Below are 55,102 nucleotides of genomic sequence, written 5' to 3'. Positions count from 1 at the left end.
GAGGATGGGGGTCTTGGGTTTCATGGTCGCCTCCTGCTGCGGTGCATCACGTGGCGCGGTCATTCGCGCAGGCCGGATGCACATTTCCAGCATAGCGACGGGATGGCGCTTTGCCTTAAACCCGCAGAGCGCCAGTGAGGGAATGCCCTTGCGGGAGGTCAGGCATGGAACATCCCGGCAGGCGGAATACCGGCTGCCAATGCGAGCATCAGCAGCACGCGTGCCTGTTGTGGGGTGTAGGAGCCGGTGGCGATGAAACCATTGGCCGCATCATCCTCGTTGTGATCCGTCCATACGCCTCCGTTTGGGATTCGCGAGCCACGTACGACTACCACTCCCGCCGCCTGGGCTTCCCGCAAGGCCGGACGCAGGCTGTGAGGCACGCTGCCGTTGCCGGTGAGCGCCAGTACCAGCCCGCGCGTGCCACCGGCGACACAGGCGGTCACCAGATCCCCGGGCATGCCAGTCTGGCCGTAGAGGATATCCACACGTGGCAGGTGGGCCGGAATGGCTGGAATGGGGGCCGGGCATTCGCCAGAGGCTGGTTCGAGGAAGTGTGGCCCGCCGTTGTCGACATGCCCCGGCGCAGCGCCGACGCTTGGACGCAGGGCATCCAGCGCCGAGGTATGGCATTTGCGGCAGTGGCGACCGGCGATGATCCGGCCGTGGGCGACGACCAGTACGCCGCGTCCCCAGGTGTCCGTTGAACAGGCTACCTGGGCGGCCTGCAGCAGATTGGTGGGGCCATCCGCCTGCGGGCTGTTGGCCGGGCGCATGGCCGCAGTGAGTACCACGGGTTTGCCGGTGGGCAGCAGCAGGTCCAGCGCCAACGCGGTTTCCTCGAGCGTATCGGTGCCATGGGTGACGATGATGCCGTCGATGGCCGGGTCATCCAGCAAGGTGCGCAGCAAGGAGGCTAGGCGTAGCCAGTGTTCCGGCGTGAGATCACGCGAGTCGAGGGAATAGGGTTGATGCAATTGCCAGGTGGCCAGTGCCCCCAAGGCAGGCTGAGCGGCGAGCAGGGCATCGGCGCCGAGCTGGCTGGCCGTGTAGCGGGTGTCGCTGCCCAGGCCGGCAATGGTGCCACCGGTGGCGACGAGGGCGAGGTGAGGCATGGCTTTTCCTTGCGCGGAAACGAAAACGCCGGCTGTGCCGGCGTCGTGTGGGATTGAGTGATCGCTCAGTGGTTGAGGATCTTGGAGAGGAATTGTTGGGCGCGGTCGGAGCGCGGCTGGCCGAAGAAGTCGTCCTTGGTCGCATCTTCGACGATCTGGCCCTGATCCATGAATACCACGCGGTTCGCCACCTTGCGGGCGAAGCCCATTTCGTGGGTCACCACCATCATGGTCATGCCTTCCTTCGCCAGTTCGACCATGACGTCCAGCACCTCGTTGATCATCTCGGGGTCAAGCGCGGAGGTCGGTTCGTCGAACAGCATGCAAATCGGATCCATCGACAACGCGCGGGCAATGGCCACGCGTTGCTGCTGGCCGCCCGAGAGCTCGCCCGGGAACTTGTTGGCGTGCGCCTTGAGGCCGACGCGATCGAGCAGCCTGAGGCCGCGCTCCATGGCTTCGTCCTGGCTGCGACCGAGCACCTTGACCTGACCGATGGCCAGGTTCTGTGTGATGCTCATGTGCGGGAACAGTTCGAAGTGCTGGAACACCATGCCTACGTGAGCGCGCAGCTTGGGTAGATCGGTGCGCAGGTCATTGACCTGTGTGCCATTGACGACGATCTTGCCTTGCTGGATGGGTTCCAGGCCGTTGACGCACTTGATCAGCGTGGATTTACCCGAGCCGGACGGACCGCAGACGACGACAACTTCGCCCTTCTCGACGTTGGTCGTGCAATCGGTGAGTACCTGGAAATTGCCGTACCACTTGGAAACGTTTTCGATCTTGATCATGGGGTGACCTAACGAATGATTGCGATGCGCTTGTTCATGTATTTGACGAACATGGACAGCGAGAAACAGATGGCGAAGTAGATGACCGATACGAACAGATACATCTCGACCGTACGACCATACAGCATGCCGGCGTTCTCGGCGGCCTTCAGCAGGTCCGTGGCGCCGATGGCGTAGACCAGCGAGGTGTCCTGGAACAGGATGAAGGTCTGCGTCAGCAGTACCAGTACCATGTTGCGGAAGGCCTGCGGCAGGACCACGTACCCCATGGTCTGCCAGTAGGTCATGCCGATGGCCAGCGCCGCGTTGACCTGTCCACGCGGAATGCTCTGGATGCCTGCGCGCATGATCTCGCTGTAGAAGGCAGCCTGGAACAGCGTGAAGGTGATGATGGCTGACTTGTTCTGACCGATCGGCTGACCGGTCACGAACGGAATGAGGAAGAAGAACCACAGGATCATCATCAGCAGGGGGATGGAGCGCATCAGGTCGACATAGACCTTGGCCGCGCCACCGATAAACTTGCCACCGGAGAGGCGCGCGAGCGCAAGCAGGGTTCCCAGGATGACGCCGCCGATCATGGCGATCACGGTCAGCTCAAGGCTGAACCACAGACCCTTCAGGATCGCCGGCATGGCCAGCGGGATGACGGAAAAATCTAATGTGCCGAGCATCGTGTCCTCCTTATTTCGCCACGATGAAGCCGGGCACGTGCGCGCGGCTTTCGATGACAGCCATGACGCGGTTGGCCGCATAGGCACAGACGATGTAGAGCACCGTAGGCACGATCAGGCTTTCGATGACCTGACCACCAGTTTCCTCCACCATCTGGCGGGATACGAAGACCAGCTCCCAGACGCCGACGGCGTAGGCGACGCCGGAGTTCTTGAAGGCGTTCATGAATTCCGAGGTCAGTGGCGGGATGATGATGCGGAAGGCCATCGGCAGCAGCACGAAACGATAGGTTTGCGTCTGCGTGAGGCCGAGCGCCAGGCCGGCGTTGCGCTGGCCACGTGGCAAGGCCTGAATGCCCGCGCGCACCTGCTCGGCCACCCGTGCGGAGGTGAACAGGCCCAGCGCCACGACAGCGGTGAGGAATTCCTTGGCCGGCATGTCCTGCTTGACCCACATGGCGAGATCCCGGGGCAGCAGTTCGGGCACCACGAAGAACCACAGGAACAGCTGCATCAGCAGCGGCACGTTGCGGAAGAATTCGACCCAGGTGTGGCCGATGAAAGCCAGTTTCTTGTTCGGTACCGTGCGCAGGGTGCCGGCGATGCTGCCGAGCACGAGCGCGATGACCCAGGCACATAAGGAGATGGCAATCGTCCACCCCAGACCGTGGATGACCCAGGTCAGGTAAGTCTCGTCTCCGGCGGGGATGGTCTGGAAGAAAACGCCCCAGTTCCAGTTGTAATTCACATCGAGTCTCCAGCGACAGAGTCAGGATACAGCGACAGACTCAGAAGAGAGAAGGCGGCCTTGCGGCCGCCGTTTGTTGCATCAGGTCCGTCTTACTTCGCCGCGTAGGCTTCCTTCGGCCTGTCGTTCGGCTCTGCGATGGCCGCCTTGAGTGCATCACTCATCGGCACATTCAGATTCACGCCTTTGGGCGGAATCGGCGACAGGAACCACTTGGTGTAGAGCTTGGCCAGCTGGCCGCTCTTGGCCAGGCTACCGATGGTGGCTGCCACGAGGCCTTTGAACTGAGGATCGTCCTTGCGCAGCATGATCGCGATCGGTTCGAGCGACAGCGATTCGCCGACGATGGCGTAGTCCTGCGGCGCCTTGGAGTTGGCGATCAGGCCCATCAGCAGGTTGTCATCCATGACGAAGGCCACGGCGCGGTCGGTTTCCAGCATCAGGAAGAAGTCAGCATGGTCCTTGCCATACACCTCGCGGAAATTGACGCCCTGACCGACCTTGTGGGCGCGGATCAGTTGCACGCTGGTGGTGCCAGTGGTGGTGGCCACGGGCTTGCCGTTCAGATCGGACAGGCTCTTGATGCCGGAGGACTTCTTCACGGCCATCATCACGTTGGTGATGTAGGTGGTCGGTGCGAAGGCAACCTGTTGTTGGCGGGAGGTATCGTTGGTGGTGGAGCCGCATTCCAGATCGACGGTGCCGTTGACGGTCAGCGGGATGCGGTTCTGAGAGGTGACGGCCTGGGTCTTCACTTCCAGCTTGGGCAGTGCAAGCTTGGTTTTGACTGCATCGACGATGGCATTACAGATGTCGATGTGGTAGCCGATGGGCTTCTGGCTGGCGTCAAGATAGGACAGCGGGAAGGAGGATTCACGGATGCCGAGCGTGATGCTGCCGTTGTCCTTGATCTTCTTCAGGGTGCCATCGAGGGCCTGGGCATTTGCGGCATGTACCGCGAAACCGGCGACCATTGCCAGCGCCAGATGCAGTTTTTTCATGTGTTACCTCCAGAAAGGATGCACCCCGAGTGGGGCACGCATAGATTACATGCGAAAACCGTACCAATGTCCATCCGGCCACTGATACGGAGCAAAACAGCACCCAAGTATAGCCAGCAACAGCCACTGTGCCGCGGTGGTTTTTGTGCCTGCACCAAATTTGTGCAGAAAAAGAGGGTCAGCGCGAGCGTTGCAGGCCTGCGAGAAAGCAGTCAACGCTGCTGTGCGTGACCTGGCGGATACAGAAGGCTTGTGGCTGTATCAGCCAGTGGAAGCAAATACCATCCACCAGGCCGAAAATGCCTTGCATAGCGTGTTCGGCGTTGGTGTGAGGGGGCAGGGCTCCCGTGGCGATGGCGGTATCGAAGTCGGCCAGCAGATGGCGCTGGCAGGTTTCTCGCTCATGCAGGAAGTGATCGCGGGCACTGCGCGTTTCATCGGTGAATTCGCAACGCAGCATGACGATGTTCATCAGGGCAAAGATGCGGGGATCTTCCTCGATGTGGTCGGCCATCCAGCAGACTTTGCTGCGGATCAGCGTCAGCGGGTCTAGCTTGTTGGTGTTGGATGAGCAGATTGCATCATGTATCGGCAATGCCACGCGCTCCCACATGGCTTTGAGCAGGTCACCCTTGTCTTCGAAATGCCAATAGATTGCACCGCGCGTGAGTCCGGCGGCCAGCGCGATCTCGTGCAGCGATGTATGGCTCACGCCTTTCTCGCTGAACAAGCGTTCTGCGGCATCTAGAAGCTGGAGGCGCGTGGCTGCAGCCTCTTCCTTGGTTTTCCTGACCATCGGAGCGTATGAGTGACTGGGTGTCTAGGGAGTAAAATTCTGCGAAACATCTTACCTGCTGACTTACATACATACAAGGATGTATGTATGGTATGCGATGTGCTGACGTGGCATATCGCGTCCCCCTTCCCCTTGGTGTAGTCCTTCAAGCTGGAGATTCAATAATATGAACCGGATTTCCCTCCCCCGGCCCGCGGTTGCGGTGCTGACGCTGGCGGCGTTGACGCTGGCTGCATGCGGCAAGGGCCCGCAGAACGGTGCAGCAGGTGCGCAGATGCCGCCCGCAGAGGTCGGCGTGGTTACGCTGCAGCCTGAAACCGTGGAACTGAGTACCGTGTTGCAAGGCCGTACCTCTCCATACGCGATCGCCGAGATCCGTCCTCAGGTGGGCGGCATTCTGCGCGATCGCGCCTTCACCGAAGGCGGTCTGGTGAAGGCCGGGCAGCTGCTCTACCAGATCGAGCCGGCTACCTACGAAGCGGCCTATGCCAGTGCCCAGGCTTCGCTGGCGCGTTCCGAGGCGAGTCTGACCACTGCACGTCTGAAAGCCGAGCGCTATGCCGATCTGGTCAAGATCAAGGCGGTCAGCCAGCAGGATTTCGACGATGCCCAGGCGACCTTCAAACAGGCAGAGGCTTCGGTGGCGGCGGATAAGGCCGCGCTCGAGCAGGCACGCATCAATCTGGCCTATACCCGTGTGACTTCACCCATCTCTGGCCGCATCGGTAAGTCCGAAGTGACCCAGGGGGCATTGCTGACAGCCAGCCAGGCCACGGCTCTGACCACGGTGCAGCGTCTGGATCCGATCTACGTGGACCTGACGCAATCGGTGGCGGAACTGTCCCGTTTGCGCCGCGCCATCGAAAGTGGTGCGCTGAAAGGCGGCGAGGCACGTGTGCGTCTGCTGCTCGAAGACGGCGTGGAGTATCCGATCGAAGGTCGGCTCGCCTTTACCGACGTAAGCGTGGATACCGGTACCGGCAGCGTGACCGTGCGTGCAGTGTTCCCGAATCCGAAGCAGGAACTGCTGCCTGGCATGTTCGTGCGTGCCCGTGTGACCACCGGCATCCGCGAAAACGCGCTGCTCGTGCCGCAACAGGGCGTGAGCCGCAACACCAAGGGCGAAGCCGTGCTGAACGTGGCCGTGAGTGACGGGAAGTTCGAACAGCGCGTGGTGCGTACCGATCAGGCAATCGGCTCCAGGTGGTTGATGGATGCAGGCGTGGATGCTGGAGATCAGGTCATCGTCGAAGGGCTGCAAAAGCTGCGCCCGGGCACCGTGATCAAGCCGGTCCCGGTGTCCGCATCGCCGGCCGTACCGGCCGCGCGCTGAGATAGGAGTCCACCATGGCCCGTTTTTTCATCGATCGCCCGATCTTTGCGTGGGTGATCGCCATCGTCATCATGCTGGCAGGTCTGCTCTCCATCGAGACGCTGCCGGTATCCCAATATCCAACGATTGCCCCACCGACCATCGCGGTGACGACCAGCTACCCGGGGGCTTCGGCGAAGACGCTCGAAGACTCGGTGACGCAGATCATCGAACAGCGCATGAAAGGGCTGGACGGCCTGCTTTACATGGGGTCGACCAGTGATTCGGCGGGGAACGTCAATATCACCCTGACTTTCAGCGCCGATACCGATCCGGACATTGCCCAGGTGCAGGTGCAGAACAAGCTGCAGAGCGCGCTCTCGCAGCTGCCCCAGGCAGTGCAGCAACAGGGCGTGACGGTTGCCAAGAGCGCCCGCAACTTCCTGATGGTGGTCGGCTTCATTTCCGAAGACGGCTCCATGAAGCAGATCGACCTGGCGGACTATCTCGCCGCCAACGTCATCGATCCGGTCAGCCGCGTCGAGGGCGTGGGCGAAGTGCAGATGTTCGGTTCGCAGTATGCAATGCGTATCTGGATGGATCCGACCAAGCTGGCCTCCTTCCAGCTCACGCCCGGGGATGTGAGTTCGGCGCTGCAGACACAGAACGTGCAGGTTTCCGCTGGTCAGCTGGGCGGCACGCCGGCGATCCAGGGGCAGCAACTGAATGCCACGATCAACGTTGCCAGCCGTCTGCAGACTCCGGAGCAGTTCGAGAACATCATCCTGCGAACCACCAGCGAAGGCCGCCTGGTCCGTCTGGGTGATGTGGCTCGTGCCGAGCTTGGCAGTGAAAACTACAGCGTCGTCTCGCGTTACAACGGCATGCCGGCCGCCGGTATGGCCGTGCGTCTGGCTGCGGGCTCGAATGCCCTGAGCACGGCCAATTCGGTAAAGGCCAAGATTGCCGAGCTCGAGCCGTTCTTCCCGGCGAGCATGAAGTCGGTGATTCCTTACGACACCACGCCTTTCGTCAAGATCTCCATCGAGGAAGTGGTGTGGACGCTCGTCGAGGCCGTGGTGCTGGTGTTCCTCGTCATGTGGCTGTTCCTGCAGAACATCCGCGCCACGCTGATTCCGACCATCGCCGTGCCCGTGGTGCTGCTGGGCACGTTCGGCGTACTTGCCGCCTTCGGTTACTCGATCAACGTGCTGACCATGTTCGGCCTTGTGCTGGCGATCGGTCTGCTGGTGGACGATGCCATCGTGGTGGTGGAAAACGTCGAGCGGGTGATGAGCGAGGAGGGGCTCTCGCCTTATGAGGCGACCAAGAAGTCCATGGACCAGATCACCGGCGCACTGGTCGGTATCGGTCTCGTGCTCTCTGCGGTGTTCGTGCCGATGGCATTCTTTGGTGGCTCCACGGGGGTGATCTATCGGCAGTTCTCGATCACCATCGTTTCGGCCATGGCCTTGTCGGTGATCGTGGCATTGGTGCTCACGCCGGCGTTGTGTTCCACGCTGCTCAAACCGGTGCACAAGGGCGCGCACTTCTCCGAAAGCTGGTTCTTCCGTGGTTTCAACCGCCTCTTCGACGCCGGTCAGCACAAATACGCCAACGCAGTGCAGCGCATGCTGGGCAAGCGCGGTCGCTACATGGTGATCTACCTGCTCATCGTGGTCGGCATGGGCGTGCTGTTCGTGCGCATGCCTACCGCCTTCCTGCCGGATGAAGACCAGGGCGTACTGTTCGTGCAGGCGCAGTTGCCGGCCGGTGCCACCCAGGAGCGAACGCTCGAAGTACTCAAGCAGATGGAGTCGCATTTCCGCGACAAGGAAGCGGATGCCGTGCAGGCGGTATTTACCGTGGCGGGCTTCAGTTTCGGTGGTTCAGGCCAGAACGCCGGCCTGGCCTTCGTGATGCTCAAGGACTGGAAGGAGCGGAATCGTGCCGACCTGCGAGTGAAGGCTGTGGCCGGACGCGCCATGATGGCGTTCATGCAGCAGATCCGGGATGGCAGCGTGTTTGCATTCGCGCCGCCTGCCGTGATGGAACTGGGTAATGCCAGCGGCTTCGACCTGCAATTGCAGGATCGTGGCGGCGTTGGCCACCAGACGTTGCTGGCCGCGCGTAATCAGCTGCTGGGCATGGCGATGCAGGAGCCGCGCCTGACCGGGGTGCGTCCCAATGGCATGGAAGACATGCCCGAGTTCCGCATCGACGTGGATTCGGAGCGGGCGATGGCCATGGGGCTGGCGATGTCTGACATCAACACCACGTTGTCCACCGCCTGGGGTAGCTCCTATATCAACGACTTCGTGGACAAGGGGCGTATCAAGCGCGTGTATATCCAGGCCGAGGCCAGTGCGCGCATGAGCCCGGAAGACCTCGACAAATGGTTCGTTCGTAACGACGCCGGCAAGATGGTGCCGTTCTCCGCCTTTGCCAAGGGCCGCTGGGATTACGGTTCGCCCCGACTGGAACGCTACAACGGTGTCTCCTCGATGAATATCGTGGGGCAGCCGGTTACGGGCGTGAGTACCGGCGAGGCCATGGCCCTGGTCGAAGAAATGGCGGCCAAGCTGCCGCCGGGGGTCGGCTACGAATGGACCGGCATTTCGTACGAAGAGCGACAGGCCGGCTCGCAGGCGCCCATGCTGTATGCGATCTCGCTGCTGGTGGTGTTCCTCTGCCTGGCTGCACTGTACGAAAGCTGGTCCGTGCCGTTCTCGGTGATGCTGGTGGTGCCGCTGGGTGTCATCGGCGCGCTGCTGGCTGCCGGCGGGCGCGGCCTGTCCAACGATGTGTTCTTCCAGGTGGGCTTGCTGACCACGGTCGGTCTGGCGTCCAAGAACGCCATCCTGATCGTCGAATTTGCTCGCCATCTGCAGGATGAAGGCATGGATCTGATCGAAGCCACGATGCTGGCTGTACGTCAGCGCCTGCGTCCGATCCTGATGACCTCGCTGGCTTTCGGCCTTGGCGTGGTTTCGCTGGTGATCGCCAGCGGTGCCGGTTCGGGCGGTCAGAACGCCATCGGTACCGGTGTGTTGGGCGGCATGCTTTCCTCCACCATCCTGGGCATTTTCTTTGTGCCGGTGTTCTTCGTCGTCGTGCGCAAGCTCTTCAAGGGCAAGGTGCCGCGCTACGTGCAGGCAAAGCAGCAGGCGAAGCAAGAGGAGGAACAGCAATGACGAAGCACAACAAGCAAATCGGCCTCTGCCTGGCGGCATTCTGGCTGGCCGGCTGCTCTCTGGCGCCGACCTATGAACGCCCGGCTGCTCCCGTGCCTGCCGCCTGGCAGGCGCCGGGTGCTGGCGACCGTGCGGCGGCCAGCATCGGCTGGCAGGAGTTCTTCAGCGATGAGCGCCTGCGTGCCGTGATCGAGCGCTCGCTGGCCAGCAACCGTGATCTGCGGGTGGCGGCCGCGAACATCGAGCAGGCACGTGCGCAGTACGGCATCCAGCGTGCCGCGCTGTTCCCGGCCGTGAATGCCACCGCATCCGAAACTGCCTCGCGTACGCCGGCGGCCATGTCCTCGACCGGGCGCGATACCGTCAGCCACACCTACAGCGCTGGCGTCGGCATCTCGGCCTGGGAGCTGGACGTGTTCGGCCGTGTGCGCAGCCTCAGGGATCAGGCGCTGGCGCAGTTCCTGTCTACCGAGGAAACCAAGCGCAGCGTGGAGCTGAGCCTGGTGGCCGAAGTGGCGGGAGCCTGGCTCACGCTGGCGACCGATCGCGAACGCCTGGAGGTCGCGAAGGCGACGCTGAAGGCGCAGCAGGATGCGCTGACCCTGGTGCAGGGCCGTTTCAATGCCGGTACTGTCTCCGCGCTGGATCTGGCACAGGCCTGAACCACGGTCGAATCGGCACGCTATGAAGTGGCGAGCTACACCACCGCCGTGGCGCAGGACGAGAACGCGCTCACGCTGCTGGTCGGCGAGTCCGTGTCGCCCGACCTGTTGCCGGCAAAGTTGCCCGAGCAGATCACCGCGCTGGCCGAGCTACCCGCCGGCCTGCCGGCCGATACCTTGCTGGCGCGGCCTGACGTGCGTGCCGCCGAGCAGCAGCTGATTGCAGCCAATGCCAGCATCGGAGCAGCGCGTGCAGCTTTCTTCCCGCGCATCAGCCTGACGGCCTCCGCCGGTTACGCCAGTCCCGAGCTGGGGGATTTGTTCCAGGCCGGCTCTCGTACCTGGAGTTTCGTGCCGCAAGTCACACTGCCGATCTTCAACGCCGGCTCCAACCGTGCTACGCTGGCTTCCGCCGAGGCTGGTCGCGACATCCAGGTGGCGCAGTACGAAAAGGCTATCCAGAGCGCTTTCCGGGAGGTCGCGGACGCATTGGCGCAACGCGCGACCCTGGGCGAGCAACTGGACGCCCAGCGGGCATTGAGCAAGGCTTCGGCCGAGGCCCTGCGTTTGTCTGAAGCGCGTTACGACAAAGGCGTTGATGGTTACCAGACCGTGCTTGATGCGCAGCGCAGCGAGTATTCCGCCCGCCAGGGGCTGCTCAGCGCGCGTCAGGCCAGACTGGGCAATTTCGTCACCCTTTACAAGGTGTTGGGCGGCGGTGTGACACAGCAGCACTGAGCTCACCAGAGACTGCTGGCAGACAGGCCTGGGCGGCATACGCCCAGGCCTTTTTTCTGGCGCGGCCGGATCAGGGCGCCAGAAGATCCACGCGCAACCAGTAATCGACACTGCCGGTACTTTCGCTGCGCTGATACCCACCGGTGCCGCTGCCATGTTGCGAGCCCTGCACGGATACGCTGCCAAGCGGAAGCCATTCACCCAGACGGCCGGAGACCGTGGTGGAAAGTCCGCTGCCCTGGATGCGTCCGCCCTGCGTCAGCCGTGCCTGTTGTGGCGCGATGGTGACCGTCACGCGTTCGTCCGCCAGGCGTGGGCGTGCCATGAAGCCGCTGGCGGCCTGCACGTAACGGGTTTCGCGGATTATCGTGCCGCCGCCCGGGCCGTACTCCACGCGTTCTACGGGAGTCGGCACTGACGTGCCCAGTGTGATCAGCGCTTCGCCATCCTCCACGGTCTGTACCTGCTGTTCGCCCTGGTTGCGGTTTTGTGTCCGCTGATTGCCGGCATCGAGGCGGATGCGGGGTTGCACGCCTTGCGGGTCGATCCGCAGATCACCCCGTACATCCGCCTGCGTGCGGGATTCGTCCTGTGTGCTGCCTTGGCGGACCGTGATCAGCAAGCGCCGGGCTGGCTGGTCGATGGCAGCCAGGGTTTCCTGCACGCGCGCGATGCTGGCGGGGGAAGCACGCAGGATCAGCTTGCCGCTCATGGCTGAAAGCGATTCTCCCGGCTCCAGCAGCGGCTGCAATACCGGCAGGACCTGCTCGGGCAGGCGATGCTGCAAGGGGATGATCTCAAGCCGCGTCTGGGCTGCCGCGGTCAGGGATAGCGTGGCCGTCAGCAGGAACATGCAGACGCGGACAGCGCAAGTGTGTGGATTCATGGCGCGATTCCTCCATCCTCACGTTGGCAGGGCTGGCAACCGTCTTCGGTGAGAATCCAGTCCAGCGGACGATCATGTGCTTGGGCGTCGACCTGCGTCAGACGGGACAGTTCGAACCCCACGCCGACCGTGATCGGAGCAGGCTGCAATGCCGCCAGTGTCCGGTCGAAGAACCCGCCGCCGTAACCCAGGCGGTATCCACGGGCATCGAAGCCGTTCACCGGCACCAGCAACAGTTCGGGCTCCACGCGTGGAGTCCCAATTGGTGCCGGGATACCGAAACGGTCGCTGGCCAGAGGGGTGTCGGAAAACCAGTGGCGGAACTCCAGCGCACCCACCTGGTCCGGAACCACAGGCAGCGCCAGCAGTCTTCGCGGGGCAGCAGCCAGCCAGGCGAGCAGTGCGGGGCGCAGGTCCACCTCGCCACGGTAGGGCCAGCAGAAACCCACGCGGGAGACGGCCAGCCCTTCGAGCAGTGGGCGCAGGGCGGCGTGGATGGCAGCCGTATGCTGCATCCGCAAGGCGTCGGGTAGTGCCTCGCGGCGTGCGATCAGTGTCTTGCGCAGCTTGGAGCGGTCGGAACTGGAGGCTTGCACGTGCTAAGCTGGCTTGGCCAGGGCGAGTCGAATCTGGGGAATCTTAAGTCATGAAGTTGCAGCTTGGCGCGGCATGCGCAGCGCTTTGGTGGATGGTTGCGCCGGTCTTGGCGCAGAGTGGGGATGATCGCGTGCTGGCGGCCAGGGAGGCCGCAGGCAAGGGCGATCTGACGCGTTTGCAGGCGTTGGCCGCGCAAACCTCGAATCATCCGCTCGAAATCTATGTCCAGTACTGGGCACTTTCCGCGCGCATCGCGCGTCTGGCCGAGCCTGTGGATGCCGATGCGGTACGCGGCTTCCTTTATCAGAATGCGGGGGGCGTGCTGGCCGAGCGGCTGCGCAACGAATGGGTGCGGCGTCTGGGGCACGACAAGCGCTGGGATGAGCTGAACGCGGAATATGCGCTGCTGACCCAGCCCGAGCAGGCGCAGCAATGCCTGGCCATCCAGGCCGGCAACAGCGAAGGGCCGACGGCGCTGCTGGCGCTGAATGCCCAATGGCTTACCCTGCTCGACCTGCCCGATACCTGCGAATCTGTACTGCGTGAACGCGTGGCGGCCGGGCGCTTCACCGCCGATGACGTCTGGCAGCGCTTCCGGCGCCAGATCGAGATGCGCCGCTACACCTCGGCACGTCAGACGCTGAGCTGGTTGCCGGGTGAGGCGGTGCCCGATATGCGTGATCTGCAGCGTCTGGTCGACGGGCCTGTACGTTACCTGGCCTCGCCTGCCGCGCGCCGCGTATCGACCCGCATGGATCGTGAATTGCTGATCGCTGCCGTGTCGCGTCTGGCGCGTTTCGATGCAAAAGCAGCGGCCGCCCGTCTCGAAGGCCTGTCTTCGAACCTGCTGAGCGACGCCGATAAGGCTTACCTCTGGGGGCAGATTGGCTGGATGGGGGCGCAGTCCCGCGAGCCCGAGGCTCGGCAGTGGTTCGCGCGTGCCGGTGGCAATGGCGAGATGAGTGAAGAGCAGCAGGCCTGGCGTGCGCGCGCTTCGCTGCGGGTACAGGATTGGCGTGGTTTGCAGCAGGCCATTGAAGCCATGAATCCGAATCTGCGGGATACGCCTGACTGGTCCTACTGGCTTGGGCGTGCCCTGCTGGAGCAGGGGCGTACCCAACAAGCTGGGCTGCAATTCCAGCGTTTTGCGGATCGGCCGGACTTCTACGGCATTCTGGCCACCGAGGCATTGGGTCGCGAATACCGCTGGCCCGCGCCCGCGTCGCCCGCCAGGACTGATGAGGTCGCACGCGTGGCGGCGCTGGCGGAGGTGCGCCGCGCCGAGGCGCTGTTCCGGCTGGAGCTGCGCACCGAAGGTCTGCGTGAGTGGAACTGGGGCTTGCGTGGCGTGGACGACCGTACCCTGCTGGCTGCGGCGGAATACGCCCGCCGTGCCGGGCTGTATGACCGCGCGATCGCTGCCGCCGAACGTACGCGCGATGAACATGACTACGCACTGCGCTATCTGGCGCCTCATTACGAAGCCTTTGCGCGTGAGGCGCGGGCGCGCGATCTGGATCTGGCTTGGGTGTATGGTCTTGTGCGCCAGGAGAGCCGCTTCCTGCCCGTGGCACGCTCCGGTGTCGGCGCGCAAGGGCTGATGCAGGTGATGCCGGCAACCGGGCAATGGATCGCCAAGAAGCAGGGCTGGACGAATTACGAGCCCGGCTGGCTGACTCGCATCGATACCAACGTGCAACTGGGCACTGCCTACCTGCGCTATGTGCTCGACCAGCTGGACAATCATCCCGTGCTGGCTTCGGCGGCCTACAACGCCGGCCCTTCGCGGGCACGCCGCTGGCGGGACAGCCGTCCGCTCGAAGGCGCCATCTACATCGAGACCATCCCCTTCAACGAGACCCGTGACTACGTGAAGAAGGTGATGGCCAACGCCGAGTTGTATGCCACATTGTTCGAGCGACGTCCGGTGGCATTGCTGGCGCGCTTGGGGCGGATTCCCGCAGCCAATGCTGCCGTGGCAGGCCTGGATGACGGGCCATGACGGTGGCTCCGGCGTATTCACACGGCATTGAATGGACTATGCAATAATTCCGTCATCTGCCCTTGAGGGCAGGCTTTGCTCCTCATTTCCTGCTGCGCACCATGCAACTGATCATTGGCGACAAACGTTTTTCTTCCTGGTCCATGCGCGCCTGGCTGGCCGTCAAGGCGACCGGCAAGCCCTGTGAGGAGGTGCCGGTGCGCCTGCGGCAGCCGGATACGCGGACCCAGATCCTGCGCTGGAGCCCTTCGGGCAAGCTGCCCTGTCTGCTGGAGCACGGACTTGCCGTGTGGGATTCGCTGGCCATTGCGGAATACCTGGCCGAGGAGTTTCCCCAGCTGTGGCCGCAGGATGCGGCCGCGCGTGCGTTGGCGCGTTCCGTCAGTGCCGAGATGCACAGCGGGTTCGCCGCGTTGCGCAACGAAATGTCCATGGACGCCGGTGCCAGCCTGCCGGGCGTCATGCCCAGCGACGCCTGTGCAGCCGATATCGCCCGAATCCAGATGATCTGGGAAGACTGCCGGCGTGATCAGGGGCTCGGCGGCCCTTATCTTTTTGGCGCCTGGAGTATCGCGGACATGATGTTCGCCCCGGTCTGCCTGCGTTTCGAAACCTATGGCGTCGCGCTGACACCGTTGGCTCAGGCCTACTGCCAGAGCGTGTTGGCGCATCCGCACGTGCAGGCTTGGAAGAAGGCTGCGCAACTGGAGCGGCAAGCATGAGTCTGGAGCCCAGAATCAGTCTGGTCACGCTCGGGGTCGAGGATTTGCCCCGGGCAAGGAATTTCTATCTTCGCTTGGGTTTCCCCCTGCAGTCGCAGAGTAACGAGAACGTGGCTTTCTTTGCCCTGCATGGTCTGTGGCTTTCGCTTTACGGACGAGAGTCGTTGGCCGAAGACGTGGGTTGTCCGGCAGAGGGTAGAGGTTTTCGCGGCATCACGCTGGCGCACAACGTGCGCACGCGAGAGGAGGTGGCGCAGGTGCTGGCCGAAGCTGAAGCGGCCGGCGGAAAGGTCGTGAAGCCCGCGCAGGATGTTTTCTGGGGAGGCCATTCCGGGTATTTCAGCGATCCCGATGGTTTCTTCTGGGAAGTCGCCTGGAATCCTCATTTCTGGATCGAGTGAGATGCCTGGGCTACTTGGTGTGCGCATTGACAAATGGCTATGGGCCGCGCGTTTCTTCAAGACCCGCAGTCTCGCCACCGATGCAGTGGAAGGTGGGCGGGTACAGCTCAATGGCGTGCGCGTGAAGCCGGCCAAGGAGGTCAAGCGTGGTGACCGTGTGGCACTCAGCATCGGTGATCTGAACTGGGAGTTGATCGTCGAGGATCTTTCCGAAAAACGCGGACCCGCCACGGTGGCTCGCACGCTGTATCGCGAAACCGAGGCCAGCATTGCTGCACGCGTGCAGGCGCTGGAGCTGCGCCAATTGCGTGTGGAGCCGGCCGCCGAGATTCACGGCAGGCCGACCAAACGCGATCGTCGCCGCATCGACAGCTGGCGCGACGGTTAGGCGCGGCTGCGGCGCAGCGTGCCAGCGGCGTAGAATTTCGTCCTTTGCTTCCGGCCTCATCCCGGTTTTGCCATGCAGCCCGCGCATCCGATCACCTATCTTAAGCTCATCCTCTCCGCATTCTTCTGGGGGGCGACCTGGGTGGCTGCCCGCGTGGTGGTGCAGGAGATCACACCCTTTTCCGGCTGCCTTCGTCCGCTTTCTGATCGCCACACTGGCATTGGGCTGGTTTGCCTGGCGTCTGGAGGGCGGCATTCCGCGCTTGCGAGGGGACGAGTGGCTGACCACCGCAGCCATGGGATTCACGGGCATCTTTGCGTACAACTATTTCTTCCTCAACGGCTTGCAGCACATCCCGGCTGGCCGTGGTGCGCTGGTGGTTGCGCTGAATCCTGCCATCGTGGCTCTGGCGGCCTGGGCCTTCTTCGGCGAGGCCATGAACAGGCTCAAGGCCATCGGTATCGTGCTGGCGTTGTGCGGCTGTCTGCTGGTCGTGTCGAATGGCCGGCCGCAGGCCTTGCTGGCCGGTGAGATGGGTGTGGGTGAGTTGTTGATCGTGGGTTGTGTTGTGTGCTGGGCCTTTTTCACTTTCATCGGGCGGTGTGCCACCCGGACCCGTTCGGCGCTGATCGCCAATTTCTATTCCTGTGTGTTCGGCTGTGCCATGCTGGGCGCGGCAGCGGTGAGCGAGGGATTCTTTACGCATCTGCCGGATTATTCGCCGAAGGCATGGAGTAGCCTTTTCTTCCTCGGCTTCTGCGGAACCGCGTTGAGCTACACCTGGTTCACCGAGGGCGTGCACAAGATCGGCGCCGCGCGTGCTGCCGCCTTCATCAATCTGGTGCCGGTATCCGGCGTGCTGCTCGGCGCATTGCTGCTTGGCGAGCGTCTGGGACTGTCCGTACTGGTCGGCGGCGTGGTGACGATTGCCGGGGTGATTCTCAGCAATCGTCGCGGTTGATGTGGCCTTGCATCAGACCGGGCGGGAGACGGGCAATTCCGCCTCGCGTTCCTGCTGGCGCCATTCCATCCAGGTCTTAAGCAGCAGTGTCACCAGCGCCATGCAGGCGAGCAATGCAGCCGCAGTGAAAGCGGCGGCGGTCTTGTAGTCGTTGTTGAGCTGTTCGACCAAAAGGGGCAGCGTCAGCGTCTGGTTCATGATGGTGCCGGAAACCACGGCCACGGCACCGAATTCGCCGACCGCCCGTGCATTGGTGACGACCACACCGTACAGCAGTGCCCACTTGATGTTGGGCAGCGTGACCCGGGTGAAGATCTTCCAGCCGCTGGCCCCCAGGCTCAGCGCGGCATATTCCTCATCGCTGCCCTGCGCCTGCATCAGCGGGATGAGAATGCGTGCGACATAGGGAGCGGTCACGAAGATCGTCATTAGTACGATGCCCCCGGCCAGGCGAAGATGATCTGGACGTCATGAGATGACAGCCAGCCGCCGACCGTGCTTTCCACACCATACACCACCAGGTAGCACAGGCCGGCCACCACCGGCGAGGTGGCGTAAGGGATGTCGACCAGCGTGGTCAGCAGTTTCTTGCCCCGGAAATCGTAGTGCGTCACGCACCAGGCGAGCAGGATGCCGAAGCTGAGGTTGATGGGCACCGTCAGGCCTGCCGCCAGTACGGTGAGCCAAATGGCATGGAGCATGTAGCGCTCGCCAAGGTTGGAAGCCAGCAGCGACAGGCCGCCACTCAGCGCCTGGGTGAAGATCAGCGCCAGTGGCACGATCAGCAGCAGCGTCGCCAATGCCAGGCCGAGCAGGATCAGCGCCCACTGATGCCAGTGTCGAGGTTTTTTCATCGCCGGGCCGTCCCAAGATGAAAAAGCGTCCCCCTGGGGGACCGGGCCATCGCATTGCGATGGCTCTGAGGGGCTATTTTCATCCGCGTCTTCCCCATCCCAGCAGGCGTTCCTGCACAACCTGCAGCGTAAACAGCAGGGTCAGCGAGGCCAGCAGGATCACCGAGGCGATCGCGGCAGCGGCCGGGTAATTGAATTCCTGCAGACGCACGAAGATCATTAGAGAAGAGACTTCCGTCTTGAACGGGATGTTGCCGGCGATCATGATCACCGCACCGAATTCACCGAGGCTGCGAATGAAGGATTGCGAAGCACCGGTGACAAGGGCAGGCACCAGCATCGGCAGCACCACGCGCCAGAAGATCTGCCCGGGGCGGGCGCCCAGCGTGGCAGCGGCCTCTTCGTACTCGTCACCGAGGTCTTCCAGTACCGGCTGCACCGTGCGTACCACGAAGGGCAGACTGGTGAAGGTCATCGCGATCAGGATGCCGGGGTAGGCGTAGGCGATCTTGATGTCAAAAGGGGCGGCGAAGATCTTGCCCAGCCAGCCGCCCGGCACAAGCAGCACCGAAAGCGTCAGCCCGGCCACCGCCGTCGGCAGGGCGAAGGGCAGGTCGATCAGTGCATCGAGGATGCGTCGGCCCGGAAAGTCGTAGCGCGTGATGATCCAGGCCAGCAGCAGGCCGATCAGCGTGGCGGAGATCGTCGAGTAGAAGGCTCCGCTGAGCGTCACCCGGTAGCTGGCCAGCACGCGTACATCGGTGATCGCTTGCCAGTACTGGGCCCAGGTCATGTCGCTGACGTACATCAGCAGGGCCGAGATCGGAAACAGGATGATCAGCGAGACGTACAGTGAGCTGAGGCCGAAGCTCAGGCCGAAACCGGGCAAGATCGGCGTCTGCAGGAAAAACCAGTTGCGGCGCTGGCGCGTCCGGGCGACCGGTGAGGGGGCGGCGGCGGAATGCGGCACGGGAATTACCCTATCGGTTCATGAGGGGAAACGGGCGGAACGGCAGGCTGCGCCGTCCGCCAGAGTGACGGGCAGGAAAGCAGAAAGCCGGAAACGCTGCCGCCAATGATACAGGCGAACGGCGATCCGGCTGCATGAGGCCCGGCCGAGCCGGGCTTCATCGAGGAAGGACGATCAGCGCTTGGCTGCCAGCAACTGATCCAGCACGCCGTTGGCGGCGAAGTGCTTGGTGGTAATGTCGTCCCAGGAGCCCAGGACCTTGTTCGGGTTGATCAGGCGGACTTCCGGAAACTGCTTGGCTGTTGCCTTCACCACGTCCGGATGATGCACGCGGTAGTTGAAGGTCGTCAGCAGCTCCTGGATATCCTTGGTGTACTGGAACTGCAGGAAGGCCCTGGCCTGTTTGCGGGTGCCTTTGGCATCTACCACTTTGTCGACTACTGCAACCGGGAATTCGGCCAGCACGCTGACCGGCGGTACCACGATTTCGTAGCCGCCTGCCTTGAACTCGTCGCTGTTGGCGATGTTGACCACCTCGGATTCGAAGGTCAGCAATGCGTCGCCCTGACCGTTCTGGGCGAAGGCCACGGTGGCACCGCGGCCACCGGTGGGGAAGTTCTCGACGTTGTGCAGCAGCTTGCCGACGAAGGCGCGGGTCTTGGCGTCATCTCCGCCGAACTTCTCGTTGGCGTACAGCCAGGCGCCCAGATAGCTGTAGCGCGCGTTGCCGGAGGTCTTGGGATTCGGGAAGACCAGCTTCACATCATCACGGACGAGGTCATCCCAGGTCTTGATGTTCTTCGGATTGCCCTTGCGCACCAGGAAGGCGATGGTGCTGTAGTAGGGCGATGCGTTGTTGGGGAACTTGCTGGCCCAGTCCTTGGCGACCAGGTTGTGCTTGGTGAGGATGTCGACGTCGGAGACCTGATTGAAGGTGACGGTATCGACCTTCTTGCCCTGGATGATGTCCTGTGCCTGGCGGGATGAGCCGGCGAACGATTGATCGATCACCAGCGTTTCGCCGGTTTGTTGCTTCCAGTAGGCGACAAACTTCGGATTGATGGCGGCGAAAAGCTCACGGGCAATATCGTACGAAGCGTTGAGCAGCGGAGGGCTCTTCTGGGCCAGGGCAGCGCCGCTACCGAACACGGTGGCGCCAAGCGCGGTTGCAAGCAGCAGTTTCTTGAACATGATTTCTCTCTCTCGGGATCTGAACAAAGCGGTAAGACGAGCTCATTCTGCCTTGTTGTTATATTGCAAAATAGAACTTGTCTTTGTTTTGTTATTCATTTTTGGCATAACCCGCGGTGGATCGTCCCTGGACGGATGATCCGCTGCTTCCCGTCCGGGCTTGTCGTTCGTCAGGCATCCAGCAAGGTTTGCAGCCTGGCCTCATCCAGGCTGGCTTCCCAGTCGAAGGCCGCGCCGTGCGCATAGGCACGTTGTACCGCCGGCCGTGCCCCCATGCGCGCGAGGTAGGCGACGATGTTGGGGAACTGCGCCATGTTCATCTGCTGGCGTTCGTGCAGCAGTACCCAGGGATAGATGGCCATATCGGCAATCGAGTATTCACCGGCCACGTAGTCCTTGCCTGTCAGCTGGCGCTCCAGCACGCCATACAGGCGGGCGGTTTCGTCCACGTAGCGCTTGATGGCGTAGGGGATCTTCTCTGCCGCGAACTGGCCGAAATGATGATTCTGCCCGGCCATCGGACCCAGCCCGCCCATCTGCCAGTTCAACCACTGCAGCACCTGTGCGCGGGCATGGCCAGCTGCAGGCAGGAAGCGCCCATGCAGTTCGGCTTCCACGGTGAGGATGGCGCCGGACTCCATCAGGCGCAGCGTGCCGCCCGGGAAGTCGTGATCGACGATCGCAGGGATGCGATTGTTCGGTGCCGCGGCAAGAAAACTGGGCAGGAACTGGTCGTTCCTGCGGATGTTGATCGGGATGATCCGGTAGGGCAGGCCCAGCTCTTCGAGCAGGATGGTGATCTTGTGGCCGTTCGGCGTGGGGGCGTAGAAAAGGTCGATCATCTCGGCGGCGGTGATGTGGGAGGAGCCCCCATCGTGCGGGATGTCTCCCGCCCGGGCAAGCCCGCCGAGTGCGAGGCTGGCGCTCCAGGGATTCCCTTATGATGGACGCTTTCCACGTCGGAGTCCTGCCATGCAGCCGCACGACAGCCATCTCTTGCCCAACGATCTTGCCCGTACCTTGTTGGTGATCCTGCTCGGCGCGGTGCTGATCGGTGCCAGTCTGTGGATCCTGTTGCCCTTCATGCTGGCGATCACCTGGGCGATCATGGTCGTTGTGGCCTCCTGGCCGCTGATGCTGAGTGTGGAGCGTTACCTCGGCGGGCGCCGTTGGGCGGCGGTGACGGCCATGACCCTGGGACTGCTGATGGCGATGTTCCTGCCATTGACCGCCGCCATAGTGACGCTGGTGGAGAACGCGGATCGCATCGTTGCGCTGGGGGCTTCGCTGCAGGGACAGGAGGCGCTTGCCGCACCGGACTGGATGAAGGATTTGCCGCTGGTCGGCACCTCGTTGTCCGCACTGTGGGAACAGTTCGCCGCTTCGGGCCTTCAGGGGCTTGCCAGCCGCGTGGCGCCCTATGCGGGCGACATGACGCGCTGGTTCGCGGCCCGAGTTGGCGGCATGGGCATGATGCTGCTGCAGTTCCTGCTGACCATTGCCGTGTCGGCCGTGCTGTATGCGCGTGGCGAAGACGCTGCGCTGCTGTTCCGGCGTGTGCTGCATCGCCTGGGGGGTGAAAGGGCTGTTGCGATGGGAACACTTGCCTCGGGGGCCATCCGCGGGGTGGCGCTGGGGGTCGGCGTTACTGCATTGATACAGGCCTTGCTGGGAGGGATCGGGCTGGTGCTGACCGGCATTCCCTTCGCCACCGTGCTCACCGCGCTGATGTTCATGCTCTGCATTGCGCAACTGGGTGCCGGGCCGGTACTGGTTCCGGCAGTGATCTGGTTGTTCTGGAGCGACCACACCGGCTGGGCCGTTTTCCTCACAGTGTGGACGCTGCTGGTGGTGAACCTCGACAATTTCCTGCGCCCCTGGCTGATCAGGCGTGGTGCAGATCTGCCGCTGCTGCTGATCATCGCCGGCGTGATCGGCGGCATCATCAGTTTCGGGCTGATCGGGCTATTCCTTGGCCCGCTAATCCTGGCCGTGGCCTACACGCTGCTGGAAGCCTGGCTGGAAGAAACGTCCGCGGAGGAGGCAGGCACGCTGGATGCCGGGGCGGCACCTGCCACACCGGCGCCTGACGAATGAAACGCCGTGGCTTCCTGATCGTGCTTTGCCTGCTGCTGTCGGCCTGCGGTCAGCGGCAGCAACAGGTTGAATTGCCACCCGGAGCCACCGTGCTGGTGGTGGGTGACAGCCTGGTGGCAGGCACCGGGGCCACGCGCGAGCTGTCCTGGCCAGCCGTGCTGGCACGCGAAACCGGCTGGCAGGTGGTGAATGCCGGCGTACCCGGCCATCGCAGTGAGGATGCGCGCGAGCGGCTCGGTGCTCTGTTGGCGCAGTACAGGCCGGATGCTGTGATTGTGGCTATCGGCGGCAACGATTTCCTGCGCCGGGTGCCCGAAACGCAGACGCGCGAAAACATTGCCGCCATGCTCGACGAGGCACGCGCTGTGAGCGCGCATGTGGCGCTGGTGGCTATTCCCGCGCCTTCGCTGGGCGCCGCGCTGTTCGGAGTGCTGTCTGATCACCCGCTGTATGCGGCGCTGGCAGGCGAGCAGCAGGTGTTGCTGTTGCCGGATGCCGTGGCGCAGACGCTCTCCCGCCCCGAGCTGCGCGCCGACAGCATACACGCCAATGCCGAGGGCTATGAGTACATGGCCGAGCTGTTGCGCAAGCGCCTGGTGCAGGCTGGATGGTTGTGATGCCGCCTGGCGATACAGGCTGACACAGTTTTCTTCCACCCGCTTTTGCGGGCGCTCAAATTCCTGATCTTGTGCCGCTTTCTATACTCGCCGGCCCGGTATGAGACCGGTGACAGCAGGTGGAGAGAAGTCAATGGAGCTGGTGCGGTGGAAGTCGGAGTTCAACCTGGGACTGGACGGGATTGATGAGCAGCATCAGACCTTACTGGATCTGATCAATGAAGTCTGGCGGTTGATCATCGCCAAGGCTGATCCGCAGGCGGTGATGAAGGTGCTCGAGGAGCTCGAGCATTACACGCGTGAGCATTTCCGGGATGAAGAAGCCTTCATGCGTGCGGTTGGCTACAAAGGTGTGGAAGCCCACGTGCGGGAGCATGAAGCCTTCGTGACGCGCATCGAGCGCGAGAAGCGCGGTGCCCAGGCCGCCGGCCAGCTGTCACTGGATTTGCTGCGTTTTCTGGAAAACTGGCTCATCGACCATATCCAGGGGTCTGACCGCGCTTATGCCGAGTATGTGCAAAAACGCAGCAGCGGCTCCTTGCTGAGCCGCTTCTTCCGCCGCTTTCGCTGACGTGCACGCCAGCTTTTCAGAGCAGGATGGGTTCCATCTCCAGATGGACGCCGAACCTGTCCGCCACGTCACGGCCTACGGCGTCGGCCAGCGCCAGCACATCGGCGCCGGTGGCGCCTCCCAGATTGACCAGCACCAGCGCGTGATCCGCTGATACGCCAACCGTGCCGAGCGCGCGGCCCTTCCAGCCGGCCTCCTCGATCAGCCAGCCCGCAGCCAGCTTGATGCTGCCGTCCAGCTGGCGGAAGCTGGGGATGGCGGGATGTCGCGCAAGCAGCTTGTCGAAGCATTCAGCGCTGACCACCGGATTCTTGAAGAAACTGCCTGCATTACCCTGAATGGCCTGATCGGGCAGCTTGCGCTGGCGGATGGAGATGATCGCATCCGAGATCTGTAGCGGCGTGGGATCGATGATGCCGCGTGCGGCCAGCTCACGCGAAACGTCGAGATAGCGCGTCAGTGGCGTCCAGCGCTTGGGCAGGCGGAAGGTCACCGCGGTGATCACGAATCGGCCGGCAGCTTCTTGCTTGAACACGCTGTCGCGGTAGCCGAAGTGGCAGTCGTCGAAGCTGAAGCTGATGATTGCGCCGCTTTTGAGGTCGACGGCTTCCAGCAGAAGGAAACGCTCATAGACCTCCATGCCGTAGGCGCCGATGTTCTGCACCGGGGCTGCGCCCACGGTGCCGGGGATCAGCGACAGATTTTCCAGCCCGGGCCAGCCCATCTCCAGCGTCCAGCGCACGAAGTCCGGCCAGTTTTCGCCGCCGCCGGCACGCACGAAGTGATGATCGTCATCGCTGCCGATCAGTTCGCGGCCACGGATGCAGATGCGAAGCACGGTGGCGTCGAGGTCGCCCGAGAGCACCACGTTGCTGCCACCGCCGAGCACGATGACACGCTCGCCTTCCAGCTCGCCGCTGCGGACCAGCTGCACGAGTTGGCCGGGCGACTGGATTTCCGCATAGCGGCGCGCCTGCGCCGGCAAGCCGAAGGTGTTGAGCGGGGCTAGGGGGAAATCCTGCTGGAAAGGGAAGGGCATGCGCGGATTGTACCGAAGGGGGTTTTGCTCAGCACACCCGTCCGGCATGCTGGGCAAAACCTCCTTCGTCCCCGAGCTTGCGTTGCAACTGGCGTCGCGCGGCCAGCCGTCGTGCCTTGTTGCTCTTCTGGTGCGGGCCGGCGCCGTTGCGCTGCTGCAGTGCGGGCACCATCGGGTTGCGGGGTTTGTTGCGAGGTTTCATGGCGTACTCCTGGTTGTGGTCATTGGCTGGCGGCGGCTTCCAGCGTCTGCTGCCGGGCTTCGGCCTGGGCATTGGCGGCATCGAGCTGCTGCTGGATCTGTTGCATCTGTTGCTGTGCCTGCTTGGCCTGTTCTGCCTGCCCCTTGGCCACTGCCGCAGCGGTGACGGCGGTTTCGCTGGCGCCGCAGCCGGCCAGCAGGCAGCAAAGACAGAGCGTCGTGGCGTGGCGGTACATGAGGTTCTCTCCCGGGCAAATTTGCGCGGCAGGGAGACTGCATCCGGAGGCGCCAGGACGTATCATCGCGCCTTCCTTTTTCTCTCCCCGCTCACGAACAATGTGGTTCCGTAACCTGCAACTCTACCGCCTGCCCGAAAACTGGGACATGACCATCGATCAGCTCTCCGAGCAGCTTGGCCGCTTGGCCTTCCAGCCCTGCGGCAGCCAGGACATGGCCAGCCAAGGCTGGGCGCCCGTGATCCATGACAGCCTGGTGCACAGCGTTGGCGGTCAGTGGTTGATCGCCCTGGGCGTCGAACAACGCCTGCTGCCGGCTTCCGTGGTCAAGCAGGTATGCGAGGACAAGGCCGAAGAGATCGAGGCCCAGCAGGGTTTCAAACCCGGCTGCAAGCAGATGAAGGAGGTCAAGGAGGCGGTGATGATGGAGCTGTTGCCGCGTGCTTTCACGCGCCGCCGCAAGGTCTTCGCCTGGATTGATCCGAAGGATGGCTGGCTCGCCATCGACACCGCCAGCCGCTCGGCCGCCGAGCCGGTGCTGGAAGCCCTACACAAGGCCATGGACGAGTTGCCGCTGAAGCTGCTGAATACCGAACTCTCCCCCGGTGCCGCGATGACGGGCTGGCTGGCCGGCAATCAAGCGCCCGGCGCTTTCACCATCGACCAGGATTGCGAATTGCGCGCCGTCACCGATGAAGCCAGTGCGGTGCGTTATGTGCGCCACAGTCTGGAGGGGGACGAGATCCGCGAGCACATCGCCGCCGGCAAGCAGGTCAGCAAGCTGGCGCTGACCTTCGACGACAAGCTCTCCTTCATCCTCACCGACAAGTTCGAGCTCAAGCGCGTGCAACCGCTGGAAACGCTCAACGCCAAGGAAGAGGGCGACGCGAAGACGCGCGAGGAGCAGTTCGATGCCGACTTTGCCCTGATGGCCGGCGAACTGCGCCGCCTGATCCCGGCCCTGATGCTGGCGCTTGGCGGAGAAGTGCGCACCGTATGAAGCTGTATCTCGCCGGCCCCGATGTATTCCGCGCGGATGCGCTCGCCTGGGCCGACGAGGTCCGGGCAAAGTGCCGCGCGCATGGCCACGAGGCGCTGGTGCCGCTGGACGGCGGCGCCAGCACGGCGAGCGAGATCTACGCCCAGAATCTGGCACTGATCGCGGCGGCTGACGTGGTGCTGGCCAATATCTCAACGTCTTTCGCGGGGCAGAGCCGGATTCCGGCACCTGTTTCGAGGTCGGCTATGCCTGCGCACTGGGCAAGCCGGTGATCGGCTATCTGGCGCATGCGGGAATCCCCGAGTGTGTGGAGCGCTGGCAGGGTGGCCCACTGCGCCGTGAGGGCGGACGCCTGTTCGACTGCAATGGCGAGCAGGTGGAAGACTTCGGTTTACCGGTCAATCTGATGCTGGCGGTGCCCGCTTGCATCGTGCGTGGCGGTCTGGCCGAGGCGCTGACCATGCTGGATGACGCGGCTGCCGCGTGAATGTCACGGGCGAGGCTGGACCCCGCCCGCAAGCAGCCACTATGGAGCCTTCGGCGTCTGTGCCTGCGCCAAGGCCTGGCCGAAATCGGCGAGCAGGTCGTCGATATCCTCGATACCGATGGAGAAACGCACCGTGCCGTCGGTGATACCCATCTCGGCGTGGCGGGCCGGCCCCATCTCGTAGTAGATGGTGTGCGCCACGGGAATCGCCAGCGTGCGGTTGTCGCCCAGGTTGCTGGCGATCACCACCAGCTCCAGGGCATCGAGGAAGCGGAAGCAGTCGACCTCGGGCCGCAGTTCGATGCTCATCAGCGAGCCGGCATGGCGGAACAAGCGTTGCGCACGCGCATATTGCGGATGGCTTTCCAGCCCCGGATGGAACACCTGTGCCACGGCCGGGTGTGCTTCGAACCAGTGCGCCAGTTCCAGCGCGTTGCTGGCCGAGCGCTCCTGGCGCAGAGCCAGCGTCTCGGCACCGAAGGCGATCTGGCTGGCGGCATCCGGTGACAGCGTGGCGCCCAGGTCGCGTAGCCCTTTCTTGCGGATCTGCAGCATGCCCCAGTTGTGCGCCGGGCCGGTCTTGTAGATATCGAGGATGTTCGGGAAGGCCTGCCAGTCGAATACGCCAGTCTCGGTCACCGAGCCGCCCAGCGCATTGCCGTGCCCGCCGATGTATTTCGACAGCGAGTTGATCACCAGGCCAGCGCCCACGCTCTTGGGGCGGAAGTTCCATGGGCTGGTCATGGTGTTGTCGACGATGAACAGCAGGCCGCGTTCGGCGCACAGCTTGCCGATCCCGGCCAGATCGCTGATCTGGGTGCAGGGGTTGGCGATGGTCTCGACGAACACCGCGCGGGTGTTGGGGCGCAGCGCGGCCTCCACGTTCGCCACGGCCGTGGCATCGACGAAGCTGGTGTCGATGCCGTAGTTGGCAAAGGTGTTGAACACGCTGTTGGTGTTGCCGAACAGGAAACTGCTGGAAACCAGGTGGTCACCGCTGCGTAGCAGCGCCAGCATGGTGGTGCTGATGGCGGCCATGCCGGTAGCGAAGCAGCAGGTGGCGAGCCCTTCTTCCATCAGGGTGAGTTTCTTCTCGAGCGCGGACGTGGTCGGGTTGACCTGCCGACCGTAGGTGAGCCCGGCCTGGCGCCCCTGGAAGACTGCGGCGATGTCCGCGGCCGTGGGCTGGGCGAAAGTGATGGAGCTATGGACCGGCTTGTGCAGCGAGCCGTGCTCGATGCCACCGGTGCGATCACTGTGCAGGATGCTGGTGGTGAAGCCTTTGCGATTCATGATCTGGCTGTTCTTTTGGGGAGAAAGCGGCATTCTAGGCCCGCTCACGGGCGAACGGCACAGGGATCGCAAGTCGTTACAATGGCGGCCTTTTCCGTCGCGGGATGCCGTCATGTCCGATCGCCTAAAGGTGTTGCCTCAGTATTGCTTGCCCAAACAGGCCCTCACCGCACTGGCGGGCCGCTTCGCTTCGGCGCGTCTGGGCGGTGTTACCACGGCGGTGATACGTGGTTTTGTGCGCCGCTATGGCGTGAACATGGCCGAGGCGGCCGAACCGGTGATCGAAGCCTATTCCACGTTCAACGAATTCTTTACCCGTGCACTACGCGCCGATGCCCGCCCGTTGGCACAGGCCGGGCTGCTCTGCCCGGTGGATGGCGCGATCAGCCAGTTTGGCCGTATCGAGCGCGACCAGATCTTCCAGGCCAAGGGCCATCGTTATTCCACCACCGCGCTGGTCGGCGGCGATGCCACGCTGGCCGCACAGTTCCAGGATGGCAGCTTCGCCACCTTGTATCTCTCGCCGCGCGACTATCACCGTATCCACATGCCGGTGGGGGGCCGCCTGCGGCGCATGATCCATGTGCCGGGCGAGCTGTTTTCAGTGAATCCGACCACCGCGCGCGGCGTGCCAGGGCTTTTTGCGCGCAACGAGCGCGTGGTCTGCGTGTTCGACTCGGCTGCCGGCCCCTTCGTGCTGGTGCTGGTGGGCGCGACCATCGTCGGCAGCATGGCCACGGTATGGCATGGCGTGGTCAACCCGCCCCGTCCCGGTCAGTTGCGCGAGTGGCGTTATGACGACCGGCACGTTTCGCTGGTACAGGGCGAAGAGATGGGCCGCTTCCTGCTCGGCTCCACGGTGGTGATGCTGTTCCCCGCGCCCGGCGTGGCCTTCAACCCGGCCTGGCAGCCGGGCGCTGCGCTGCGCATGGGCGAGGCGATGGGCGAATACGGGCGGCGCTGATCGTCAGGGATTGCCGCCTGCCGCTGGTACTTCCGCTCGAGCAACGTGCTGCCGGAATTCACGCAGCCATTGTTTCGCCTGGGCGGCATTTTCCGGCCCCATGCGCAGCAGGATCTTCTGCCCTGCCGAGGTGGCGCGCAGTACGGGATCGGTGAATTCGTAGAACACCTTGGGCTGCTGGACAGACAGTGGTGGCATGGCCTCCGGCGTGGCGAGCAGGTTGTCCAGGGTCTCCACCAGGCGGTCGTTGAAATAGGCCTTGGGATAGCCCAGTTCGCGATAAGCCTGCTGGAAGCGCGGGTAGAACTGGATGTAGATCCGTGCGGCGGTGGCCGGAGGCAAGGCCTGCAGCAACGCCATGTGCTGCGCGTAGCGGACTGCGTTCTCGGGCGCGATCACTTTGTCTTCGCCGTGCGGTGCGACGCGGAAGCTGCCGGCCACGGGCCGCAGCGGGAACATGCTGACCGGCGCTTCGGGGCGTGGCAGGTTGTCCACGGTGGCGACGATGCGCAGGATCAGTTTGTCGGAGAAGAAAAGCCGGGCGAACACCTCCATACCGAATTGCCCGCCGAGGATGTCCGCCAGTTCGGGTGGAGGACTGTTCGGTGCGGAGGCTTCGGTCTCCGTGGCCGGCTCGGGCAGCGGATGACGGATCACGGGCTCGGCAGGCTCGCCTAAGGGGACTGCCGGCGCGGCCTCCGGCAGCGGTGCAGGAGGCGGTGTCTGCGCCGGACGCAGCAGGTAGAAGCCGAGGCCAACACCGAGCAGGGTGGCCAGCAAGGCCAGGATCAGGATCGTCGAACGTTTCATGGTTTTCCTCCTGTAGGCAGATAGGGACGACCTCGAACCGGCGCCGGGGTTCCGGCAGATGGCTGTCGACTGCCTCTAACGTCTGCGGATGAGTGTCGCGTTCCTGCCCTGTTCGTCACACTGAAGCTCGAAATTCCCCTGGATTCCGTGCTGGCTGACGAACTGGCGCAACAATGCGGCGGGAAACTGCAGCCTCTGGCCGTTGTCGCACGTCACGATCACCTGTTTGATCGTGCCCTTGTAGTAGGCAAGGTACTGCTCGGGCGATATCGCGAGCCTGAATTCGTAGTGTGGCATGGTGGCCGAAGGATGCCGTCCGTGTGCGAGTTGCGTCAAATCCGCGTTTGCATGGCTCGTGTATAGTTCAACGGATTTGCAATTAGCCTTGTACGGGCTTACCCTGATTGGTCTTGCATCGTCGATAAGCAGCGGTGCGTTGCGGGTCAGGTATTCCGCCTGCACTTCCTGCCCTCGGAAACCGACGTTTTGCGTCGTCTTTGTGAAAGAAAGGTATTACCCATGAAGATTGCCCTCATCATTGAAAACAGCCAGGCCGCAAAGTCCGAGATCGTTCACAACGCGCTCAAGACTGTCGTCGAGCCCCTGGGCCACACCGTGCATCACTACGGTATGTACACCCCGGAAGACAAGGCTTCGCTCACCTATGTGATGAACGGCCTGCTGGCTGGCATCCTGCTGAACTCCAAGGCCGCCGACTTCGTCGTGACTGGCTGCGGCACCGGTATGGGCGCCATGCTGGCCTGTAACTCCATGCCCGGCGTGTTCTGCGGCCTGGTGATCGATCCGACCGACGCCTTCCTGTTCGGCCAGATCAACGACGGCAACGCCATCTCCATGCCCTACGCCAAGGGCTTCGGCTGGGCTGCCGAGCTGAACCTGCAAGACTGCTACCGCAAGCTGTTCGAAGGGGAGCGTGGTCTGGGCTACCCGAAGGAACGCGCTGCCATCATGGCGAAGAACCGCGGCATCCTGAAGGATGTGAAGGCTGCAGCCACCAAGGATTTCCTGAGCGCACTGAAGGCTGTCGACCAGGATCTGCTGAAGGCCGCCATCTCGGGTGAGAAGTTCCAGGAATACTTCTTCGCCAACAGCCAGGACGAAGCCATCTCCGCCTACCTCAAGGGCGTGCTGGCTGCCTGATCGGCAAGCTGTCTGCACACAAGGGGAGCCTGCGGGCTCCCCTTTTTCATCGCCGGACCGCTCCAAGATGAAAAAGTGTCCCCCTGGGGGACCGGCTATCGCATCGCGATGAAACGAGGGGCCATTTCATGCCTGCACCGTGGTGACAATCATCTTGCGTATGTCTGGCTGCTGCGGCATGGTGCGCTGTTGCCCGACTTTGCCTGAGTGATGGAATTTCACGTCCACGTTCCGACCATGCTCGTGTTGAGCATCGTGATGAGCCTGACCTTTGCGGGCTCCATCGGCTGGGTGGCCAGGCCTGGCGTCCGGGACGGCCTGCTTCCTCTGAGCCTTGGCTTTGCATGTCACGCAGTCGGGTATGTGCTGCTCGGGCTGCGCGGCATGATTCCGGATCTGTTCTCCGTGCTGCTCGCCAACATGCTGGTCACTGGCGCCTGTTCGCTGCTCCTGCTGGCCGTGGCGCAGTTCCTGCAGGAACGATTGGCGTCTGCCTGGCTCTGGGGGCCGGCGCTGGCCGTCGTATTGCTGCTCTCTGCCTATCTCGATGACATCAATACCCGTGTCATCCTCGGCGGAAGCGTCCTGGTCGTGGTGTTCGCAGCCCTGTTGTGGCGCCTGGCGAGGGCGCACCGGCGCATCAGCGGCCGGGGGCGCTATCTGTTGCTGACAGGCGTGTTGATCACGCTGGTCCTGTTGATCGCCCGCGTGGTCTTGTTCGCCACGGGTGCCGCCGTGCTGGAACAGGTGCTGGACTACGCGCCCTCGCAGGTCATGCTCTACGTCACGGCCTTTGTCTCCCAGATACTGCTCGGTACCGGTTTTCTGCTCATGGCGAAGGAGTCTGCCGAGGCGCAGGCCAGGCATCAGGCCATGCTGGATTCGCTCACCGGTTGCTGGAACCGTGCACGTATCGAGGCACTGGTGAAGTACGAGATGGCACGCCTCAAGCGTTACGGCACGCCGCTTTCCCTGCTCCTCCTGGATATGGACCATTTCAAGCTGATCAATGATCAGCATGGTCACCTGCTTGGCGATTCCGTGCTCAAGGCCTTTGTTGCGCGGGTGCAGGGCGTGATCCGCGAGACGGATCTGCTCGGTCGTTGGGGCGGCGAGGAATTTGTGGTGCTGCTGCCATCCAGCGGTTTTGTTGCGATGACGCAGATGGCCGAGCGCATCCGTGCCCAGGTAGAGGCCTTGCCGATGGTTGGCGACGTTCGTGTCACCGTCAGCCTGGGCTGCGCTTCATGCCAGTCCACCGATAGCTGGGAAACTTGGCTCGGCCGTGCGGACGTGGCGTTGTACCGCGCCAAGGCGGCGGGGCGCAACCGGGCTGAATGCGAAATGCCGCTGACAAGACCAGGGCCCGGCCTGTCTGTTGCGGAGAGCCTGGGCGAACTCGTCTGGCGCGATGAATACCTCAGCGGCAATCCGGAGATCGACGATGAGCATCGAACCCTGTTTGTCAGCGCCAGGCGGCTGTTCGATCTGCAGCAGGAAGAAGAGGGCAGTCTGACGGCTGCAGCCCGCGTTTTCGTCGCCGAACTGGAGGCGCACATGGCGACGGAGGAGCGGGTGCTGGCGAATGCGGGCTACCCGGAATGCGCGGCGCACACCGCACTGCATCGGCAATTGGCTGAACGCGCGCATCGCTTGCTGGAGGCCCAGGCACGCGGGCAACTGACCTTCGACGAGCTGTTGCATTTCGTGGTCTATGAAGTGACCGTGCAGCACCTGTTCATCGAGGATGCCAAATTCCATGCCCACCTGGGAGGCGCCTGAAAGAGAAACGCCCGCGTCGCGGCGGGCGTCCATGGATCAGACGACCTTCACCGGGATCTTGCCGATCTTCGCCTGCCATTCCTTCGGCCCGGTCTCGTGTACCGAGATGCCCGTGGAATCGACTGCCACGGTTACCGGCATGTCCTGCACGGTGAATTCGTAGATCGCCTCCATGCCCAGATCTTCGAAGGCCAGCACGCGCGCCGCCTTGATTGCCTTGGAGACAAGATAGGCTGCGCCACCTACGGCCATCAGGTAGACCGAGCGGTGTTTCCTGATCGCTTCGATGGCTGCGGGGCCGCGTTCGGATTTGCCGATCATGCCCAGCAGCCCGGTCTGCGCCAGCACCTGTTCGGTGAACTTGTCCATGCGCGTGGCGGTGGTGGGGCCGGCCGGCCCGACGACTTCGTCGCGTACCGGATCGACCGGACCCACGTAGTAGATGAATTTTCCGGCTAGATCCACGGGCAGCTTTTCACCCTTGTTGAGCATGTCGGTGATGCGCTTGTGCGCGGCGTCGCGGCCGGTGAGCATCTTGCCGCTGAGCAGCAGCACATCACCCGGTTTCCATGACGCGACTTCCTCGCGCGTCACGGTGTCCAGATTCACGCGACGTCCCTTGGACGCGTCATAGGTGAGGCTGGGCCAGTCGGCCAGCGACGGCGGATCGAGATAGACCGGTCCGGAGCCGTCGAGCACGAAATGCGCGTGGCGCGTGGCCGCGCAGTTGGGGATCATCGCTACCGGCAGGTTGGCCGCGTGGGTCGGGTAGTCGAGGATCTTCACGTCCAGCACCGTGGACAGGCCGCCCAGGCCCTGGGCGCCGATGCCCAGGGCGTTGACCTTCTCATACAGTTCCAGGCGCAGTTCCTCAAGGCGGTTGGCCGGGCCGCGCGTGATCAATTCCTGGATGTCGATCGGCTCCATCAGGGCTTCCTTGGCCAGCAGCATGGCCTTCTCGGCCGTGCCGCCGATGCCGATGCCGAGGATGCCGGGCGGACACCAGCCCGCCCCCATGCTCGGTACGGTCTTGATCACCCAGTCAACGACGGAGTCCGAGGGGTTGAGCATGGCGAACTTGCTCTTTGCCTCCGAGCCGCCCCCTTTGGCGGCGACGATCACCTCCACCGTGTCGCCCGGCACGATGCTGGTGTTGATCACCGCGGGGGTATTGTCGCGGGTGTTCTTGCGCGCACCTGCCGGGTCGGCGAGTACGGAAGCACGCAGCTTGTTGTCCGGGTGGTTGTAGGCGCGTCGCACGCCTTCGTTCACCGCGTCTTCCAGCGTGCCGGTGAAGCCTTCCCAGCGCACGTCCATGCCGACCTTGAGAAACACCGAAACGATGCCGGTGTCCTGACAGATGGGGCGATGGCCCTCGGCGCACATGCGCGAGTTGACCAGGATCTGTGCCATCGCGTCGCGCGCGGCCTCGTTCTGTTCCCGTTCGTAGGCCTGCGCCATGCCCTTGATGAAATCGACCGGGTGGTAGTAGCTGATGTACTGCAGCGCGGCGGCCACGCTTTCGATCAGGTCGGCTTGCTTGATGCTGCTCATGCTGGCTCTCCTAAGAGTTCTTGTTGCTGTCTCAGTGCGCATCCTTGCCGTGCTCGGCGCATTTGCAGGGCGGCTGCATGATGCGGTCGCAGGCGGCAATCGCCATCGCGGAAAGCAGGAAGGTGATGTGGATCGCGGTCTGCGCGATCAGTACACGGTCAGTGTAGGCCGCCGCATTGATGAAGGTCTTAAGCAGGTGGATCGAGGAGATGCCGATGATCGCCGTGGCGAGCTTCACCTTGAGCACCGAAGCATTTACATGCGATAGCCACTCGGGCTGATCCGGATGCCCTTGCAGGTTCATGCGCGATACGAAGGTTTCGTAGCCGCCCACGATCACCATGATCAACAGGTTGGAAATCATCACCACGTCGATCAGGCCCAGCACCACGAGCATGATCGCGGTTTCGGTGAGCTTGCCGCTGGCGCTGGCGTGGCCAACGTTCTGAGTGATGTGCTCCATCGCGGTCTGGCTGCCCATGGCTGCGCCGATCAGATCTATGAGTTCGACCCAGAAATGGAAGACGTAGATCACCTGGGCGGCGATCAGACCGAGGTACAACGGCAGCTGCAGCCAGCGGCTCATGAAGATGAGGTTGGGCAGGGTACGCAAACGCTTGTTCGCTTCGTTCATGGAGTGTCTCTGCTGGGAATGATCGGGGATGGAAAAGCCGCCTGGGCGGTGCTTCCAGCCACCCTGGGGCGGGGCGGCGAAGCAGTATAGCAGCGCGGCACGGAGCCCAATCGCGGCTAGAATCCCCCGGTATCAACAAGGAAATCCCCCCATGCTGCTCGACCCGAACTACCTGCGCGACCACATCCGCACCGTACCCGACTGGCCCCAGCCCGGCGTCCAGTTCCGCGACATCACTCCCCTGCTGCAGGATCCCGAAAGCCTGCGCGTGCTGGTTCAGCATTTCGTGCTGCGCTACATGCATCAGAAGATCGATCTGGTGGCTGGCCTGGATGCACGCGGTTTCATTATCGGCTCCATCGTGGCCTATGAGCTCAACGTGGGGTTCGTGCCGATCCGCAAGAAGGGCAAGCTGCCCTTCACCACCATCGCCGAGGAATACGAGCTGGAATACGGCAGCGCCGCCGTCGAGATGCATGCCGATGCCTGCAAGGCCGGCGATCGCGTGCTGCTGATCGACGACCTGATCGCCACGGGCGGCACCATGATGGCCGGCAAGAAGCTGCTGGAGCGTCTGGGTGCCACGGTGGTGGAGGGCGCGGCCATCGTCGACCTGCCCGAGCTGGGAGGCTCGAAACTGCTGCGCGACGCCGGCCTGAAGCTGTTCACGCTGGTGGACTTCGCCGGGCATTGAGCACGCGCCGTCGTCATTGCCTGCCAGGGATGGGATCGGTAACAAAACCGTCACGTCCCTGAAGGCCCGTCTGTAACACTGCCTGTCGATCATCACTGCCTTCTGCGCCCATCCGGGTTGATTCCAAGGAGTGATCGAACAATGCAAGCAGTCCAGGCATTCCGCCATCGTGTCCTCGCCCTAGCCGTACTCGCGGCCCTGGGCATCGCCGCCTGTGGCGGCGGATCTTCAGATTCCGACAGCGCGTCGAGCAGCAGCTCAAGCAGTGTCACCGTGCCTGCTGAACCCGCAGGTCTGGGCTATGCGGATACCGCAGCCGCGCCGGAAGGTGTTCTGGCCTACGTGGATACCGGTGTGACCAACCAGCGTAACGATCCCTGCATGGTCACTCTGGGCACCAATGCCGGGGCCCGGGTGCTACAAGGTTTCCTCGATATCTGGACGCCCAGCTCCCTGAAGGTCGATGCAGGCGTGACCCTGGCTGCCGCGAACGGCTGCGATGCCGTGACCGCCTCTACCTGGACCGGCATTCCTGGTGACGCCACCGACGGCAGCGTGAAGAACAGCAGCATCCACACGGCCAATATCGACTACGTGAAGACAGTCACGCAGAACCGTACGACCGCGCAGGCACTTGCGGTCTATCTCGATGACCGGCGCAGCAAAGGCTATAGCGTCAGCGACGGCATGGGGCCGCTGACGAGTCTCTGGCGTACCGGCACCGGGCAGACGACGACCATCGTCAGTGTCGATCCCGAGGCTGCCACCACCAAGGTGGATGATGGCGGCAACAATCTGGGCGACAACACCTCCTCCGCGCTCGCCCAGGCTGTGACCTTCATCGACAGCGGCAATATTTCGGACGGTTCCACCGAACCACCGAAGCGTTTCTACAAGTACGGCCGCCCCTGGCGCTGGAGCGGCGATGTGGTCGTGGTGCCGGCCCTGGAGTCCGCCAAGAGTTCGACACCGGCCACCGACGGCGGCTTCCCCTCGGGCCATACCGCCGAAGCCTGGCGCGATGTGTTGCCGATGGCCTATCTCTTCCCGCAGCGCTTCCAGGAGCTGATCACGCGGGCGATGGAAATGGGTGAGAACCGCATCATCGCCGGCATGCATTCGCCGCTGGACGTGATGGGAGGCCGCGTGCACGCCACCGCCGTGGTGGCCTATGGCTTGACCAAGACGAGCATGGACAAGGCTGCGACCTATCAGCTGGTGCAGGATTACCTGATGGCCCAGAGCGGCGCCAAGGATTTTGCCGAGCTGAACGAGAAGGCCCACACTGCCGTCACCACCGATACCAGCGATGTGGACTATGACCGCTTCTCAGACCGTGCCGCCAACAAGGCTTACTTCGAACAGCGTCTGACAGGCGCCGGCTATGGCCTTGGCAAGATTGCTGCCAACGAGGGCAAGAGCGCTACCGTGCCCAAGGGCGCCGAAGTGCTGCTCGAAACCCGCCTGCCCTATCTGACGGCTGCGCAGCGCCGTATCGTGCTGAAGACCACATTGATCGACTCGGGCTACCCGCTGGCCAACGATGAAGAAGGCTGGGGCCGCTTGAACCTCTTTGCGGCCGCTGATGGCTATGCAGCCTTCAATGGTGACGTGGCGGTGACGATGGATGCCAGCCTCGGCGGTTTCAATGCCAAGGACAGCTGGCGCAATGACATCTCCGGCGCCGGCAAGCTGAGCAAGCTGGGCAGTGGCGTGCTGCGCCTGATTGGCGACAATAGCTACAGCGGTGGCACGATCCTCTCGGCTGGGACTCTGGCTGCCGATTCGGACACCGCGCTCGGCACGGGTGATGTGTTCGTCAAGGGCGGCGTGCTCGAATCTGCGGCCCCCGGCACGCTGAGCATTGGTGGCGCCTATACGCAGACCACGGGTAGCCTGAGTCTGGTGCTGAGCGGAGCCGGCAAGGGAGTGCTGAAGGTTGGCGGCAGTCTCGCCGTAAGCTTCTCGGGTTACACCCCGGCGGTTGGCGACACGCTGACCGTGCTCACCACCAATAAGCTCGCCGGCCGCTTCGCCAGCGTGACGGTGGCCGGTTTCAGCAAGGTCACCACCACCTACACCGCGACCGGTCTGCAGATCCGTCTCGACGCGATCTGATCGTCGCAACCCGCGGCCTGCGCAACCCGCAGGCCACGGGTTTTTCTTTTGCCGCTGGGCCGTCCCAAGGCAAAAGCACCCCCAGAGGGCAGCGAACTCGCGCAGCGGGAGAGCGTGGGGGCCCTTTTGCCGCCGGGCCGCCCCAAGGCGCCGGCGTCATCCCGGCGCAAGCCGGGATCCATGGGGGAGTGAAGAAACACTGGATTCCGGCTTGCGCCGGAATGACAACATCGTTTTGAATGGCCGGCATTGGCCCCAGGGGCCGCACCGCCGCGTCCGTTCATGCTTCGATGCCTCGGCACGAACGGGGTTGTGGCCGCGAGCGCGTCCGAACCGAAATCCGTTCGCACTGAGGTAGCGAAGTGCAGGCGGATTGCGCGAGCAATCGCAGTCGCTGTCAAGGCTGTGCCGTCATCTCGACCCTGCGGCCGAGGCCTCGGCGGTTTCAGGCCAGCCGTAGCAGGCCCAGCAAGGGTCGCCAGGCCATCAGGGCCACCGCGGCCCACATCACGCAGGCGCTGCCGCGATGCAACAAGGCCTGATGGCCCTCGAAGCGGCGCATCACCGTCTGGCGCGTGAAGGCCCAGGCGACAAGACAATCCCAGCCCAGCACCGCCGCAAACATCCACAAGCCAGCGCCCGCCTTGGCCAGCAGCGTGCTGTGCGGGCCTGCCAGTACCGCAAACAGACTGAGGTAGAACAGCGCGTTCTTCGGGTTGAGAACCCCGGACAGGAAACCACGCAGGCCATGGCGCAGCGGGCCGTCACCGGTGTCTTGCATCGGCCTGGCCTGTGTGCGCAGGTCGGCCGGCCGTGCCCGCCAGAACTGCCAGCCCAGCCAGGCCAGATAGACGCACCCGGTCCAGTAGAGCAGGGCATGCGCCAGCGGCTGCTCACGCAGCAGCCCCAGGCCGGCGATTGCCGCCAGGATGAACACGCCATTGGCGCAGGCAATGCCCAATGCCGCGCGCCATGCGGCCGCACGACCGTGTGCCAGCGCGGTGTGGATCAGCAGGAAGAAGTCGGGGCCGGGGCTCAGCAGGGCGAGGAAATGCGCGCCTGCGAGCAGCAGGAAGTCTTGCCAAGGCATATTCTCGTGTCTTCAGGAGTGGAGACGCGAAGCCTGCCGACCGCGTGGAGCGAAGTATTGGAGAAAATTGCGCTTGAAAACGAGTGCCGAGTCACAAGGACCGAGTGTTGAGCTCAGTCTTCCGTTTTACGGTTGCGCAGATATTCGCCCGGCGTCGCCGAGACGCGCGCCTTGAATGCTTGCTGGAAATGGCTCTGGTCCGCGAAGCCAAGGTTGTAGGCCGTTTCGGCGATACCGCAGCCCTGGCGCAGCAGCGTTCGTGCGTGGTTGATGCGGCAGTCGAGCTGGAAGGCATGGGGCGTCATGCCGGTATGGGTACGGAAGGTACGGATGAAGTGGTAACGGCTCAGGCCTGCGTGGGCGGCCAGTTCGGCCACGCGCCAGGGTTGGGCGCATTGCTCGCGCAACAGGCCGAGGCAGCCTTCCAGCCAGATCGGTGCGGTTTCCGCAGGGCGTTCGGTTTCGAGCAACAAGACGCTGGCGAAGTCGATCAGTGCGCCTTCCTTCTCTTCTATGGCCGTCGGGCTGAAAAGCACCGCATTGAGCGCCACCAGTGCGCGATGGCAGGCAGGGCTTCGCCGGAGTGTTGGTCCGCCCAGGCGCAGGCCGGGATCTTCGGCCAGACCTTCAGTTTGCAGTGCGCGCAGCCAGGCCTCATCCAGATACAGCATCTGGTAGCTCCAGGCTTCGTCCGGTGCTGGATTGCAGGCATGCAGGCGTTGCGCAGGGATCACCACCACGTCACCGGCCTGCAACGCAAGCGGCGCGGCATCGCCCAGTGTCAGACGCGAGTGCCCCTGATCCACGGCGCCCACGGAAAGCGTGGGGTGAGTATGCGGCCGATAACAGGCACGGCTGTGCTGTGCCCGCCGGCTTTCGGCGAAGGGTAGGGCAGGGTCGGACCAGAAATGCTGGGACATGGCCGGGAGGCTAATGAAAAATGTTCCCCCGGTCCATTGCCGTGCCATGGCCTGCCAACAAAAAAAGGCCTGCAGCGCCATCCGGCACGGCAGGCCCTTGAGGCATCGGATACTCAGCCCTTGAGGCGTTGGGTGATCGCAGCCACGCGTTCGCCGTACTTGCGTGCGGTGTCGATGTCACCGGAGGGAATGGCTTCGGCGCCGGCGTCAGAAGGTGATTGCACCAGCAGACCGACCGACCCGCCGAGATTGTTCACGTCCTGGCGTGTGGAGGCCGTCGCGTTGGCGGGCAGCAGACCCAGGCTGACCCAGATGCCGCCGTGCTGCGAAGCCAGGGTTTGCAGGCCGATCAGGGTCACCTGCTTGTCGCCGTTGAGGCTGGCGCTGTTGGTGAAACCACCGAAAACCTTGTCCTGCCAGGCACGCGTAAACCAGGCCTTGGAGCTGGCGTCGGCGAATTTTTTGAACTGCCAGGGAGCGCCGCCCATGTAAGTCGGCGCGCCGAAGATGATGCCATCGGCAGCGGCGAGTTCATCCCAGCCGCTCTCGGGAATGTTGCCTTCATTGTCGATGGCCAGCAGCGAAGCCCTGGCGCCCTCTGCCACGGCTTCCGCCACGCGGCGGGTGTGACCATAACCGGAGAAATACACGACGACGATCTTGCTCATGGAATGCTCCTTTCGATGTTGTCTGTCTGGGGTTTGGAGGCGTTTGAAAAACCTGGGGATAGTATCTTTCGGAAACCGGGGTGCCAAGAAGGCACCCAGACCTCACTTGGTTACTCAGAGGAAACCATGCTGCCTGTGAAAAACCTGGCCGGATGCCCATCCGGCCCGTATGACGTCTATGCCCGCAATTGCCCTGCGCGCATGGTGCTGGATCGTCTGGCCGATAAATGGGCATTGCTGGTGATCGGGCGCCTGCGCGAGAGTCCACTGCGTTTCAATCAGTTGCGCCGTGAGGTGGATGGTGTGTCACAGAAGGTCCTGTCGCAGACGTTGAAGAAACTCGAGCGCGACGGGCTGGTGACCCGCCTGGCGCTGCCCACGGTGCCGGTGACCGTGGAGTATTCGTTGAGTGGCCTGGGTGACACGCTGGCGAGCACCATCGAACATCTTTCGCGCTGGGCCGAAACCAACATGGATGAAATCCTCGCCGCGCAGGCGCGTTACGACGCTACGGTCTAGAAGCCTCCCGCTCGGGGATGGGCCGTAGGCCATATCGCATGTGGCATCCTGACCTTCCGGTGTATTTCGGAGATAAGCGCAATCCCTATCAAGACAGAAGGGCAGGCTTGCGCCATGCTCGACAAGCTATTTCTGGCAGGTGCAATGCCCGCCAGGTAACAGAAAAACCAAGGAGATACCATGAAGCCAAACCTGCGTCTGTCCGTCGCTGCCATGATTGCCGTTTCCATGATCGGTTGTGCCAATAACGCGCCGACCGTGTCTGGTGCAGCTCCCACCGCTACAGGAGCCAAGCTCTCCGGCGTGACCCTGAGTGGCGTCGTGGCCGCGGGTCAGGAAAAGTTCACCGTGACCGCGTATGACGCGGCAGGCGTTCGCAAATCGGTTTCCAGCGATGCCAAGGGCCGCTACAGCCTGTCGGCTGATGGCCTTGTTGCACCGCTGATGCTGGTTGCGGAATCAGGCCGCATCCAGTACGTGAGCCTGGTGGCTGCACCGGCAGGCAAGGCCACGGCGAACGTCAATGCCTTGACGGATTTCGTGGCGTCCGCTGTCGCGCAGGATGCAAAGCTTCCTGGCCCGGTGGCACTGGTACAGGCAGCCAAGGCGCCCGCCGTCACGGCTGAGCAACTCAAGGCCAAGGCCGTTGAATTGCAGCCGCTGGTGGGCGCTGCGCTGAAGGAAGCCGGTGCATCTTCGGCTGCAAGTTTCGATCCGGTGGTCGGCGATGCCGGCGATCTGCTCAAGTATGTCCGCCACAACCGTGGCTACCTGTCTTCCAAGGGTGTCCTCGGCGAAACGTCGCTGTTCGACAGCAACTACCATCCGATCTCCACCCAGTCGCCGCTGTCCCTCACGCATGCCCGTACCGAGGCGCAGGCCATTGCAGCCACCGGGGTGACCCGCGTGTTCGTCGCCGGGGATTCGACGGCCAGCAATTACGATGTGGATGTCACGCCCCGTATGGGCTGGGGGCAGATCTTCGCCCGTCAGTTCAAGGATGCGAAACAGGTGCAGGTGGTCAATGTGGCCCAGTCCGGCCGCAGCTCGCGCAGCTTCATCACGGAAGGCTGGTTCGACATGATCGAGGCGGACATCCGTAAGGGTGACTATCTGCTGGTCCAGTTTGGCCACAACGATGAGAAGTGTGGCGAAGAGCCCGCCCGTCCCGCACCCGCCCGCGACATCATCGATATCGTCAACCTGTGTACCTATCCGGGCGCTGCGGCTGGCGTGCCGGCCGAGATGTCCTTCCAGAAGACGCTGGAGAAGTACATCGCCATTGCCAAGAAGGCTGGCGCCACGCCGGTGCTGATCACGCCGGTGACCCGCCGCAGCTTCAAGGGCGGCAAGATCGGTGGCACCACGCACACCTGGGGCAAGGGCAAGGTGCCGGGTGACTACTCGCAGACCATCCGCGATACCGCCAAGGCCAACAATGTGGCGCTGGTCGATCTCGATGCGAAGAGCATGGCATTCTTCAACAGCGTTGGTGAACAGGCTTCCCTGGATTACTACCTGGCGGTCGATCCGGCGAAGTATCCGTACTACACCACTCAGACCGGTTCGCGCAGCAAGCCCGACAACACTCACTTCCAGGAGAAGGGCGCGGAGACTGTCGGCAAGCTGGTGGCTGATGGCCTCAAGGAAGCTGGCCTGCCGATCGCCAACCAGCTCAAATGAGCCGGTAGCCGCATCCCACCCCAAAGCCCTGGCGAGCCAGGGCTTTTTTGTCGCCGGGCCGTCCCAAGACAAAAAGCGTCCCATGGGGGACCGGGCGAGCGCAGAGCGCTTGACCGAGGGGGATTCTTTGTCGCCGGGCCGCTCCAAGACAAAAGCGCTCCCTTGGGAGCTGCGACCTCGCGTAGCGGGAGAGTGTGAGAGGCTTTTGCTTCTTGGAGATGCTTCGCATCTTGTGTAAGCTTCGGACCGGGTGTTTTCCCGGTCTAGGAAAACAGGTTCTGGTGTCGGTCGGGCCGCCGCACACTGCTGATCAATCTCTGTCAAAGAACCGCATAAACCCGACCTCCGTCCAGATCGCCGGTGCCGTCCTTTTCGGCATTGCCATCCTGCATACCTTCTCCACCCGATATTTCGAGCACCTGGCCCGCACTCGTCCTGCCCATGCCGGCCTTTGGCATCTGCTTGGTGAAGTGGAGGCCGTGTTCGGCTTCTGGGCGATCGTACTGATCGTCTTCATGGGGGTCACCGCCGGCCAGGAAGCCGCCGTAGCCTATCTGGACACGCGCAATTACACCGAACCGCTGTTCGTCTTCGCGATCATGGTGGTCGCCGCCAGCAAGCCGGTGATGCAGTTCGCCTCGACTCTCGTGCGCTTGGCCGCACGCTGCCTGCCGTTCTCCGGGCCGCTCGCAACCTATCTGACCATCATGGTGATGGTGCCCTTGCTGGGCTCCTTCATCACCGAACCGGCGGCCATGACGCTGGCCGCGCTGATGTTGCGGGAGCGTTATTACAGCCAGGACATTTCCAGGCGCCTGATGTACGCCACGCTGGGTACGCTGTTCGTCAATGTCTCCATCGGCGGCACGCTGACCAACTTCGCAGCCCCACCTGTGCTGATGGTCGCAGGCACCTGGAGCTGGGATTCCTTCCACATGCTGTCGCACTTCGGCTGGAAGGCTGCCATGGCTGTCGCCATCAGTGCGGCTGCGGTGAGCTTCGTGTTCCGTCGTGAACTGTCTGCGCTGCAGGGGTCGGCAGCTCCGCAGGACGGTGACGCGATACCGGCATCGATGGTGGGCGTGCATCTGTGTCTGCTGGCGCTGATCGTCGCCTTTGCCCATCACCAGCCCGTATTCCTTGGCGTGTTCTTGGTTTTCATGGGGTTGGCCAGCGCCTATCCACGCTTTCAGGAGCGCCTGATTCTGCGCGAGGGGTTGATGGTGGCGTTCTTCCTGGCCGGGCTGGTGGTACTGGGCGGTCAGCAGGCCTGGTGGCTGCAGCCCATCCTGACGCGCATGGATGCCACCGCCGTCTATTTCGGCGCGACCGCATTGACGGCGGTTACCGACAATGCCGCGCTCACCTATCTGGCCTCGCTGGTGGAGGGGCTGAGCGAAGAATTCAAGTATGCAGTGGTGGCGGGGGCCGTCACGGGCGGCGGGCTTACGGTGATAGCCAATGCACCCAACCCGGCGGGGCTTGCCATCCTGCGCAAGCGCTTCGAGGGCGAGGCCGTGAGCCCGTTGGGGCTTTTGCTGGCCGCCCTGCCAGCTACTCTGGTGGCGATCCTCGCATTCCAGTTGTTGTAGGCCGGCGGAGAGGAAATGAAAAACGGCCCCTCGTTCTCCATCGCGATGCGATGGCGCGCTCCCCCCAAGGGGACGCTTTTTTCATCTTGGAGCGGTCCGGCGATGAAAAAGCCGCGCTGGGCGCGGCTTGCCGATCCGTTTCAGGCACGGCTTACAGGTGCCATTCGACCTTCACCATGGCGGTGTTGGTCTTGGCGCCGTCGGAGCCGGACTTGGCGCCGAACTTGCTGTTCACGTATTCATAGCCGATATCCGCGAGGAAGGTGTCCTTCTGGCCGGTGACGAGCTTGCCCACGTCCACCATCAGGAACGCATCAGCCCAGGTTTCCGGATCGGTCTCGGTGCCGAAACCATCCTTGCCCTTGGCGCCGGTGTAGTTCGCGAAACCGTTGAACTTCAGCGGCACGGGGCCGGCGTTGAAGGTCAGGCCCCAGGCGGTGGCAATGCGGAAGGTGGAGTCGAAATCCACGCTCTTGCCGACGATGCCGTTGTGGTTCTTTTCCTTGTAGTACAGCAGGCTGAGGTCAGCCCAGCCCAGGGAGCCGCCGAACTTCACGGTGGGGCCGGTCATGAACTTGCGTACGCGCGGTGCGAAGGCCGTGTCCTTGCTGTTGAAGTCGAAGCCGTTGGTCCAGGCGTAGTCCTTGATCAGGCCGTACTCGAATTTCTTGCCGGTGATCTTGCCCAGGTGCAGCTGATTGGCATAGACGATGTAGATTTCTTGTGCGCCAGACGTGGAGTTGCGGGCCGGATCGGCCTTGTCGGACATCAGCACATCGACGTTGAGGAAGTTGCTGCCGTACTTGTAGCCGCTGACGTGCGTGAAGCCGAGGATGTTCTTGCGGACGTCCTTGGCGTTGCCGGGCTCGGAGAAGTCGGCGCCGTAGCGGTAGCTGACGGCGTTGTCGCTCCAGTCGGCAGCGTGAGCGGCGAAGCTGACACAGACCAGCCCGAGGCTGAGGGAAAGCGCTTTGCAGAGTTTGTTCATGGTGATCTTCCTTGGGTAGCAGGGGAATCCGCCTGCCGCTCGGGCAGGTTGGACGCCATGCTAGGGGAAGCGATTTGGTTCTCCGGGAATGTCCTTCATGCGGTATCCGGCATGTGCCGTTGCCGTGCATGGTGTTGATTTGCTGCACTGCTTCGGTGATCTTCTAAATGCGTGTATTGCTATGAAAATCAAGAAAAAATCAAGACCTCCCGTCAGGCATGCACCGCTTGTGTTCCAGCCTTCCGAGGGGTTATTCGTATTGACGCGTACTGGCTATAAGTAAATACCGTCATGTCGATGCCCTGCGCTGGGTGGATCGGGTTCAGTTCTTTGGCCACCTTGTCGTTACAGAAGCCAACAGGTTCAGGGGCCGCAGTGGCGCGTGTTTGTGGCAAGCGTGCTCCGTGAGCGGATGGCGTGATCAAGGCAGGCATAGCGCTTGCGATGTGCCCGGAAGGTGTGGAAAGCTGGCATCCACACACGCGTGCTGTAGCGGTTACACCCTCGAATGAAGGCGATAACGATGTTGCGCTCCCTGTTCCGTGGCCTGCTGATCTGGTTTTCATTACTCGGTCTTGTTTTCACGACACCTGCAGGTGCCGCACAAGCGGCGCACATCCTGGTGTTGAACTCCTACCACCAGGGTATGGACTGGACCGATGGCGAGGTTTCCGGTGTCCGCGACATGCTGGACAAGGCCCGTCAGCCCACGCAAGTTCATGTGGAGTACATGGATACCAAGCGGGTCGCCGACCGGACGCACTTCGACAATCTGCGCCGCCTGTTCGCCCATAAATATCAGTCGATCGAGTTCAGTGCCATCGTGGCTACGGACAACGACGCCTTCGATTTCCTGCGTCAGTACCGGGACGAGCTGTTTCCGGGCGTTCCGGTCGTGTTCTGCGGCGTGAATTGGTACAAGGATGAGCTGTTGGCCGGGCTGAAAGGATTCACGGGAGTCGCCGAGACCATCGACAACTCGGCGACGCTGCAGTTGATGCTGCAACTGCATCCCAAGACGCACCGCATCGTGGTGGTGATCGACAACACGACCACGGGCAAGGTGCTGCGCAAGGAGCTGGAGCCGATCCTGCAGTCGCTCCACGAGCGGGTGAGCTTCGAATTCTGGAGTAACCAGTCGCTGCTCGAACTGCAGCGGAAGCTGACGGCGTTACCGGCCGACAATCTGGTCCTGTTGATGCCCTATGCCAGCGATCAGGCCGGGTCGTTCGTCAGCTACCCGAGGATGGCCAAACTCGTTTCCGAATACAGCCCGGTGCCAACCTACGCCAGCTGGGATTTCTACATGGGTCACGGCATCGTCGGCGGGAATCTCTCTACCGCCCAGGCCCAGGGCGAGGCCGCAGGGGAGATCCTGCTGCGCATCCTCAACGGGGAAAGTGCCGACGCCATTCCGGTGCGGCGTAACGTGCCGGGGCATTACTCCTTCGACTACCTGCAACTGAAGCGCTTCAATATTTCCCTTTCGCGTTTGCCGGAATACAGCAGCATCATTCATCAGCCTTGGCACCAGACAAACCAGACGCTGGTCTGGGCCGGGGTGCTGCTGGCCCTGACTCTGGTCGGGCTGCTGTGGGCCTTGTGGGCCAGTGTTGCGCGCAAGCGCCAGGCGGAGGTGGAGCTGCGTATCGCCGCCAAAGCCTTCGAATCGCAGACGGCCATGCTGGTCACTGATGCCGGCGGCAAGATCCTGCGCGTGAACCAGGCCTTCGTGCATTCGACCGGCTACAGCATGGAAGAGGCCATCGGGCAGCGGACTTCGCTGCTCAAATCCGGTCGGCAGGACAAGGCTTTCTACGAGCGGATGTGGCGCGAGCTGGTCGAGCAGCATTATTGGCAGGGCGTGATCTGGAACCGGCGCAAGAACGGCAATATCTACGCCGAGTGGCTCACCATCCACGCCGTGGCATCTCCCGAAGGCATCACCACCCATTACGTGGGCGCGTTCTCCGACATCACCCAGAACAAGGAGGCCGAAGCCGAAGTCCATCGCCTGGCCTACTACGATCAGCTCACCGGCCTGCCCAACCGCCGTCTTCTGCAGGATCGGCTCGGGCAGGCGCTGGCGGCGGCAGGTCGCAACGGCCTGTATGGCGCGGTACTGTTTCTCGATCTGGACAACTTCAAGACGCTCAACGACACACGCGGCCATCACCTTGGTGACTGCCTGCTGGTTCAGGTGGGCGAACGGCTCGGCAAGGCCTTGCGCCAGGTCGATACCCTGGCGCGGCTTGGCGGGGACGAATTCGTGGTGGTGCTCGAAGATCTGAGTGTGGAGCCGCAGGAGGCCGCGACGTTGGCCAAGCTGATTGCCAGCAGTCTGTGCTCGGCCATCGCACAGCCTTTCCGCCTGGACGAACAGGATTGCAGCAGTGCCGTCAGCATCGGCATCTGCCTGTTCGACGGCAAGCAGACCATCGAGGATCTGTTGAAGAATGCGGATATCGCGATGTATCAGGCCAAGGCGGACGGCCGCAACACCCTGCGTTTCTTCGACCCCGAGATGCAGGCCGCCCTCGACAAACGCAGCGCACTCGAGAGCGACCTACGGCACGCGCTGGTGCGCAACGAGCTGCAGCTCTACTACCAGGCGCAGGTGGACGGGGCCGGGCGGATCGTGGGGGCCGAGGTCCTGCTGCGCTGGCTGCACCCGGAGCGCCGCCCGGTTCCGCCATCCGAGTTCATTCCGCTGGCAGAGGAAACCGGGTTGATCCTGCATATCGGGCAGTGGGTGCTGGAAAGCGCTTGCCGGCAGATCAAAACCTGGTCGGAGGACGAGGCCACCAGGGGGTTGCACATCTCGGTCAACGTCAGCCCCCTGCAATTTCGCCAACATGATTTCGTGGATCAGGTGCTCGCCGCACTGCAGCTCAGCGGCGCGGATCCCGGCCGCCTGAAACTGGAGCTGACCGAAACGCTGGTGCTGGACGATATCGAGAACTCCATCAGCAAGATGCACGGCATCAAGAAGACCGGCATCAACTTCTCGATGGACGATTTCGGCTCCGGCTACTCGTCACTGTCCTACCTGACCCGGCTGCCTCTGGATGAACTCAAGATCGACAAATCTTTCGTGCTCAACCTGCCGGGCGACTACAACGACGAGGTGATCGCGCAGACCATCATCACCATGGGGCAGAGCCTGGGGCTAAACGTGATCGCCGAGGGGGTGGAAACGGAAGCGCAGCGTGCCTTTTTGGCGCGGCATGGCTGCCATGCCTATCAGGGCTACCTGTTCAGCCGCCCGGTGCCCTTGGCGGAATTCACCGTCTTGCTGCAATCGCAGGGCAGCGCATTGGGCGACGCCGGCTGACCGCGCTGTTCAGCGAGGCGTATCCATCGCCTCCAGGCGCAGCTCGACATTCAGCTGTGCATTGCGCAGCAGCAAAGTCGTCGGCTGGCCAGGCAGGCGCTCGAGGGTGGCACCGTGGGCGAACAGCGGGAAAAGCTGACGCTCCAGTTGCTGCCGTGCGGGATCCAGGCAAGCCATGCGGGTACTGGCAAGACTCGGCGCGTAGAGCTGGCCGTCCTGGATGCGATAGGCCCCATGGAAGCGATTGCAGCCGTCGTAACCCGAGATCAGACGAAGGGAAGTATCAAAGCTGATCGAGGGCTGGGCACCTGGCCCGGGCGGCGTCGGCAGACGGATCGCCCAGTCACCCGCCAGATCGATGACGTCTGGTTGCGGCACCAGCGTGATACAGGCAGTCAGCAGCGCTGGCGTGAGGCACTGAAGCAGGCGGCGGCTGGACATGAAAGACTCCCTCGGAATCCGTGGACGAGGGGCAGGATGCCTTGCCTGCTCTTCATCCGCAAGCGCGGGCCCCTGCCTCATACGGCTCTGCATTCAGGCGTAGAACCGCAGTGCTGTAGGCCAACGTTGCTATCCGGTTGAAAGCCAGGCCGTATTACTTGGCGCCAGCCATGTACCAGGCTCCCACCAGTGCGCGCTCTTCGTCCGTCATCTGCGTGATGTTGGCCAGCGGCATCGTCTTGAGCTGCACGGTGCGTTCGTAGATGCGCTGAGCGTACTGGCGCGTGCGCTCGGGCGTGTCGAACATCAGCCCCATTTGCGCCACCGGCATGATGTCCGGCTTTTCTGCGTGGCAACCGGTGCAGCGGGCCTGCATGATCGGCTGTATCTCGGCGAGGGTGGGCGCCGGCTTGCTGGCATCCACCTCGATGTGCCTGGGGGCGATCCACACCAGCACGCCCAGGATGATGGCCATGCCGACGATGGGGAACTCCCAGCGATACACGCCTTTGTGGCGCAGATTGAAGAAATGGCGGACGAGCACCGAGCCGAGCATGATCAGCACCAGTACCAGCCAGTTCCATGCGTGGTTATAGGTGCTGGCGTAATGGTTGCTGATCATCGAGAACAGCACCGGCATGGTCAGGTAATTGTTGTGGTAGCTGCGCTGTTTGGCGCGCTTGCCCCAGATCGCCGGCACCTCGCCGCCCTGTTTCATCACCGCCACCTGACGCCGCTGCGCCGGGATGATCCAGAAGAACACGTTGGCGCTCATCGTCGTGGCGATCATCGCGCCGACGTGGATGTAGGCCGCCCGGCCCGAGAGCAGATGCGTCAGTGCGTAGGTCACCGCCGTCACGAAAGCGACGTAGATGATCGCGAACAGAAGCTGGCTGCGCTCGATGAGCCGGCGTGCGAGCTGGTCGTACACGACCCAGCCCAGCACCAGCGTCCCCAGGCCGATGGCGATGGATTGCCCCGGCGTGATGCTGGAGACATTGGGGTCGATCATGTAGGTGGAGGCCTGGAAGTAGTACAGCACCGAGATCAGCAGGAAGCCGGTGATCCAGGTGGTGTAGCTTGGCCAGAAGAAGAAGTGCAGATCGTCGGGCAGCTTCTTCGGCGTGTTGGCGTACTTCTGCGGGTTGTAGAAGCCGCCGCCGTGCATGGCCCAGAGCTCGCTGCCGACGCCGTCTTCCTTGAGCTTCGGATCCGTGGGCGGCTTGAGGCTGTTGTCCAGCCAGACGAAATAGAAGGATGCGCCGATCCAGGCGATCCCGACGATCAGGTGCAGCCAGCGCAACAGCAGGCTGGTGGCGTCTATCAGGTAGGCATACTCCATGGTGCAGCTCCAGAAAGCCGGACTCCTTTTGACGCGGGGTCCGCACGACCCGGCCTAATCCCGATTTCGTCGTGCACGTTTGCAGAAGGGGCGTGAAGCTACTGCGCCCCCAATCCGGCAACTGCGATGCTCGCCGTACTGCAGTACGGCTGTGCTTCTCCTTGCCGCCTTGGGGCGCTCGCTACGCTTCCCGCTCCCTTTGCGGTTTTGTCATTCAACCCAGCAACTTCAATGCCAATCGGTCAGTCTTCTCGACTCCCGATTTCAAGACCCCCGATACGTGCTGTAGCTCCAGGGCGAGACCAGCAGCGGCACGTGGTAGTGCGCCGTGGCGTCGGCAACGCCGAAGGCGAGCGTGACTTCTTCGAGGAAAGGTGGCTCGGGCAGCGTCACGCCCTTGGCGCGGAAGTAGTCCGCCACGGCGAAGCGCAGCTCGTAGCGGCCTGGCACGAAGGCCTCGCCAGCCAGCAGGGGGCCGTCACAACGGCCGTCGGCGTTGGTCACGCCTTCGCGCAGCACCTGGCCGCTGCCGGCCTCGCACAGGCGGTAGGCCATGCCGGCTGCCGGGCAACCATGTGCGGTATCGAGTACATGTGTGGAAAGGCCCATGCTTGGCTCCAGGCTGATTTGCTGCGGATTATAGAAAGGCGCATTGTGATGTCCGCCGAATGACTGCCATACCGGATTGCGTATGACCCGAAGGAGCACGTCCAGCATGGGGCAATGGCGGGCCATATCGGTGCAGGCAATCCGGTTATCGGATTGCACGGCTTGGCTGAATGCCGTCCGGGTGCCTAAGCTCGCGCCATGTCTGCTCCCGACTCCAAAATGAACCGGATTTCCCTTGCCCACCTCGGTGCGCTTGAACGAGAAGCCTTCGTCGACGCGCTCACCGGCATCTTCGAGCATTCGCCCTGGGTTGCCGAGCGCGCCTGGGCGGCACGCCCTTTCTCCAGCCTGGAAGCTCTGGCGCAGGCGATGGAGCGGAGCATGTGGGAAGCCGATCCCAAGGAACAGATGACCTTGATCCGCGCCCACCCGGAGCTGGCAGGCCGTGCCGCGATTGCGGGCGAGCTGACGCCGGAGTCCACACGTGAACAGGCCGGCGCACGGCTGGACGCCTGTTCGCCGGAAGAATTCGCACGCTTGCAGGCGCTGAACGCCGCCTACAACACGCGCTTTGGCTTTCCCTTCATCCTTGCGGTGTCCGGTCTGGACCGCACGCAGATCATTGCGCGCTTCGAGGAACGTCTGCATAACGAAGTGCCCGCCGAGTTCGCCGAGGCGCTGAGCCAGATTGCACGCATCGCCCGCCTGCGTTTGCCGCAGCGGGTGATCGACTAAACGCATCGTTCCTGCTTTCCCGGGCGCCCATTCCTTTGGCTGTGGCGCCGCGGGGGTTCCCGTGGGTTACATCATCGCGGCCGGCAGACGCCGTTCGGTCGGTGTTTCGGGCAGCGCGCGGTTGTTGCCGCGCTGGGTCTGGCGCGAAACGGCCACGATCTGCTCGCGGAACCAGCGGCATTCTTCGGCGTAGTGCGCACGGTCGTGCCACAGAAGGTAAAAGGCCATCGGTGGATACTCGATGGGCGCACGCGCCAACGCCAGCGGCAGGCAGCGCGCATAGTGTTCGGCGAAGCTGCGCGGGCAGGAGAACAGCATGTCCGACTCCAGCAACATGTAGGGCGCCATCGAGAAATAGGGTACCCAGGCCACCACGTTACGCTTGAGGCGTTCGCGCGCCAGATGCAGGTCGATCACGCCGCGCTGGCCCACCGAATAGGGCGTGGGGGCCAGATGTTCTGCCTCCAGGTAATTCTTCATGGTCAGCGGCCGGCCAGCCAGCGGGTGCGATTCGCGCATCATGCACATCACTTCTTCGTCGAACAGCGGCGTCAGGCGCAACTGCTCCGGCGGCTGCGGCCAGTTGCCGATCACCACGTCGAGGCGACCGTCGGCCAGTGCGCCGGCGTAATCCTGCGCAGGGCTGAAGGAGTGGAAGACGATCTGCGCCTGCGGTGCGAGTTCATGAAAGCGTGCAAGGATGCGCCCGAGCAGTGCAGGGTCGAGGTAATCCGGTGTGGCGACGTTGAAAACCCGGCGTGAGGCCGCCGGGTTGAAGCGTGTCTGTGCCACGACGATGGACTCGATGCTGGCGAGCGCCTGACGCGCGGGTTCGAGCAAGGCAGCGCCGCGTTCGGTGGGCGTCATGGTGTTGCCGTTGCGTACCAGCAGCGGATCGCCGGTGAGTTCGCGCAGACGGCGCAAGGCCGTGCTGATCGCGGGTTGCGACTGGTTCAGGCGGCGTGCCGTGCGCGACACGCTGCCCTCGGTGAGCAGCGTGTACAGCACGCGCAGCAGGTAGGCGTCGACGGAATCCCAGGTGCAGCGAGTAGTCATGGTGTTTCTCCGGTGGAGGCAACGAAGGCGCCGGACATCCGGGCAGCCGGGCGATGCGCGCAGGTGATATGGCATGAGCTGTGCAACCTCCATGCCATGTGCCCTGCGGGAATCGCGTGGATCTGGCGCATTCACAGGCTGGAACGGCCTTCGCCCATATGGAAATCCGGATAAACAACATATAGATGGATTGCTTCCGGGCCGCTTTTGGCACCAAGGCGAGGCATGAAATACCCCCTTCAGGGGTGTTTTTCCTGTTTCTGGCGCCTGCCGCGCACCAGGATTGCGTGCGCCGGGTCGGGTTTTCCCTGTAGCCGGCATCGAGCCGGTGGCACATCGATTGCTGAATGTCCTGCGTAACACGCGCCGGCTCGTCGGTCGGCCCGCTCTCGACGCCTTGTCATCCATCCTTTCACGGAGTGAATCCATGCAAACGTTTAGCAAGCTCGTTCGCCGCTCGGCTCTGGCCTGCCTGCTCGCCGGCCTGGCCGGCACCGCCCTGGCGCAGGATCTGACCAAAATGAAGTTCACGCTCGACTGGCGTTTCGAAGGTCCGTCAGCGCCTTTCCTGCTCGCCAAGGACAAGGGTTACTTCGCGGCCGAAGGCCTGGACGTGGTCATCGATTCGGGCGCTGGCTCCGCCGGCGCGCTGACCCGTGTGGCCACCGGCGCCTACGACATGGCTTTCGCCGACTTCAACACGCTGGTCGAATACAACGCGAACAACCCCGACTCGAAGCTGCAGGCGGTGTACATGGTCTACAACTTCACGCCGGCCGCCGTGGTCAGCCTGAAGAAGACGGGTATCGCCAAGCCGGCCGACCTGATCGGCAAGACGCTGGCCGCGCCGGTGTTCGACGGCGGGCGCAAATCGTTCCCCGCCTTCGCCAAGGCCAATGATCTGGATCCGACCAAGGTCACCTGGCAATCCGTCGATCCCGCTATCCGCGAAACCCTGCTGGCCCGTGGCGAAGTGCAGGCCATCACCGGTTTCTCCTTCACCAGCGTGCTCAACCTGGAAGCCCGTGGCGTGAAGGAAAGCGACGTGGCCGTGATGCTCTACAACAAGTACGGCCTGGATCTCTATGGCAACGGCATCGTCGTGCATCCGAAGTTCGCCAGCGAGCACCCCAAGCAGGTAGCCGGCTTCCTGCGGGCCTTCAACAAGGCGCTGAAGGAAACCATCGCCAATCCCGAGGCCGCGATCGCCTACGTGAAGGCCAAGGATGGGCTGGTCGACGTGGCACTTGAAACCCGTCGTTTGAAGATGGCGATCAACGATGTGGTCATCACGCCGGAAACCAAGGCCGCGGGCCTGGGTAGCGTCAATGACGAGCGTCTGAAGCGTGCCATCGGCCAGGTCGTGACGGCTTTCGGCCTCAAGACCACGCCGGAGCCCGCCAGCCTGTTCAACGCCAGCTATCTGTCGTCGGCGGCTGAACGCGCCATCAAGTAAGAACCTTTTCATAGTCTTACTGCGAGTCCGTGATCGGGGCTCATGCGCTGCTCGGAATCCTCATGTATCCACATACACTCCGGTTCCTGTGCTGCTCTTCGTCCCGCTGACGGCCTCTCGCTACAGACTTTGAACAGGTCTAGAAAACCCGGAGCAGTCAGCGGGCGTGATGAGCGCCCGCTGCGTTCCTTCACAGGAAACCATCATGGATTTCGTGGAATTCGAAAACGTCAGCCTCCGCTACACGGAGGACGGCCCCTCAGGCTGTGGCAAATCCACGCTGATGAAACTGGTTTCCGGCCTCAAGCCTCCTTCGGAAGGCTATGTCTATGTGAACGGCCGTGAGGTCGGCGGGCCGCTGTCCATCGTCGGCATGGCCTTCCAGGCCGCCAACCTGCTGCCCTGGCGCACCACGCTGGAGAACGTGATGCTGCCGATGGAGATCGTCGAGCCCTTCCGCAGCACGCTGCGCGAGCAGCGCGCCGAGTACGAGGAGGGCATGGCGCGCGCGCAGCTGGCGCGCGTGGGCCTGGCCGGCTTCGAGGACAAATATCCCTGGGAGCTTTCCGGCGGCATGCAGCAGCGAGCCTCGATCTGCCGCGCGCTGATCCACCGCCCGCGCCTGCTGATGCTCGACGAGCCCTTCGGCGCGCTGGATGCCTTCACGCGCGAGGAGCTGTGGTGCATGCTGCGCGACCTCTGGCAGCAACAGCCCTTCACCGTCATCCTCGTCACCCACGATCTGCGCGAGGCGGTGTTCCTCGCCGACACCGTCTACGTGATGAGCAAGCGGCCGGGGCGCATCCTGGTGCAGCGGGAGATCGACCTGCCGCGCCCGCGCGACCTGGACGTGACCTATTCGGATCAATTCGCCGCGCACGTGCATGTGTTGCGCCAGGCCATCGGCCATGTGCGGGAGAGCTGAAAAATGCAAAGACTGTCCCCCCAATCCCAGTTCAAGATTTCCCCGCAGACCCTCAATCGCCTCGCGCCCTGGCTGCTCAGCGTGGCCTTGCTGCTGCTGTGGGAGGCGATCTGCCGCGGCTTTTCCATCGCCACCTTCCTGCTGCCCGCGCCCAGCGTGATCTTCAAGGTCGGCATGGAGATGGCCGCCCCCATCATGCAGCATTCCCTGCACACCTTCTTCACCACGCTGGCCGGCTTTGCCATCGCCGTGGTGGTCGGTGCGCTGCTGGGCATGGCGGTGGGCTCCTCGCCGCTGATCTACAAGGCGCTCTACCCGTTGCTGGTGGGCTTCAACAGCGTGCCCAAGGTAGCTTTCGTGCCGGTGCTGGTTGTGTGGTTCGGCATCGGTACGCTGCCGGCGATCATCACCGCCTTCCTGATTTCTGAATCGCCCCGGGTTTCCTAGACAGCCCCGAGCTTCATGAAATACTGTTTTTCA

Annotated in this window: 57 protein-coding genes and 1 pseudogene (1 of these 58 cut by a window edge); 28 read left to right on the top strand and 30 right to left on the bottom strand. The window is 63.1% G+C overall.

All coding sequences use genetic code 11. The annotated features are described in order from the left end of the window. From BGI27_RS06285 to BGI27_RS06255, 7 genes are all read right to left on the bottom strand, one after another. A protein-coding gene (locus tag BGI27_RS06285; protein WP_141239729.1) for a hypothetical protein crosses the window boundary here: on the bottom strand, positions 1–24 show its 5' end (the start). The gene continues 165 nt to the left of window position 1, outside the view; the window shows 24 of its 189 coding nt (coding positions 1–24); it begins with the start codon at positions 22–24; its stop codon lies off the left edge, out of view. Between the two features lie 134 nt (positions 25–158). Beyond that, positions 159–1,115: an asparaginase gene (locus BGI27_RS06280; protein ID WP_095524037.1), complete on the bottom strand. Its 957-nt coding sequence runs from the start codon at positions 1,113–1,115 to the stop codon at positions 159–161. Between the two features lie 65 nt (positions 1,116–1,180). Continuing rightward, positions 1,181–1,909: an amino acid ABC transporter ATP-binding protein gene (locus BGI27_RS06275; protein ID WP_095524036.1), complete on the bottom strand. Its 729-nt coding sequence runs from the start codon at positions 1,907–1,909 to the stop codon at positions 1,181–1,183. An 8-nt stretch (positions 1,910–1,917) separates the two neighbouring features. Further along, positions 1,918–2,583 carry an amino acid ABC transporter permease gene (locus BGI27_RS06270; RefSeq protein WP_095524035.1) on the bottom strand — a complete coding sequence of 222 codons (666 nt, stop codon included), beginning with the start codon at positions 2,581–2,583 and terminating at the stop codon, positions 1,918–1,920. 10 nt (positions 2,584–2,593) lie between these two features. Then, positions 2,594–3,331, bottom strand: coding sequence for an amino acid ABC transporter permease (locus tag BGI27_RS06265; RefSeq protein ID WP_095524034.1), 738 nt, complete (start codon positions 3,329–3,331; stop codon positions 2,594–2,596). A gap of 92 nt (positions 3,332–3,423) precedes the next feature. Then, positions 3,424–4,332 carry a transporter substrate-binding domain-containing protein gene (locus tag BGI27_RS06260; RefSeq protein WP_095524033.1) on the bottom strand — a complete coding sequence of 303 codons (909 nt, stop codon included), beginning with the start codon at positions 4,330–4,332 and terminating at the stop codon, positions 3,424–3,426. Positions 4,333–4,510: 178 nt separating this feature from the next. Then, positions 4,511–5,128, bottom strand: a complete 618-nt coding sequence (locus BGI27_RS06255; RefSeq protein ID WP_095524032.1) for a TetR family transcriptional regulator — start codon at positions 5,126–5,128, stop codon at positions 4,511–4,513. Between the two features lie 166 nt (positions 5,129–5,294). Here BGI27_RS06255 and BGI27_RS06250 point away from each other — a divergent pair, with 166 nt between their 5' ends. From BGI27_RS06250 to BGI27_RS18645, 4 genes and pseudogenes are all read left to right on the top strand, one after another. Then, a complete protein-coding gene (locus BGI27_RS06250; protein ID WP_095524031.1) occupies positions 5,295–6,461 on the top strand; it encodes an efflux RND transporter periplasmic adaptor subunit in 1,167 nt (388 codons plus the stop codon). A 14-nt stretch (positions 6,462–6,475) separates the two neighbouring features. Beyond that, the gene (locus tag BGI27_RS06245; protein ID WP_095524030.1) at positions 6,476–9,634 is read left to right on the top strand and encodes an efflux RND transporter permease subunit; all 3,159 of its coding nucleotides are present in this window, start codon (positions 6,476–6,478) and stop codon (positions 9,632–9,634) included. Further along, positions 9,631–10,296, top strand: a complete 666-nt coding sequence (locus tag BGI27_RS18650) for a TolC family protein (RefSeq protein ID WP_317984280.1) — start codon at positions 9,631–9,633, stop codon at positions 10,294–10,296. The genes BGI27_RS06245 and BGI27_RS18650 overlap by 4 nt, the downstream gene beginning before the upstream one ends. A gap of 12 nt (positions 10,297–10,308) precedes the next feature. Then, positions 10,309–11,034 (top strand): annotated as a pseudogene (locus tag BGI27_RS18645) (efflux transporter outer membrane subunit); the annotation flags it as partial. A gap of 70 nt (positions 11,035–11,104) precedes the next feature. On the opposite strand, the gene BGI27_RS06235 reads toward BGI27_RS18645, so the two are convergent. Next, a complete protein-coding gene (locus BGI27_RS06235) occupies positions 11,105–11,920 on the bottom strand; it encodes a secretin N-terminal domain-containing protein (RefSeq protein WP_141239728.1) in 816 nt (271 codons plus the stop codon). Continuing rightward, entirely contained in the window at positions 11,917–12,516 is a 600-nt protein-coding gene (locus BGI27_RS06230; RefSeq protein ID WP_095524028.1) for a 5-formyltetrahydrofolate cyclo-ligase, read from the bottom strand. The genes BGI27_RS06235 and BGI27_RS06230 overlap by 4 nt, the downstream gene beginning before the upstream one ends. 50 nt (positions 12,517–12,566) lie before the next feature. Here BGI27_RS06230 and BGI27_RS06225 point away from each other — a divergent pair, with 50 nt between their 5' ends. The 5 genes from BGI27_RS06225 (at position 12,567) to BGI27_RS06205 (ending at position 16,991) form a co-directional block, all read left to right on the top strand. Beyond that, entirely contained in the window at positions 12,567–14,519 is a 1,953-nt protein-coding gene (locus BGI27_RS06225) for a lytic transglycosylase domain-containing protein (RefSeq protein ID WP_095524027.1), read from the top strand. Between the two features lie 101 nt (positions 14,520–14,620). Further along, positions 14,621–15,241: a glutathione S-transferase family protein gene (locus BGI27_RS06220; RefSeq protein ID WP_095524026.1), complete on the top strand. Its 621-nt coding sequence runs from the start codon at positions 14,621–14,623 to the stop codon at positions 15,239–15,241. Further along, a complete protein-coding gene (locus tag BGI27_RS06215; RefSeq protein WP_317984279.1) occupies positions 15,238–15,642 on the top strand; it encodes a VOC family protein in 405 nt (134 codons plus the stop codon). Before BGI27_RS06220 ends, BGI27_RS06215 begins: the two co-directional genes overlap by 4 nt. 1 nt (position 15,643) lies before the next feature. Next, entirely contained in the window at positions 15,644–16,030 is a 387-nt protein-coding gene (locus tag BGI27_RS06210) for an RNA-binding S4 domain-containing protein (protein WP_095524025.1), read from the top strand. Further along, on the top strand, positions 15,951–16,991 hold the full coding sequence (locus BGI27_RS06205) for a DMT family transporter (protein WP_223871636.1): 1,041 nt from the start codon (positions 15,951–15,953) through the stop codon (positions 16,989–16,991). The genes BGI27_RS06210 and BGI27_RS06205 overlap by 80 nt, the downstream gene beginning before the upstream one ends. A gap of 12 nt (positions 16,992–17,003) precedes the next feature. Here the strand turns inward: BGI27_RS06205 and BGI27_RS17945 are convergent, their stop codons facing one another. From BGI27_RS17945 to BGI27_RS06185, 5 genes are all read right to left on the bottom strand, one after another. Next, a complete protein-coding gene (locus BGI27_RS17945) occupies positions 17,004–17,420 on the bottom strand; it encodes an ABC transporter permease subunit (RefSeq protein WP_223871635.1) in 417 nt (138 codons plus the stop codon). Beyond that, positions 17,420–17,845 carry an ABC transporter permease family protein gene (locus BGI27_RS17940; protein ID WP_223871634.1) on the bottom strand — a complete coding sequence of 142 codons (426 nt, stop codon included), beginning with the start codon at positions 17,843–17,845 and terminating at the stop codon, positions 17,420–17,422. The genes BGI27_RS17945 and BGI27_RS17940 overlap by 1 nt, the downstream gene beginning before the upstream one ends. 79 nt (positions 17,846–17,924) lie before the next feature. Next, positions 17,925–18,815, bottom strand: a complete 891-nt coding sequence (cysT, locus tag BGI27_RS06195; protein WP_223871633.1) for a sulfate ABC transporter permease subunit CysT — start codon at positions 18,813–18,815, stop codon at positions 17,925–17,927. 174 nt (positions 18,816–18,989) lie between these two features. Beyond that, positions 18,990–20,006: a thiosulfate ABC transporter substrate-binding protein CysP gene (gene cysP / locus BGI27_RS06190; RefSeq protein ID WP_095524023.1), complete on the bottom strand. Its 1,017-nt coding sequence runs from the start codon at positions 20,004–20,006 to the stop codon at positions 18,990–18,992. A gap of 170 nt (positions 20,007–20,176) precedes the next feature. Then, on the bottom strand, positions 20,177–20,848 hold the full coding sequence (locus BGI27_RS06185; protein ID WP_095524022.1) for a glutathione binding-like protein: 672 nt from the start codon (positions 20,846–20,848) through the stop codon (positions 20,177–20,179). Positions 20,849–20,978: 130 nt separating this feature from the next. Between BGI27_RS06185 and ydiK the strand changes: the two genes are divergently transcribed. From ydiK to BGI27_RS06170, 3 genes are all read left to right on the top strand, one after another. After that, entirely contained in the window at positions 20,979–22,103 is a 1,125-nt protein-coding gene (ydiK, locus tag BGI27_RS06180; RefSeq protein WP_095524021.1) for an AI-2E family transporter YdiK, read from the top strand. Further along, on the top strand, positions 22,100–22,720 hold the full coding sequence (locus tag BGI27_RS06175) for a GDSL-type esterase/lipase family protein (protein ID WP_095524020.1): 621 nt from the start codon (positions 22,100–22,102) through the stop codon (positions 22,718–22,720). Before ydiK ends, BGI27_RS06175 begins: the two co-directional genes overlap by 4 nt. Positions 22,721–22,853: 133 nt before the next feature. Continuing rightward, positions 22,854–23,291: a bacteriohemerythrin gene (locus BGI27_RS06170; RefSeq protein WP_170942971.1), complete on the top strand. Its 438-nt coding sequence runs from the start codon at positions 22,854–22,856 to the stop codon at positions 23,289–23,291. 16 nt (positions 23,292–23,307) lie between these two features. Here the strand turns inward: BGI27_RS06170 and murB are convergent, their stop codons facing one another. The 3 genes from murB to BGI27_RS06155 are packed head-to-tail and all read right to left on the bottom strand — an operon-like array spanning position 23,308 to position 24,767. Next, positions 23,308–24,330 (bottom strand): UDP-N-acetylmuramate dehydrogenase, encoded by a 1,023-nt coding sequence (gene murB, locus BGI27_RS06165; protein ID WP_095524018.1) that lies wholly within the window; start codon positions 24,328–24,330, stop codon positions 23,308–23,310. A gap of 28 nt (positions 24,331–24,358) precedes the next feature. Continuing rightward, entirely contained in the window at positions 24,359–24,532 is a 174-nt protein-coding gene (locus BGI27_RS06160) for a hypothetical protein (RefSeq protein WP_170942970.1), read from the bottom strand. A gap of 19 nt (positions 24,533–24,551) precedes the next feature. Next, positions 24,552–24,767: a hypothetical protein gene (locus tag BGI27_RS06155; RefSeq protein WP_095524017.1), complete on the bottom strand. Its 216-nt coding sequence runs from the start codon at positions 24,765–24,767 to the stop codon at positions 24,552–24,554. Positions 24,768–24,867: 100 nt separating this feature from the next. Here BGI27_RS06155 and BGI27_RS06150 point away from each other — a divergent pair, with 100 nt between their 5' ends. From BGI27_RS06150 to BGI27_RS18485, 3 genes are read left to right on the top strand one after another with little or no spacing between them, the layout of a single operon-like run. Beyond that, positions 24,868–25,767: a recombination-associated protein RdgC gene (locus BGI27_RS06150; RefSeq protein ID WP_095524016.1), complete on the top strand. Its 900-nt coding sequence runs from the start codon at positions 24,868–24,870 to the stop codon at positions 25,765–25,767. After that, complete coding sequence (locus BGI27_RS18490) at positions 25,764–26,039, top strand: nucleoside 2-deoxyribosyltransferase (RefSeq protein ID WP_239591113.1); 276 nt, start codon at positions 25,764–25,766, stop codon at positions 26,037–26,039. The genes BGI27_RS06150 and BGI27_RS18490 overlap by 4 nt, the downstream gene beginning before the upstream one ends. Further along, positions 26,036–26,254, top strand: coding sequence for a hypothetical protein (locus tag BGI27_RS18485; protein WP_420886917.1), 219 nt, complete (start codon positions 26,036–26,038; stop codon positions 26,252–26,254). Before BGI27_RS18490 ends, BGI27_RS18485 begins: the two co-directional genes overlap by 4 nt. 39 nt (positions 26,255–26,293) lie before the next feature. Here the strand turns inward: BGI27_RS18485 and BGI27_RS06140 are convergent, their stop codons facing one another. Then, positions 26,294–27,547, bottom strand: a complete 1,254-nt coding sequence (locus tag BGI27_RS06140) for a cystathionine gamma-synthase family protein (RefSeq protein ID WP_095524050.1) — start codon at positions 27,545–27,547, stop codon at positions 26,294–26,296. 112 nt (positions 27,548–27,659) lie between these two features. On the opposite strand from BGI27_RS06140, the gene asd reads away from it, so the two are divergent. Then, on the top strand, positions 27,660–28,511 hold the full coding sequence (gene asd, locus BGI27_RS06135) for an archaetidylserine decarboxylase (protein ID WP_095524015.1): 852 nt from the start codon (positions 27,660–27,662) through the stop codon (positions 28,509–28,511). Positions 28,512–28,514: 3 nt separating this feature from the next. Here asd and BGI27_RS06130 read toward each other — a convergent pair whose 3' ends face one another. Both BGI27_RS06130 and BGI27_RS06125 read right to left on the bottom strand, forming a co-directional pair. Next, positions 28,515–29,321 carry a DUF3014 domain-containing protein gene (locus tag BGI27_RS06130; protein ID WP_095524014.1) on the bottom strand — a complete coding sequence of 269 codons (807 nt, stop codon included), beginning with the start codon at positions 29,319–29,321 and terminating at the stop codon, positions 28,515–28,517. Positions 29,322–29,396: 75 nt separating this feature from the next. Then, positions 29,397–29,657 (bottom strand): DUF2835 family protein, encoded by a 261-nt coding sequence (locus tag BGI27_RS06125; RefSeq protein ID WP_223871632.1) that lies wholly within the window; start codon positions 29,655–29,657, stop codon positions 29,397–29,399. A gap of 183 nt (positions 29,658–29,840) precedes the next feature. Here BGI27_RS06125 and BGI27_RS06120 point away from each other — a divergent pair, with 183 nt between their 5' ends. Together BGI27_RS06120 and BGI27_RS06115 are read left to right on the top strand one after the other, a co-directional pair. Continuing rightward, positions 29,841–30,482: an RpiB/LacA/LacB family sugar-phosphate isomerase gene (locus BGI27_RS06120; RefSeq protein ID WP_095524013.1), complete on the top strand. Its 642-nt coding sequence runs from the start codon at positions 29,841–29,843 to the stop codon at positions 30,480–30,482. A 210-nt stretch (positions 30,483–30,692) separates the two neighbouring features. Further along, complete coding sequence (locus BGI27_RS06115; protein ID WP_095524012.1) at positions 30,693–32,264, top strand: diguanylate cyclase; 1,572 nt, start codon at positions 30,693–30,695, stop codon at positions 32,262–32,264. Between the two features lie 36 nt (positions 32,265–32,300). Here BGI27_RS06115 and BGI27_RS06110 read toward each other — a convergent pair whose 3' ends face one another. Together BGI27_RS06110 and BGI27_RS06105 are read right to left on the bottom strand one after the other, a co-directional pair. Then, on the bottom strand, positions 32,301–33,818 hold the full coding sequence (locus BGI27_RS06110; protein ID WP_095524011.1) for a fumarate hydratase: 1,518 nt from the start codon (positions 33,816–33,818) through the stop codon (positions 32,301–32,303). A gap of 31 nt (positions 33,819–33,849) precedes the next feature. Beyond that, the gene (locus BGI27_RS06105; protein WP_095524010.1) at positions 33,850–34,452 is read right to left on the bottom strand and encodes a TIGR00645 family protein; all 603 of its coding nucleotides are present in this window, start codon (positions 34,450–34,452) and stop codon (positions 33,850–33,852) included. Between the two features lie 151 nt (positions 34,453–34,603). Between BGI27_RS06105 and BGI27_RS06100 the strand changes: the two genes are divergently transcribed. Both BGI27_RS06100 and BGI27_RS06095 read left to right on the top strand, forming a co-directional pair. Further along, on the top strand, positions 34,604–35,146 hold the full coding sequence (locus tag BGI27_RS06100; RefSeq protein ID WP_095524009.1) for an adenine phosphoribosyltransferase: 543 nt from the start codon (positions 34,604–34,606) through the stop codon (positions 35,144–35,146). A gap of 141 nt (positions 35,147–35,287) precedes the next feature. After that, positions 35,288–37,264: an acid phosphatase gene (locus BGI27_RS06095; protein WP_095524008.1), complete on the top strand. Its 1,977-nt coding sequence runs from the start codon at positions 35,288–35,290 to the stop codon at positions 37,262–37,264. 445 nt (positions 37,265–37,709) lie between these two features. Here the strand turns inward: BGI27_RS06095 and BGI27_RS06090 are convergent, their stop codons facing one another. The 3 genes from BGI27_RS06090 to BGI27_RS06080 form a co-directional block, all read right to left on the bottom strand. Further along, the gene (locus BGI27_RS06090) at positions 37,710–38,354 is read right to left on the bottom strand and encodes a LysE family translocator (RefSeq protein WP_095524007.1); all 645 of its coding nucleotides are present in this window, start codon (positions 38,352–38,354) and stop codon (positions 37,710–37,712) included. 113 nt (positions 38,355–38,467) lie between these two features. Continuing rightward, positions 38,468–39,274 (bottom strand): helix-turn-helix transcriptional regulator, encoded by an 807-nt coding sequence (locus BGI27_RS06085; protein ID WP_179290437.1) that lies wholly within the window; start codon positions 39,272–39,274, stop codon positions 38,468–38,470. A 113-nt stretch (positions 39,275–39,387) separates the two neighbouring features. Continuing rightward, on the bottom strand, positions 39,388–39,942 hold the full coding sequence (locus BGI27_RS06080; protein WP_095524006.1) for a flavodoxin family protein: 555 nt from the start codon (positions 39,940–39,942) through the stop codon (positions 39,388–39,390). 126 nt (positions 39,943–40,068) lie between these two features. On the opposite strand from BGI27_RS06080, the gene BGI27_RS06075 reads away from it, so the two are divergent. The 3 genes from BGI27_RS06075 to BGI27_RS06065 all read left to right on the top strand — a co-directional run bounded on the left by BGI27_RS06075 (position 40,069) and on the right by BGI27_RS06065 (position 43,736). Continuing rightward, positions 40,069–40,461, top strand: a complete 393-nt coding sequence (locus BGI27_RS06075) for a winged helix-turn-helix transcriptional regulator (protein WP_095524005.1) — start codon at positions 40,069–40,071, stop codon at positions 40,459–40,461. 180 nt (positions 40,462–40,641) lie between these two features. Further along, on the top strand, positions 40,642–42,144 hold the full coding sequence (locus tag BGI27_RS06070; RefSeq protein ID WP_095524004.1) for a rhamnogalacturonan acetylesterase: 1,503 nt from the start codon (positions 40,642–40,644) through the stop codon (positions 42,142–42,144). A 332-nt stretch (positions 42,145–42,476) separates the two neighbouring features. Beyond that, complete coding sequence (locus BGI27_RS06065) at positions 42,477–43,736, top strand: putative Na+/H+ antiporter (RefSeq protein WP_223871639.1); 1,260 nt, start codon at positions 42,477–42,479, stop codon at positions 43,734–43,736. A 151-nt stretch (positions 43,737–43,887) separates the two neighbouring features. On the opposite strand, the gene BGI27_RS06060 is transcribed toward BGI27_RS06065, so the two are convergent. Continuing rightward, positions 43,888–44,724, bottom strand: a complete 837-nt coding sequence (locus BGI27_RS06060) for a hypothetical protein (RefSeq protein WP_095524002.1) — start codon at positions 44,722–44,724, stop codon at positions 43,888–43,890. Between the two features lie 523 nt (positions 44,725–45,247). Between BGI27_RS06060 and BGI27_RS06055 the strand changes: the two genes are divergently transcribed. After that, a complete protein-coding gene (locus tag BGI27_RS06055; protein ID WP_223871631.1) occupies positions 45,248–48,058 on the top strand; it encodes an EAL domain-containing protein in 2,811 nt (936 codons plus the stop codon). A gap of 9 nt (positions 48,059–48,067) precedes the next feature. Here BGI27_RS06055 and BGI27_RS06050 read toward each other — a convergent pair whose 3' ends face one another. From BGI27_RS06050 to uraH, 3 genes are all read right to left on the bottom strand, one after another. Next, positions 48,068–48,499 carry an META domain-containing protein gene (locus tag BGI27_RS06050; protein ID WP_170942969.1) on the bottom strand — a complete coding sequence of 144 codons (432 nt, stop codon included), beginning with the start codon at positions 48,497–48,499 and terminating at the stop codon, positions 48,068–48,070. A gap of 154 nt (positions 48,500–48,653) precedes the next feature. Then, entirely contained in the window at positions 48,654–49,841 is a 1,188-nt protein-coding gene (locus tag BGI27_RS06045) for a urate hydroxylase PuuD (protein ID WP_095524000.1), read from the bottom strand. A gap of 264 nt (positions 49,842–50,105) precedes the next feature. Next, on the bottom strand, positions 50,106–50,450 hold the full coding sequence (gene uraH, locus BGI27_RS06040) for a hydroxyisourate hydrolase (RefSeq protein ID WP_095524046.1): 345 nt from the start codon (positions 50,448–50,450) through the stop codon (positions 50,106–50,108). Between the two features lie 219 nt (positions 50,451–50,669). On the opposite strand from uraH, the gene uraD reads away from it, so the two are divergent. Continuing rightward, positions 50,670–51,185 carry a 2-oxo-4-hydroxy-4-carboxy-5-ureidoimidazoline decarboxylase gene (uraD, locus tag BGI27_RS06035; RefSeq protein WP_223871630.1) on the top strand — a complete coding sequence of 172 codons (516 nt, stop codon included), beginning with the start codon at positions 50,670–50,672 and terminating at the stop codon, positions 51,183–51,185. Positions 51,186–51,251: 66 nt separating this feature from the next. Here uraD and BGI27_RS06030 read toward each other — a convergent pair whose 3' ends face one another. Beyond that, on the bottom strand, positions 51,252–52,241 hold the full coding sequence (locus tag BGI27_RS06030) for a LysR family transcriptional regulator (protein ID WP_095523998.1): 990 nt from the start codon (positions 52,239–52,241) through the stop codon (positions 51,252–51,254). Positions 52,242–52,668: 427 nt separating this feature from the next. On the opposite strand from BGI27_RS06030, the gene BGI27_RS06025 reads away from it, so the two are divergent. From BGI27_RS06025 to BGI27_RS06015, 3 genes are all read left to right on the top strand, one after another. Beyond that, complete coding sequence (locus BGI27_RS06025) at positions 52,669–53,697, top strand: ABC transporter substrate-binding protein (RefSeq protein WP_095523997.1); 1,029 nt, start codon at positions 52,669–52,671, stop codon at positions 53,695–53,697. Between the two features lie 205 nt (positions 53,698–53,902). Further along, complete coding sequence (locus BGI27_RS06020; protein ID WP_095523996.1) at positions 53,903–54,622, top strand: ABC transporter ATP-binding protein; 720 nt, start codon at positions 53,903–53,905, stop codon at positions 54,620–54,622. 3 nt (positions 54,623–54,625) lie between these two features. After that, complete coding sequence (locus tag BGI27_RS06015; protein ID WP_179290516.1) at positions 54,626–55,069, top strand: ABC transporter permease; 444 nt, start codon at positions 54,626–54,628, stop codon at positions 55,067–55,069. The last annotated feature ends 33 nt before the right edge of the window (positions 55,070–55,102 follow it).

Source organism: Candidatus Dactylopiibacterium carminicum, assembly GCF_014736495.1.
In the GTDB taxonomy this organism is placed as follows: domain Bacteria; phylum Pseudomonadota; class Gammaproteobacteria; order Burkholderiales; family Rhodocyclaceae; genus Uliginosibacterium; species Uliginosibacterium carminicum.
Note: the sequence above shows the minus strand (reverse complement) of the source record. Positions and strands in the feature narration are given on the sequence as shown.

Bases quoted from the DNA above. Each gene is read 5' to 3' on its own strand.
- BGI27_RS06250 (WP_095524031.1), top strand. From the start codon at position 5,295: ATGAACCGGATTTCCCTCCCCCGGCCCGCGGTTGCGGTGCTGACGCTG.
- BGI27_RS06215 (WP_317984279.1), top strand. From the start codon at position 15,238: ATGAGTCTGGAGCCCAGAATCAGTCTGGTCACGCTCGGGGTCGAGGAT.
- BGI27_RS06275 (WP_095524036.1), bottom strand. From the start codon at position 1,909: ATGATCAAGATCGAAAACGTTTCCAAGTGGTACGGCAATTTCCAGGTA.
- BGI27_RS06235 (WP_141239728.1), bottom strand. From the start codon at position 11,920: ATGAATCCACACACTTGCGCTGTCCGCGTCTGCATGTTCCTGCTGACG.
- BGI27_RS06030 (WP_095523998.1), bottom strand. From the start codon at position 52,241: ATGACTACTCGCTGCACCTGGGATTCCGTCGACGCCTACCTGCTGCGC.
- BGI27_RS06270 (WP_095524035.1), bottom strand. From the start codon at position 2,583: ATGCTCGGCACATTAGATTTTTCCGTCATCCCGCTGGCCATGCCGGCG.
- BGI27_RS06100 (WP_095524009.1), top strand. From the start codon at position 34,604: ATGCTGCTCGACCCGAACTACCTGCGCGACCACATCCGCACCGTACCC.
- BGI27_RS06085 (WP_179290437.1), bottom strand. From the start codon at position 39,274: ATGTCCCAGCATTTCTGGTCCGACCCTGCCCTACCCTTCGCCGAAAGC.
- BGI27_RS06120 (WP_095524013.1), top strand. From the start codon at position 29,841: ATGAAGATTGCCCTCATCATTGAAAACAGCCAGGCCGCAAAGTCCGAG.
- BGI27_RS06155 (WP_095524017.1), bottom strand. From the start codon at position 24,767: ATGTACCGCCACGCCACGACGCTCTGTCTTTGCTGCCTGCTGGCCGGC.
- uraD (WP_223871630.1), top strand. From the start codon at position 50,670: ATGAACCGGATTTCCCTTGCCCACCTCGGTGCGCTTGAACGAGAAGCC.
- BGI27_RS17945 (WP_223871635.1), bottom strand. From the start codon at position 17,420: ATGACGATCTTCGTGACCGCTCCCTATGTCGCACGCATTCTCATCCCG.
- BGI27_RS06140 (WP_095524050.1), bottom strand. From the start codon at position 27,547: ATGAATCGCAAAGGCTTCACCACCAGCATCCTGCACAGTGATCGCACC.
- BGI27_RS06080 (WP_095524006.1), bottom strand. From the start codon at position 39,942: ATGAGCAAGATCGTCGTCGTGTATTTCTCCGGTTATGGTCACACCCGC.
- BGI27_RS06225 (WP_095524027.1), top strand. From the start codon at position 12,567: ATGAAGTTGCAGCTTGGCGCGGCATGCGCAGCGCTTTGGTGGATGGTT.
- BGI27_RS06260 (WP_095524033.1), bottom strand. From the start codon at position 4,332: ATGAAAAAACTGCATCTGGCGCTGGCAATGGTCGCCGGTTTCGCGGTA.
- BGI27_RS06015 (WP_179290516.1), top strand. From the start codon at position 54,626: ATGCAAAGACTGTCCCCCCAATCCCAGTTCAAGATTTCCCCGCAGACC.
- BGI27_RS06160 (WP_170942970.1), bottom strand. From the start codon at position 24,532: ATGAAACCTCGCAACAAACCCCGCAACCCGATGGTGCCCGCACTGCAG.
- BGI27_RS06095 (WP_095524008.1), top strand. From the start codon at position 35,288: ATGCAAGCAGTCCAGGCATTCCGCCATCGTGTCCTCGCCCTAGCCGTA.
- BGI27_RS06150 (WP_095524016.1), top strand. From the start codon at position 24,868: ATGTGGTTCCGTAACCTGCAACTCTACCGCCTGCCCGAAAACTGGGAC.
- BGI27_RS06280 (WP_095524037.1), bottom strand. From the start codon at position 1,115: ATGCCTCACCTCGCCCTCGTCGCCACCGGTGGCACCATTGCCGGCCTG.
- BGI27_RS06105 (WP_095524010.1), bottom strand. From the start codon at position 34,452: ATGAACGAAGCGAACAAGCGTTTGCGTACCCTGCCCAACCTCATCTTC.
- BGI27_RS06025 (WP_095523997.1), top strand. From the start codon at position 52,669: ATGCAAACGTTTAGCAAGCTCGTTCGCCGCTCGGCTCTGGCCTGCCTG.
- BGI27_RS06050 (WP_170942969.1), bottom strand. From the start codon at position 48,499: ATGTCCAGCCGCCGCCTGCTTCAGTGCCTCACGCCAGCGCTGCTGACT.
- asd (WP_095524015.1), top strand. From the start codon at position 27,660: ATGTCCGATCGCCTAAAGGTGTTGCCTCAGTATTGCTTGCCCAAACAG.
- BGI27_RS06090 (WP_095524007.1), bottom strand. From the start codon at position 38,354: ATGCCTTGGCAAGACTTCCTGCTGCTCGCAGGCGCGCATTTCCTCGCC.
- cysP (WP_095524023.1), bottom strand. From the start codon at position 20,006: ATGTTCAAGAAACTGCTGCTTGCAACCGCGCTTGGCGCCACCGTGTTC.
- BGI27_RS06020 (WP_095523996.1), top strand. From the start codon at position 53,903: ATGGATTTCGTGGAATTCGAAAACGTCAGCCTCCGCTACACGGAGGAC.
- BGI27_RS06245 (WP_095524030.1), top strand. From the start codon at position 6,476: ATGGCCCGTTTTTTCATCGATCGCCCGATCTTTGCGTGGGTGATCGCC.
- BGI27_RS06255 (WP_095524032.1), bottom strand. From the start codon at position 5,128: ATGGTCAGGAAAACCAAGGAAGAGGCTGCAGCCACGCGCCTCCAGCTT.
- BGI27_RS06075 (WP_095524005.1), top strand. From the start codon at position 40,069: ATGCTGCCTGTGAAAAACCTGGCCGGATGCCCATCCGGCCCGTATGAC.
- BGI27_RS06130 (WP_095524014.1), bottom strand. From the start codon at position 29,321: ATGAAACGTTCGACGATCCTGATCCTGGCCTTGCTGGCCACCCTGCTC.
- BGI27_RS06175 (WP_095524020.1), top strand. From the start codon at position 22,100: ATGAAACGCCGTGGCTTCCTGATCGTGCTTTGCCTGCTGCTGTCGGCC.
- BGI27_RS06045 (WP_095524000.1), bottom strand. From the start codon at position 49,841: ATGGAGTATGCCTACCTGATAGACGCCACCAGCCTGCTGTTGCGCTGG.
- BGI27_RS17940 (WP_223871634.1), bottom strand. From the start codon at position 17,845: ATGAAAAAACCTCGACACTGGCATCAGTGGGCGCTGATCCTGCTCGGC.
- uraH (WP_095524046.1), bottom strand. From the start codon at position 50,450: ATGGGCCTTTCCACACATGTACTCGATACCGCACATGGTTGCCCGGCA.
- BGI27_RS06185 (WP_095524022.1), bottom strand. From the start codon at position 20,848: ATGATCGACCTTTTCTACGCCCCCACGCCGAACGGCCACAAGATCACC.
- BGI27_RS06070 (WP_095524004.1), top strand. From the start codon at position 40,642: ATGAAGCCAAACCTGCGTCTGTCCGTCGCTGCCATGATTGCCGTTTCC.
- BGI27_RS06220 (WP_095524026.1), top strand. From the start codon at position 14,621: ATGCAACTGATCATTGGCGACAAACGTTTTTCTTCCTGGTCCATGCGC.
- BGI27_RS18650 (WP_317984280.1), top strand. From the start codon at position 9,631: ATGACGAAGCACAACAAGCAAATCGGCCTCTGCCTGGCGGCATTCTGG.
- ydiK (WP_095524021.1), top strand. From the start codon at position 20,979: ATGCAGCCGCACGACAGCCATCTCTTGCCCAACGATCTTGCCCGTACC.
- BGI27_RS06060 (WP_095524002.1), bottom strand. From the start codon at position 44,724: ATGAACAAACTCTGCAAAGCGCTTTCCCTCAGCCTCGGGCTGGTCTGT.
- BGI27_RS06170 (WP_170942971.1), top strand. From the start codon at position 22,854: ATGGAGCTGGTGCGGTGGAAGTCGGAGTTCAACCTGGGACTGGACGGG.
- BGI27_RS06055 (WP_223871631.1), top strand. From the start codon at position 45,248: ATGTTGCGCTCCCTGTTCCGTGGCCTGCTGATCTGGTTTTCATTACTC.
- BGI27_RS18490 (WP_239591113.1), top strand. From the start codon at position 25,764: ATGAAGCTGTATCTCGCCGGCCCCGATGTATTCCGCGCGGATGCGCTC.
- murB (WP_095524018.1), bottom strand. From the start codon at position 24,330: ATGCCCTTCCCTTTCCAGCAGGATTTCCCCCTAGCCCCGCTCAACACC.
- BGI27_RS06110 (WP_095524011.1), bottom strand. From the start codon at position 33,818: ATGAGCAGCATCAAGCAAGCCGACCTGATCGAAAGCGTGGCCGCCGCG.
- BGI27_RS06210 (WP_095524025.1), top strand. From the start codon at position 15,644: ATGCCTGGGCTACTTGGTGTGCGCATTGACAAATGGCTATGGGCCGCG.
- BGI27_RS06115 (WP_095524012.1), top strand. From the start codon at position 30,693: ATGGAATTTCACGTCCACGTTCCGACCATGCTCGTGTTGAGCATCGTG.